Source organism: Streptomyces sp. a15 (genome assembly GCF_059026085.1).
In genome coordinates this window covers 171981-228224 of the sequence record NZ_JBWLKM010000003.1, presented here as the reverse complement: position 1 = coordinate 228224, position 56244 = coordinate 171981, and the positions used below count along the sequence as shown (strand labels likewise).

Sequence of the window (56244 nt, the reverse complement as noted above, 5' to 3'; positions counted from 1 at the left end):
ATGCCTCTCGTCCTGGGGCACGGCGGGCAACCCGTGACCCATCTGTCTTTGGGGCGTTAAGGGAAACGCACTTCCGGGAAACGTACTTCCCTAAGTTCAAGGAGCCCCATGGTCCGCTCGCGCCCGCACCTGCCCAAGCCCCCCGACATGTTCGCCCGCGACTGGGAATGGAGCGAGCTGACCGCCTTCGCGGCTGACGAAGGTCCGGAGGCGACCATGGCCGTGGTCTCGGGCCGGCGGCGCCAAGGTAAGTCCTTTCTCCTAGACTCGCTTGCACGAGCCGCCGGAGGTTTCTACTTCTGCGCCTACGAGGCGACGGAGGCCGAGTCGCTGCGCCGCTTCGGCGAGGAACTGGGCCAGTACACCGGCAGCCTCGCCCCCATGCGATTCGACCGGTGGGAGCAGGCTGTGGACGCGCTGCTCGCCCTCGGCAAGGAGCGGCCCCTCCCGGTCGTGATCGACGAATTCCCATATTTGGCCAGAGCCACGCCGTCCCTCCCGTCCATCGTCCAGGTCGCGTACGGCCCCCGGCGCCCGGAGCGCCTCAAGTCCCGTACCCGCCTTCTGTTGTGCGGCAGTTCGCTGTCCTTCATGGGGAAGCTGCTCAGCGGCACCTCACCGCTCCGAGGCCGCGCCGGCCTCGAACTGATCGTCCACCCGCTGGACTTCCGTCAGGCGGCCGCGTTCTGGGGCATCGACGACCCGCGTCTCGCGCTCCTCGTGCACAGTGTGGTCGGTGGAACTCCCGCCTACCGCAGGGAGTTCGTACGCGACGACGTCCCCGAAGACCTCAACGACTTCGACGCCTGGGTCTGCCGTACAGCGCTGTCCCCCCGCTCCCCCCTCTACCGCGAGGCGCGCTACCTCCTCGCGGACGAATCCGACCTGCGGGACCGGGCCCTGTACCACTCCGTACTCGCCGCACTCGCGTCCGGAAATGCCACGGCCGGCCGCCTCGCCGGTTGTCTGGAGCGACCCATCAGCGACATCACCCACCCCCTCACCGTCCTCCAGGACTGCGGTCTCGTGCGCCGGGAGGCGGACGCCTTCCGCAAGAACCGGAGCGTGTATCGCGTGGGTGAGCCCCTCATCGCCTTCGACCACGCCATCTCCCGGCCGAAGCTCGCCCTACTCGACCGAGGAATGGCGGCACAGGTCTGGGAGAGTTCCCAGGCACGCTTCCTGTCCGCCGTCGTGGGGCCACACTTCGAGCAGCTGTGCCGCGAATGGGTCGCTCACTTCGCGGCGCCGGAGACCTTCGGGGGCATGCCGATCGACGTGTCATACGGCACTGTTCCCGATCAGACAGAACGCACCAGTCACGAGATCGACGTGGTCGTACGAGGTGCGGTGGGCCAGGACAACGGGGTCCTGCTGTCCCTGGGGGAGGCCAAGTGGGACCAGGTCATGGGCATGGGGCACCTGGACCGGCTGCGTCGCGCCGCAGCACTCCTCACGGGGCGCGGTATCGACACGTCGGCCGTACGCCTCGCCTGCTACAGCGGAGCGGGATTCAGCGACGAGCTGCGGACCGCGGGCGACCGCGGAGAAGTGGTGCTGGTCGACTTGCGGCACCTGTACGAGGGTGAGTGAACCCGAGGCCGAACGAGGACCGTTCCTGACCTACTCCCCGCCTACGGTGTCCCCATGACCGCCCCCGAAGACCCGCAGCCCCGAGCCTTCGACACCGCGACCGACCTCGACACCTGGCTCACCGCCCATCCCGCGCCCCACCCCGGCCTCTGGGTGAAGGTCGCCAAGAAGTCCTCGGGCCTGCCCTCCGTCACCGCCGCCGAGGTCAACGACGTGAGCCTCTGTCACGGCTGGATCACCGGTCAGCGCAAGAGCCTCGACGCGACGCACTACCTGCAACGGATCACCCCGCGCCGCCCCGGCAGCCTCTGGTCGATGGTCAACGTCCGGCGGGTCGCGGAACTGACGGCGGCCGGCCGCATGCGCCCCGCCGGACTCGCCGAGGTGGCGGCCGCCAAGGCCGACGGCAGATGGGACGCGGCGTACGAGTCCCAACGCGAGGCCACGGTCCCCGACGACCTCGCCGCGGCCCTGGAGCGGGACCCGCGAGCCAAGGCTGCGTTCGAACGCCTCGGCAAGACCGACCAGTACCTCACCATGCTCCCCGTGCTGCGCGCCCGTACCCCGGAGAGCCGCGAGGTCCAACTCACGGCCGCCGTCAAGAAATTGGCTCAGGGATGACATGCCGAGCGCCCGCCCTCCCGGTGCGCCGGAGTGGAGGGCGGGTGCGCTCGAAGGCCGAAGGCCGCGTGGCTCGAAGGGGTCACCGGCGTTGCCGCCGGCAGGCTCACGCGTTCTTGATCGCCGAGATGTCGAAGTTCAGCTTGATCTTGTCGGAGACCAGGACGCCGCCCGTCTCCAGCGCCGCGTTCCAGGTCAGGCCCCACTCGGAGCGGATGATCTCCGCCTTGCCCTCGAAGCCGACGCGCTCGTTGCCGAAGGGGTCCTTCGCGGCGCCGTTGAACTCGAGGTCGATGGTGATCGGCTTGGTGACGCCGAGGACGCTGAGGTCGCCGGTGATGCGGTAGTCGTCGCCGCCCAGGGCCTCCGCCGACGTCGAGCGGAAGGTCATCGTCGGGAACTCGTCCGTCTTGAAGAAGTCCGAGCTCTTGAGGTGACCGTCGCGGTCCGCGGAACCCGTGTCGATGCTGTCCATCTTGACGTCGATGGACGCCGTGGACGCGGACGGGTCGCTGCCGTCGAGGTACAGCGAGCCGCTGAAGTCGAGGAACTTGCCCTTGACGTTGGTGACCATGGCGTGCCGGGCGACGAAGCCGAGCGCGGAGTGGGACGCGTCGATGGTGTAGTCACCGGTCAGCGCGGCGAGGTCGGGGTTCACGGCGGCGGGCGCCGCAGCGGTCGTGTCGGTGCTGTCCTTGCGGCCGAAGATGCTCATCACATGCTCCTTGCGGGTTGATGTTGAATGTTCAACGATGTCAACGGGAACGACCGTAGACCTATTCCGGGCGCGCATCAACGTCATCCGCGGAGCGTTTGCGTAATGACTCCGTGGTGGTAGACGAGACGGTCATGAACCCCCAGCGCCGACCCTTCCGTCGACCCTTCGCCTTGCCCGGACGTGGACGCGGGCCCGCACCCGCACCCGGCCCCACCCGCCGAGCGCTCCTGCTCACGGCCGCCTTGATGACCACGACCGCCGCGCGAACCCCCGGACCGCCGGCCGACGACGACCCCTACGACGCCCTCCGCCGCCGCTGGCTCGACCTCGCCCTCGGCACCGGCTACGACCCCGCCACCGAGCCGTACGCCTCCCGCCTCGCCGAAACCGGCGACCTCGCCCGCGGCTTCCGCGCCACCATGGCCCCGACCCCCGCCTCCCTCTGGCCCGACCGCCCCTACGACCCGCCCTCCGGCATCACCCAGAGCTACGGCCGCCTGTGGACCATGACCCAGGCCTACGTCCAGCCGGGCACCGGCTGCACCGCCGACCCCGCCCTCCTCACGGACGTGATCCGCGGCCTCGACCACCTCTCCGCCACCGTCTACAACCCCTCCACCACCCGCTACGGCAACTGGTGGGAATGGCAGATCGGCAGCCCCCGCCTCCTCATGGACCTCACGGCCGCCCTGTACGACCACCTCACCGCCGCCCAACGGGAAGCCGCCTGCGCGGCCGTCGACCACTTCATCCCCGACGCGATGCTCACCGACTACTCCGGCACCTCCACCGGCGCCAACCGCGTCGACCTGTGCCGCTCCGTCGCCCTGCGCGGCATCCTGGGCCAGGCCCCCGACCGGATCGCACTCGCCCGGGACGCCCTCTCGCCGGTCTTCCCGTACGTCACGCGGGGCGACGGGCTCTACGCCGACGGCTCGTTCGTGCAGCACACCTGGGTCGCCTACTCGGGGACGTACGGCCAGGTCCTGCTCGACGGCCTCGGCCGCCTCTTCGCGCTCCTCGCCGGGTCGCAGTGGGAGGTCACCGACCCGAACCGGCAGATCGTCCTGGACAGCGTGGAGCGCGCCTATGCGCCCCTGATCCACGACGGGTTGGTGATGGACTGCGTCAACGGCCGTGCCATCAGCCGGGGTTACCTCAAGAGCGACGACCGCCACGTCCTGCGCAGCGACCACTTCCACGGACAGGGCGTCATCGCCGCCATCGCGCTGCTCGCCGAAGCGGCGAGCGCGGTGGAACGCGAGCGCTGGTACGGCCGTATCAAGGGATGGATCGAACGGGACACGGTGGCCCCGATCCTGACGGCCCGCCAGTTCGACGTCGCCGACCTCGCCCGTCTGCACGCCGTCGCCGGCTCCCCGGTCACCGCCACCCCCGAACCCGTCGGCCACCACCTCTTCGCCGCCATGGACCGTGCCGTCCACCGCCGCCCCGCCTTCACCGCGAGCCTCGCCATGGCCGGCGACCGCATCGCGCACTACGAGTGCGGCAACGGCGAGAACCCGCGCGGCTGGCACACCGGCGCCGGGATGCTCTCCTGGTGGCCGAGTGGGCGCAGCGATCAGTACACCAACTGGTACTGGCCCACCGTCGACTGGTACCGCCTCCCCGGTACCACGGTCTCCACCAAACGTCTCCCCGACCGCGCGGGCGGCGAATGGGGCGAGCCCAAGCCCGACGTGCGGTGGGTCGGCGGCACGACGGACGGCGAGTACGCGGCGATCGGTCAGCACCTCAAAGGGCTGGACTCGACCCTCCAGGCCCGCAAGTCGTGGTTCTGCCTCGCCGACGCGGTCGTCTGCCTGGGTGCCGGGATCACCTGCACCGACGGCGTCCCGGTCGAGACGGTCGTCGACAACCGCAACCTGGGCGCGGGCGGCACCCAGGACTTCGTACGGGGCCCGGGCTGGGCCCATCTGGAGGACCACGGCGGCTGGGTGATCGTGGAAGGGCACCTGCGGACCCTCCGCGAGGACCGCACCGGCGCCTGGTCCGACATCAACACCGGCGGTACGGCCGAGCGCCGCACCCGCCGCTGGCAGACCCTCTGGCTGGACCACGGCACCGACCCGGCGAACGCCTCGTACGTCTACGTCCTCCTGCCCGGAGCCACCCGCCGTACGGTCGCCGCCCGCGCCGCCGACCGTCACTGGCTGTCGGTCCTCGCCAACGACGACACGTGCCAGGCCGTCCGCGTCCCCTCTCTCGGCCTCACGGCCGCCACCTTCTGGCAGGCCGGGACCGCGGGCGGACTGACCGCGTCCGCCGGCGCGAGCGTGCTGGTCCGGCGCCGCGGCCGCACCGCTACCCTCTGCGTGAGCGAACCGCCCCGCACCGGCGAGCCGCTGGAGATCACCTGGGACCACCCGGTCGGCGCAGTGATCCGCGCGGACGACGCGGTCGAGGTGATCTCCGCAGACCGCCGACTGCGCCTTCGGGTCACCCCTGGGAGGGCATGTGCCACCCATCGATGTGAGGTGACTCTCACCGGATGAGTTTGTACGACCCCTACAAGCGCGAGGCCCTCTGAGCAGTCGGAAGGGCTGCATGGCGGCGAGGTTCTGTTCAGGGGTACCAGGAAAACGGTCCGGAGACTGTACGGAGTCGACGGCGAGCTTTTCTTGGTGGGCTTCGTAAGGTCGCTACATGACCGTTTTGGATGAGGCGCCGGGTGAGTCGACGAGTGAACCGACGGGTGAGCCGACGGGCGAGCCGACGGACGCGCGCGGGCGGGTCGCCGAGCTGCACGAGATTCGTGCGCAGGCGCTGGCCGGCCCCAGCGAGAAGGCGACCGCGGCGCAGCACGCCAAGGGCAAGCTGACCGCGCGGGAGCGCATCGAGCTGCTCCTGGACCCCGGTACCTTCCGGGAGGTCGAGCAGCTGCGGCGGCACCGGGCGACCGGCTTCGGCCTGGAGGCCAAGAAGCCGTACACGGACGGCGTGATCACGGGCTGGGGCACGGTGGAGGGCCGTACGGTCTTCGTCTACGCCCACGACTTCCGCATCTTCGGCGGCGCGCTGGGCGAGGCCCACGCCACGAAGATCCACAAGATCATGGACATGGCCATCGCGGCCGGCGCCCCGCTGGTGTCCCTGAACGACGGCGCCGGCGCCCGTATCCAGGAAGGCGTCTCGGCCCTCGCGGGCTACGGCGGCATCTTCCAGCGCAACACCAAGGCCTCCGGGGTCATCCCGCAGATCTCCGTGATGCTCGGCCCGTGCGCGGGCGGCGCGGCCTACAGCCCCGCCCTCACCGACTTCGTGTTCATGGTCCGCGAGACCTCGCAGATGTTCATCACCGGCCCGGACGTCGTCAAGGCGGTCACCGGCGAGGAGATCACCCAGAACGGCCTCGGCGGCGCGGACGTGCACGCCGAGACGTCCGGGGTGGCGCACTTCGCCTACGACGACGAGGAGACGTGCCTCGCCGAGGTGCGCTACCTGCTGTCGATGCTCCCGCAGAACAACCGCGAGAACCCGCCCCGGGTGGAGCCGAGCGACCAGGCGGACCGCCGCGGCGAGGTCCTGCTCGACCTGGTCCCGGCCGACGGCAACCGGCCGTACGACATGACCAAGGTCATCGAGGAGATCGTCGACGACGGCGACTACCTGGAGGTCCACGAGCGCTGGGCCCGCAACATCATCTGCGCGCTGGCCCGTCTCGACGGCCAGGTGGTGGGCATCGTCGCCAACCAACCGCAGTCCCTGGCCGGGGTCCTGGACATCGAGGCGTCGGAAAAAGCTGCACGCTTTGTCCAGATGTGCGACGCTTTTAACATCCCGATCATCACTTTCCTGGACGTCCCCGGGTTCCTCCCGGGTGTCGACCAGGAGCACGGCGGGATCATCCGGCACGGAGCGAAGCTGCTCTACGCCTACTGCAACGCGACCGTGCCGAGGATCTCCCTGATCCTGCGCAAGGCCTACGGAGGTGCGTACATCGTCATGGACAGCCAGTCCATCGGTGCGGACCTCACGTACGCCTGGCCGACGAACGAGATCGCCGTGATGGGTGCGGAGGGTGCGGCCAACGTCATCTTCCGCCGCCAGATCGCCGAGGCCGAGGACCCCGAGGCCATGCGGGCCCGCATGGTCAAGGAGTACAAGTCCGAGCTGATGCACCCCTACTACGCGGCCGAGCGCGGCCTGGTCGACGACGTCATCGACCCGGCCGAGACCCGCGAGATCCTCATCAGGTCCCTGGCGATGCTGCACACCAAGCACGCCGACCTGCCGTCCCGCAAGCACGGCAACCCCCCGCAGTAACCCCGCGGAACCTCTGCGGTACCCCCGCGGAAACCTCTCTCACGGAGACTGACGCCCATGAGCACCCCTGACATTCGTGTCGAGAAGGGCCACGCCGAGCCCGAGGAAGTCGCCGCCATCACGGCGATCCTCCTGGCCCGCGCGGCGGCCCAGCCCTCCACGCCCCCCACCCACCGCGGCCGCCGGAAGGCAGGCTGGCGCCGCCTGGAGCGCGAGCCCGGCTTCCGCGCCCCGCACAGCTGGCACTGAGCCCCGCGCACAACCCACGAAGGCCCCGACCGCCCCCTTGGGCGGCCGGGGCCTTCGCGCATAGGTTGGGACCCGCGCGCCGGAAGAGGGGGAAGCGGTGGGCGTACTACGCGAGTTGGCGGACGAGGTCGAACTGATCGCCGCGACGAGGCGAACGTCCGCGAGGAGGCGGAGGCGGCCCTGAGCCAACTGCTCGCCCGCTACGAAGGCGGCGACGAGCCGACCCGCATCGCCGTGCGCGCCCTGTTCGAGCGCCGGGACGAGATGGTCACGCGGAACCGGCTGTGCGAGGAGGCCCGTCCTGCCCAGGGCGGCCGGCCGCGACCCCGTCGGGCTCTGGTGACCCGGAGGGACACACAAACGGCCCCCGCGCCTCCGAGGGAGGTGCAGGGGCCGTCCGGAATGTCTCGCTACCGCAGGCGGGCCATCAGCGCGTGCTCCACGAGCGTGATCAGTGCCGACTTCGCGTCCGCGCGGTGGCGGGCGTCCGTCGTGATGATCGGGGTGTCGGGGCCGATCTGGAGGGCCTCGCGGACCTCGTCCGGGTTGTACGGCTGGTTGCCGTCGAAGCCGTTGAGGGCGATCACGAAGGGCAGGCCCGAGTTCTCGAAGTAGTCGACCGCGGGGAAGCAGTCGGCGAGGCGGCGGGTGTCCACCAGCACGATCGCGCCGATGGCGCCGCGTACCAGGTCGTCCCACATGAACCAGAAGCGGTCCTGGCCGGGCGTACCGAAGAGGTACAGGATCAGGTCCTGGTCCAGCGTGATGCGGCCGAAGTCCATGGCGACCGTGGTGGTGGTCTTGTCTCCGGTGTGGGTGAGGTCGTCGATGCCCGCCGAAGCAGACGTCATCACGGCCTCGGTGCGCAGCGGGTTGATCTCCGAGACGGCGCCGACGAACGTGGTCTTGCCCACGCCGAAGCCGCCAGCCACCACGATCTTCGCGGACGTGGTGGAGCGGGAAGGCCCTCCGCTAGAGCTTGCGAAGTCCACTGAGCACCCTTTCGAGCAGTGTCACGTCTGGCTGGCCGCCGGCGTTCTCGTCGCCGCCGGGCTGATGGATGGCGACCAGGCCCGCCTCCGCCAAGTCGGCGACGAGGATCCTGGCCACGCCGAGAGGGATCGTCAGGAGGGCCGAGATCTCGGCCACCGACTTGATCTCACGGCAGAGGTTGCAGATCCGCTGATGCTCGGGCAGCTGGCCCTGCATCTGGTGCGGCTGCGCGGTGGTGTGCACCAGTGCCTCGATGGCGAGCTGGTAGCGCGGGCGGGTCCGGCCGCCGGTCATGGCGTACGGACGCACCAACGGGTTGTTCGCCGCCCCGGCGGGCGCCGGCTCAGGGGCGCGTCGCTGCGGCTGCACGGGCTGGATGCGCGGCGCCTGCGGCTGGTCGTACGGCGACGGCCCGGGGCCCTGGGGGCCCTGGGGGCCCTGGGGCGCGTACGGCTGCTGGCGCCGCTGGCTCGGGGCGGAGGGGAAGTTGTAACGGTTGGGGTTCTGGGAACCGTCGCCCGGGCCCTGGGCAGGGCCGTACGACCAGTTGCCCGAAGGTGAACCGCCTGGGGGTGTTGCCACTTTCTCTCCTCCTCCGACTGTGCCGGGCACCCATCACTGTGGAGCCGCGTCCCGAAACCTTATGGCCTCGGGACGTCAAAACGCACCGTGTGTCTGTTAGTTGAGAAGGCTCCCTTGGAGCTCCGCACGCAGATCGGGTGTCAGGACCGTACCGGCACGGTCCACCAGAAGCGCCATCTCGTACCCAATGAGGCCGATGTCCGCCTCCGGATGCGCGAGCACCGCGAGCGACGAACCGTCGGAAACGGACATGATGAAGAGGAATCCCCGCTCCATCTCCACAACCGTCTGGTTCACGCTGCCGCCCTCGAAGATACGGGAGGCGCCTGCCGTCAGAGACGTCAGACCGGAGGCGACGGCCGCGAGCTGGTCGGCACGGTCGCGCGGAAAGCCTTCGGACATCGCCAGAAGGAGTCCGTCGGCGGAGACCACCACCGTGTGGGACACCCCCGGGGTGTTGTCCACGAAGTTGGTGATCAACCAGTTCAGGTTCTGCGCCGCCTGGCTCATCGGGCTCACACTAACGCTCCTGGTTGTAGGTGCTGTCAGAACCGAAGCCCTGACCGTTCGTTTCGCTTCCTGCGCTGCGGCCCCGCTCGACACCGCGGCGCAGGTTGCTCAACCTGCCCCGGACGTCCTCGGGCGCGCGGGAGACCTGTGGGCCCCCCTGGTGGGTGGATTCGGCGGCTCCCTCGACCAGGTTGGCCTTGGGCACCCGCCGCGGCAGACCGGAGGAGGTGACCCCGCCCGCCTTGGGCTTGCGGAGCGCTGAGGCCTGCTGCCAGCGATCGTCGTTCGCCGAACGCCAGTCGCCCTTGCTCTCCGCGGGGGCCGACGGCTCCGGGCTCACATGCCGCGCGGCGCCCGAGCCGTTCGCACCGCTCGGGGTGGTGGATCCGCGGCGCGGGAGGCCGGCGTCGGTCAGGTCGTGGCTGGCGGAGGAGGTCGGTCCCGGTCGGTCGAAGCCTACGCGGTCCCGCTCACTCACGTCAGCGGCCTGCACGGATTCCGCTTGCGGAGCGTACTGGTCCGGGTAGCCGTTGCGGTAGGTGTCCTGCTGCGGCCAGTCGTCCTGGTAGGACTGCTCCCCGAAGCCCGAGAAGGTCTCGGGAGCGGCGGCACTGGGCTGCGCCTGCTCCTCACGGACCGGCTCCGGATACGTCGGCTCGGGGTAGCCGCCGTTGGACGAGAAGGCGTCGTTCTGCGGCAGGCCGCCGTTCGGCGCGTAGTACCCCTCGTCGTACGTCGGCCGCTGCGGGTCCTCGTAGGCCGTCTGCCGCTGCTCTTCGTACGTCGGCTGCTGCGGGTCCTCGTACGCCGTCTGGTGGTCGTACGAGGACTGCTGCTGCTCCTGGTAGCCGCCCTGGCCGTCGAAGCCCTCGGCGTAGCCGGGGGAGTCGGGGGACTGCTGGTCGGGGCTCGTGCCCTCCAGGGCCGCGCGGCGCTCCTCCCGCATCAGCGAGCGGCCCACCGGGTCCAGCTCGCGGATGTCGTCCGGGACCTGGGTGTAGCGGCTGTCGTCGAAGCCGAGCTCCGCGGCCGTGCGCATCGGCAGGCCGTTGTTGAAGTTCTCGCCCTGGAAGTTCGGCTGCTCCGGGATGATCTGCGAGACGGTGAACTCGTCGCGCTGGTGCTCGCCGCCGCCACCGCCGTGCGTGATCGCGTCGGGCAGCATGACCAGCGAGGTGGTGCCGGCCTGCTCGCCGGAGGGGCGCAGCTGGACGCGGATGCCGTGCCGGTCGGACAGCCGGCCGACCACGAACAGGCCCATGCGCTGGGAGATCGCGGCGTCCACGGTCGGCGGGTTGGCCAGCTTGTGGTTGATGTCCGCGAAGTCCTCGGCGGTGAGGCCGATGCCCTTGTCGTGGATCTCGATCATGATGCGGCCGTCGGGGAGACGGGTCGCGGTGACGCGGACCTTGGTCTGCGGCGAGGAGAACGTGGTGGCGTTCTCCAGGAGCTCGGCGAGCAGGTGCACGAGGTCGGTGACCGCGCGGCCGTGGATCTCGGCCTCCGGGACGCCCGACAGCTCGACGCGCTCGTACTGCTCCACCTCGGAGGAGGCGGCGCGCAGCACGTCGACCAGCGGAACCGGCTGGTCCCAGCGGCGGCCCGGCTCCTCGCCGGCGAGGACCAGGAGGTTCTCGCCGTTGCGGCGCATACGGGTGGCCAGGTGGTCCAGCTTGAAGAGGTTCTCCAGCTGGTCCGGGTCGGCCTCGTTGTTCTCCAGGTCCGTGATCAGGGTCAGCTGGCCCTCGATCAGCGACTGGTTGCGGCGCGACAGGTTGGTGAAGATCGCGTTGATGTTGCCCCGCAGCAGGGCCTGCTCGGCGGCGAGCCGGACGGCCTCGCGGTGGACCTGGTCGAAGGCCCGCGCGACCTCGCCGATCTCGTCCCGGGTGTTGATGGGGATGGGCTGCACGCGCGTGTCCACGCGGCCCGGGTCGGTGCGCGAGAGCTGGTCGACCAGCATCGGAAGGCGCTGCTCGGCGATACCGAAGGCGGCGTTGCGCAGCTGGCGCATCGCGCGGCTCATCTGGCGGGCCATCGCGGCGGCCAGGATGAAGGCGAGGAGCAGGGCGATCACGACGGCGCCACCGGTGATGAAGGCGTTGCGCCGGGAGTCGTCGGCGATGGTGGCGGCCTCGCTCACCGCCTTGTCGGCCAGGTCCGACTCGATCTGCTGGTATGCGTTGTACTTGAGGGTGTTGACCGCCCACCAGTTGTCGGCGGTGATGCCCTTCTCGGCGAGCGCCTGGCGTTCGCTGGTGTCCGTGGACGTGAGAGTCCCGATGCCCCTGACCATGTCGACCGGGTTGGACGGCGGGGGCACGTAGTCCGGGTTCTTGGCCGCGGCCTCCTTGGCCATCGCCGCGCCCTCCGCCCTGATCTGCTTCTCGGCGTCGGCGAGCTTCTGCGCGTCCGCCTCGGTTCCGCCGCCGGTGTACTCCTCGATGGCGATGCCCTCCAGGTACGCGTACGAGGAGAGGGCGACGCGCTGGGTGGCGAGGTCGCTGGCCTTGGGGCCCGGGCTGACCAGCAGATGCATGCCGATGGAGCGCTGCAGCGACAGGGCCGCCTTGGTGAGCTCGATGGCGTAGACGGTCCGGCCGTAGCTCGTGATGTTGCCGGTGCCCAGACCGAGCTCGTTGGCGAACTCCGTCAGAGGGTGCGCGACCTCGACGTAGCCCTCTTCGGTCTCCACGCCGCTGCGCTTGGTGGTGTACGCGGTCGTGCGCAGCGCATCGAGCTTGGGCTCCGCCTTGCGGAACAGCTCCAGGCGGCGCAGCAGGCCGGCCTTCTGGGGCATGTTCTGGGCCGCCTCGTCGAAGGCGTCGGCGGCCTGGTCCGTCTTCTTGCGGGCGGCGGTGACGACGGCCTGGTCCTTGCCCAGCAGAATCGGGGCGGCCGTGCTGTCCCGCTCGATGTAGAGGGCGTCGGCGTAGTTGAGGGACGCCCGCACCAGACGCGCGGTGTTCTCCGCGTCCTCGGCCTCCTGCCAGGTGTCGATCGAGCTCTTCACCTGGATCCCGCCCATGACGAGGCCGACGACCACGGGTATGAGCAGGATCGCGTTCAGCCTGGTCGGCACCCGCCAGTTGCGCGGAGAGAAACGGCCGCCGCTCGCCGGTGGCGCGGCCGCTTGCTCCGAACCGGGCACAGGGGCGGGCGCCGCTCCGCGCGGCGGCGGGGTGAAGTTGCCCCGGGCCGACGGCTCGGGACCGTTCTTGCTTCGCCTCACTCGACCAACAACCTTCCGGCGGTCGGCACCTTACGTTGTGCCGCAGTGTCTCAGAGCCCGGTGCGCCATCGACTGGGGACTACGTCTTTGACTATTGGGCAGTTCAGGCATTCCAGCACGTCGGCCTACGCAGTTCCAAACAGTGCAGGCTAGGGATTCGAAGTGATGTAAGCCCCAGATAAAACGGTCATAAAGAGCGAGCCCCGTCAAAAGACGGGGCCTTTGTGCGCGCAGCGGCACCGCTTGACCGCGACGAGTGGCCGTACCACCCGATTCCTCTGCCGAAACGTTATGAACACCGGGGCCGACCGTGTCAAAAGACACAGCCGGCTCCGGAGCGTCTACGACAACTTCCGTACGGGATCGCAGATTTGAGTGCTACCTCAGCCGTGCCATCAGAGCGTGCTCCACCAGCGTGATCAGCGCACTCTTCGCATCGGAGCGGTGGCGGGCATCCGTCGTGATGATCGGGGTGTCCGGACCGATCTGCAGCGCCTCGCGGACCTCCTCCGGAGCGTACGGCTGGTGCCCCTCGAAGCCGTTGAGCGCGACGACGAACGGCAGGCCGCTGTTCTCGAAGTAGTCGACCGCGGGGAAGCAGTCGGCGAGGCGTCTGGTGTCCACCAGGACGATCGCGCCGATGGCACCGCGTACCAGGTCGTCCCACATGAACCAGAAGCGGTCCTGGCCCGGTGTGCCGAAGAGGTACAGGATCAGGTCCTGGTCCAGCGTGATGCGGCCGAAGTCCATGGCGACCGTGGTGGTCGTCTTGCCTCCGGTGTGGGTGAGGTCGTCGATGCCCGCGCTCGCGGACGTCATCACGGCCTCGGTGCGCAGCGGGTTGATCTCCGAGACGGCGCCGACGAACGTGGTCTTGCCCACGCCGAAGCCGCCGGCCACCACGATCTTCGCGGAGGTGGTCGCCCGGCCTCCGTCAGAGCTTGCGAAGTCCACTGAGCACCCTTTCGAGCAGTGTCACGTCCGGAGCGCCGGTGCTCTCGTCGCCGCCGGGCTGGTGAATGGCGACGAGTCCGGCCTCCGCGAGGTCCGCGACGAGGATGCGGGCCACGCCCAGGGGCATGGCAAGCAGCGCCGAGACCTCGGCGACCGACTTCACCTCACGGCACAGGTGGCAGATCCGCTGGTGCTCCGGGAGCAGTCCCATGAGCGCCGCCGGGTCGGCCGTGGTGCTGATCAGGGCCTCGATGGCGAGCTGGTAGCGCGGCCGGGTCCGGCCGCCGGTCATCGCGTACGGACGTACCAGCGGCTGGTCGCCCTCATCCTCGTACGGCTCCGCGTACGGATCATGAGAGGCGGTGGGCGGGGTCATGAATCCTCCGGGCGGGGACAGCAAGTCGGTCAGCTAGCCGTCGGACAGGGGCCGGTGGGGGGATTGTGTCGGCCGGACGGTGTTTTGGTGAGGCGGGTGGATCCTGCGCAGTCAGTGGAGCAGACTGCCCTGGAGTTCGGCGCGCAGGTCGGGCGTGAGCACCGCGCCCGCGCGGTCGACCAGGAGCGCCATCTCGTAGCCGACAAGGCCGATGTCGCAGTCGGGGTGGGCGAGTACGGCCAGGGACGAGCCGTCCGAGACGGACATGAGGAAGAGGAATCCCCGTTCCATCTCGACGACCGTCTGTGCCACGCTGCCGCCCTCGAAGATCCGGGAGGCCCCGGCCGTCAAGGACGTCAGACCGGAGGCGACCGCGGCCAACTGATCGGCGCGGTCGCGCGGGAAGCCTTCGGACATTGCCAGAAGGAGTCCGTCGGCGGACACGACGACGGTGTGGGACACCCCGGGGGTGTTGTCCACGAAGTTGGTGATCAACCAGTTCAGGTTCTGTGCCGCCTGGCTCATCGGACTCAACTAGTGCTCCTGCTGGTGAGTGGGGCTCGGGAAGCTGCCGGTCTGGCCGGTGGTACCGGCCTGTCGACCTTGAGCGATGCCCCGACGGAGATTGGTCAGCCGGCCGCGTACGTCGTCAGGCGCACGCGAGACCTGCGGACCGGCTTGGTGCTGTTGCTGCTGAGCCGTACCCGGGACGAGGTTCGCCCTGGGCACCCGGCGCGGCAGGCCGGAAGTGGTGACGCCGCCCGCGGCCGGCTGCCGGACGCGCTCTGCCTGCCGGACGAGATCGTCGTTCGGAGAGCTGCGCCAGGAGCTGGCTACGGGACGCTGAGGAGCGGCAGGAGCCTGCGGCTGCTGCTGCGGGGCCACCGGAGCGGGAGCGGAGCCGTCGCCCTGCTGCCCGTTCTGCTGACCGTGGAACCAGTTGGTCTCGAGCGTGTCGTACAGCGGCGTACGGCCGTCACCGGGACCCGCGGGCGGCAGCGCCTCGGGCTCCTGACGGGCGGGCCGCTGCTGCGGACGCGGCGGGACCGGCGGACGCGGGGCACCGAAGTCGGGGCCGCCGTTCGTGGAGCCGTTGCCGTAGGCCGGCGCGGGGAACTGGCCGGTGGAGCCGCTGTCGTACGACGGCGGCATCGCGAACTGACCGGTGGCCGACGGACTGGACGGCGCCGCGGCGTTGTTCTGGCCGACCGGGGAGCCGAAGACGTCCGGGCGGACGAAGTGGCCCGAGTCCTGGACGCCGTTGCTGCCGGGACGGGGGAACTGACCCGTGCTCTGGGAGTCGTTGTTCCGGCCGGAGGCCGGTCCACCGGGGCCCTGGCGGCTGTCGCCGCGCGGGATCGCCGGCATCTCCGTGGTCGCGCCCGGGCCCTGCCGGTCGTCGATCCGCGGCATCCGGGAGGTCTGCGCCGAGTCCTGCTCGTCATGGCCGCGCGGGGTGTCGAGCGAGGCCCGCGGCACCGGCGGCTGCGCGTTCTCGTCGCTCCAGCTCGGCACGCGGGGCTGCGGGTTGTTGCCGCCGGGCAGCTCGGCCCGCGGACCGCCGCGGCCCGGCAGCTGCGGCCGACGACGCCGGCCCTGCGGCTCGTTGCCCGGGTTCGACGGCTGCGCCGACTGCGGCGGCTGCGGCGGTACGGGGGGCCGTCCGCCACCGAAGGCGTCCTGGCCCGGCGCGTTCGTGCCCGTGGCCTGCAGGCCCTGCGGGCCACCCGGAGCCTGACCGCCGAAACCGGCACCGGCCGGAGCGGGGCGGCCCTGCGGAGGCATACCCGGACCCTGCGGCCCGCGCGGTCCGCCCGGCGCTCCGCCGGGACGACCGCCACCGTCACGCCCGGGCAGCGCTGCGCGCGGCCCCTGACCGGCGGTGAGCCGGCCACCCGTGGGCGCACCGGCACCGAGCGCACCGGCGCCCGCACCGGCGGGGGCCGGTGCGGGCGCCGGACGGGCGCCCGCACCGGCGGGGGCGCCGCCGAGGGCACCGCCACCCTGCTGACCACCGCGGCGAGCGGCCGCCACACCGGCGGCCGCGGCGGCGGCGCCGACACCCGCGCCCTGGCCCTGGCCGGGCTTGGGCTGAGGCTTCTTGCCGCCCTGGGCGACGTCCACGGGCAGCATGACCAGCGCGGTCGTACCACCGGAGTCGGACGGGCGGAGCTGGATGCGGATGCCGTGACGCTGCGACAGCCGGCCGACCACGAACAGACCCATGCGGCGGGACACCGACACGTCCACGGTGGGCGGCGAGGCGAGCCGCTCGTTGATCGCGGCGAGGTCCTCGGGGGAGAGGCCGATGCCGGTGTCGTGGATCTCGATCAGCACCCGGCCGTCGGGCAGCGCGTGACCGGTGACCTTGACCTTGGTCTGCGGGGAGGAGAACGAGGTCGCGTTCTCCAGCAGCTCGGCGAGCAGGTGCACGAGGTCGTTGACCACGCGGCCGGCCACTTCGGTGGTCGGTACGGAGGACAGCTCGATGCGCTCGTACTGCTCCACCTCGGACGCGGCGGCGCGCAGCACGTCGACCAGCGGGACCGGACGGGTCCAGCGGCGGCCGGGCTCCTCACCGGCGAGAACGAGCAGGTTCTCACCGTTACGGCGCATGCGGGTCGCGAGGTGGTCGAGCTTGAACAGCGAAGACAGCTGGTCCGGGTCGGCCTCGCGGGACTCCAGTTCGGAGATGAGCGACAGCTGGCGCTGGATCAGACCCTGGGAGCGGCGCGAGAGGTTGGTGAACATCGCGTTGACGTTGCCCCGCAGCAGGGCCTGCTCGGCGGCGAGGCGGACCGCCTCGCGGTGCACGTCGTCGAAGGCCGCGGCCACCTGGCCGATCTCGTCCCGGGAGTGCACACCGACGGACTCGACGGAGGTGTCCACGTCCTGCGGGTCGGACTCGGACAGCTGCTTGACCAGCTCGGGCAGCCGGTCCTGGGCGACCTTGGTGGCGGTCTCCTGGAGGCGGCGCAGCGAGCGGATCATGGACCGGGCGACGACGAAGGCGCCGACCAGCGAGACGCCGAGCACGAGCAGGATCAGCGCGCCGGAGATGATCGCCTCGCGCTCCGACTCGTTGCGCAGCTCGCGGGCCTTCTGCTCCATGTCCTCGAGCAGCGTGTGCTCGATGTTGCCCATCTGCTCGATCTTGGTCGAGCTGTCGTCCACCCAGTCCTTGTACGACCGCTTGTCCAGGTCGGCGAGACCACCCGACGTCCGCAGGGCGCGGCTGGCGTAGGTGTCGGTGGACTGGATGGTCGGGTTGCCCTCTTCGATGGGCTTGAGGAGCTCGGGGGCGTTCTCGGTGCCGTAGATGCTACGGAAACTGGAGAGGTCGGAGTCCTCGCTCTCCAGGGCGCCCTCGGCGTACAGCCGGTCGCTCTCGGAGAGCCTGCCGAAGGTGGTGTTGCCGACGGGCAGGGCCGCCGCGAGGATCGCGCGCTGGATGGACGCGTACTCCTTGGCGGACGAGAAGGCCGCCAGGGCGCGCGTGCGCTGGATCATCTCGGGGTTGCTGGTGGCCTCCGCCATGTCCTGCGAGAGGTCGAGCAGGTGGGTGACGAGGCGGTGGTAGCCCTCGACCGTCTGGGAGGCGTTGTTCTTGGTCTCGTAGGCGGCGCTGCGGATCTCCTCGAGACCGTTCAGGTCGCGGATGAGGCCGACGAGGCTCTCGCGGACGCCCTGGAGGTTGCCGTCCTTGCTGGAGGTGTCGATCTCCTCGGCGGCGTCCTGGAAGGCGGTCCTGGCCCGGTCGGTCTTGTCCCGGACGCCCTTGACCGTGAAGTCGGTGGCGGTCGAGCCGTGCGCCAGCGGACCGGCCGACTTGTCGCGCTCCTCCTGGAGCGCGGCGGCCAGCTCGGTGGCCTGCTTGGTCATCTCCGTCAGCAGCTTCATGTTGTCGAGCTGCTGGATGTCGTCCATGGAGTCGTTGATACGCAGCGCACCCAGTGAGGTGGCGGCGACCACCGGGAGCGCGAGCAGCGACACCAGACGCGTGGAGATACGCCAGTTGCGCAGGGCTATTCGTGGGCCGGGGCCGCTGGGGCCCTTCGGCGGCTTCACGGCCGGCGTGGTCGGAGTGGCGGAGCCGGTCGACGCGGACGCGCCGGGGCGCCCGGAGCGCTCACCGCCGTCGCCGGACGGGGCCGGGCCCGGGTTCTGGGCGTGCTGGGGCGAGGAGCTGCCGGCCGTCGGGCCAGTCCCGCCGTGCGGCTCCGGCTCCGCCGAAGCACTGCCATCCCTCTTGAAACGTCCCTGCACTAGCGTCGCAACCTCTGGACCAGGCGCCCCTCCGCGCGAACGGAAGGACGGTGTCGGCGTCGTAGGGGGCGCCCTGAAAAACGCCCCCCGTGGTGGTCGTGAGTGACCGGCGCGCTGGTTCCCCCTATCTCGCCGCCGCTCGGCGCTTCTCTGCGCCCCCTGTGCGCCGGCTCGATCCTGCGGCGGTCCGTGGAATTCCAGCACAGTGCAGGATCTCCAACAAGGGCCATGGGTCAGGCCGTGACCTACGTGACACCGCGTGAGTGCCGAGTCACCGGACGTAGAAGCTTATCTCCCCTATACCGGACGTATGCCCGCGAGTCCCCCGGATGCAAGCGGTGTCCCAGTCGCCATGATCAGGAGCGGAATGAGGGCTTCAGGGGGTCAATGTCCGTTTCGTTGGGGTGAGTTGCTGGTCTGCTTTGACCGTTTTGCCCCTAGGTAAGTGAGGAAACTCACATGCCCCTCCTGGGGTCTGTGCGTCCCAGGAGGGGAATTGCATGTTTAGCCTGACGCTTTACAGAGATGGCAAAACCGACAACCCGCGCCGGTCCAGGGGCTCTTCAACACCCCGCTCGCCCGGCGCCTCGTACAGAACAGGTCTCGTACAACCGTGAAGACGACGATGATGTTCCGCAACACCGCCAACCCGCGGCGCACGACGCTGGCCCACCTCGAGGACGCCGACGAACTGCAGACCCCGGAGCAGCCGGACCACGCCGTCGCCCTCCCGACCCAGACCGCCAACCCCCGCCGCACGATCCTGATGGAAGTACCGGTCCAGGCCGGCTCCGCCCAGGAGTAGATCACCAAGCCCGACATGGATCAAGGGCGCCCGCCACAAAGCACGAGCCCAAATGCGCGAGGCGCCCGCCTCTTACCGCGTTAGCCTGGAGCGTCAGACTCCAGTCAGCTCAGTGAGGGGCGCAAGGATCCCGTGCGCATCGCCAGATTCTCCATCGACGGGAACGTCGCCTTCGGTGCGGTCGAGGGTGACAGGCCGGACGAACTCGTCCTCGACATCATCAAGGGCATCCCGTTCGCGGACTTCGAGCTCTCCGGTACGAAGGTCCCGCTGAGCAAGGTGCGGCTGCTGCCCCCGGTGCTCCCCAACAAGGTCGTGGCCTACGGCCGCAACTACGCGGAGCACGCGAAGGAACTCGGCAACGAGGTGCCCGACGCCCCGTTCGCCTTCTTCAAGCCCTCCACCTCGGTGATCGGCCACGGCGACGAGATCCAGTACCCCTCCTTCTCCGAGGACCTCCACCACGAGGCTGAACTGGCCGTCGTCATCGGCCGGATGTGCCGCGAGGTCCCCCGCGAGCGCGTCAAGGACGTCATCCTCGGCTACACCTGCGCCAACGACATCACCGCCCGCGACGTCCAGAAGCGCGAGAAGCAGTGGGCCAGGGCCAAGGGCTTCGACACGTCCTGCCCGCTCGGCCCCTGGGTGGAGACGGACCTCGACCCGTCCGACCTGACCATCCAGCTCACCGTCAACGGCTCGCAGCGCCAGCTCGGCCGCACCAGCGAGATGATCCACTCCATCGAGGACCTGATCGTCAACATCACCGAGGCCATGACGCTGCTCCCCGGCGACGTGATCCTCACGGGCACCCCGGCAGGCGTCGGACCGCTCACCGTCGGCGACGAGGTCGCCGTCACCATCGAAGGCATCGGCACTCTCACCAACAAGGTTGTCAAGCGTGGCTAGCGCACCCGTCCCCGCCGTCCGAGTACGGTTCTGCCCGTCGCCCACCGGTAACCCCCATGTGGGCCTGGTCCGCACCGCCCTGTTCAACTGGGCGTTCGCCCGGCACCACGAGGGCACACTGGTCTTCCGCATCGAGGACACCGACGCGGCCCGCGACTCCGAGGAGTCCTACGACCAGCTGCTCGACTCGATGCGCTGGCTGGGCTTCGACTGGGACGAGGGCCCCGAGGTCGGCGGCCCGCACGCGCCGTACCGCCAGTCGCAGCGCATGGACCTCTACAAGGAGGTCGCGGACAAGCTCCTGGACGCCGGCCACGCCTACCACTGCTACTGCTCCCAGGAGGAGCTGGACACCCGCCGCGAGGCCGCCCGCGCCGCCGGCAAGCCGTCCGGCTACGACGGCCACTGCCGCGACCTGAGCGCGGAGCAGGTCGAGGAGTTCAAGGCCCAGGGCCGTACGCCCATCGTCCGCTTCCGCATGCCCGACGAGGCGATCACCTTCACGGACCTGGTCCGCGGCGAGATCACGTACCTGCCGGAGAACGTGCCGGACTACGGGATCGTACGAGCCAACGGAGCCCCGCTCTACACGCTCGTGAACCCGGTCGACGACGCGCTGATGGAGATCACGCACGTCCTGCGCGGCGAGGACCTGCTGTCGTCGACCCCGCGGCAGATCGCCCTGTACAAGGCGCTGATCGAGCTGGGCGTCGCCCGGCAGATCCCGGCCTTCGGCCATCTGCCGTACGTGATGGGCGAGGGCAACAAGAAGCTCTCCAAGCGTGACCCGCAGGCCTCGCTCAACCTCTACCGCGAGCGCGGTTTCCTCCCGGAGGGCCTGCTCAACTACCTCTCCCTCCTCGGCTGGTCGCTCTCCGCCGACCAGGACATCTTCACGATCGACGAGATGGTCGCGGCCTTCGACATCGCGGACGTGAACCCCAACCCGGCGCGCTTCGACCTGAAGAAGTGCGAGGCGATCAACGCCGACCACATCCGTTTGCTCGACGTGAAGGACTTCACCGAGCGCTGCCGCCCGTGGCTCCAGCCCCCCTTCGCCCCCTGGGCGCCGGAGGCCTTCGACGAGACGAAGTGGCAGGCGATCGCCCCGCACGCCCAGACCCGCCTCAAGGTCCTCTCCGAGATCACTGACAACGTCGACTTCCTGTTCCTCTCCGAGCCGGTCTTCGACGAGCCGAGCTGGACGAAGGCGATGAAGGAGGGCTCGGACGCCCTGCTCCGCACGGCCCGCGAGAAGCTGGAGTCGGCGGACTGGACGTCCCCGGAGTCCCTGAAGGAGGCCGTCCTGGCCGCCGGCGAGGCCCACGGCCTCAAGCTCGGCAAGGCCCAGGCCCCGGTCCGCGTGGCCGTCACCGGCCGCACCGTCGGCCTGCCCCTCTTCGAGTCCCTGGAGATCCTGGGCAAGGAGAAGACGCTGGCCCGGATCGACGCGGCGCTGGCGAGGCTGGCGGCGTAACCCGTACGTCCGTGAGGTGCGGCACCCCGTGCGGGGTGCCGCACCTTCGTCGTTCCGCCGGACGGGCCACCCGGCCTCGGGTTACCGTCGGACCATGAGCATTCGGGCCGTGGTCTGGGACGTCGACGACACCCTCTTCGACTACACCGCGGCCGACCGCGTCGGCATGCGCGTCCACCTCGCGGCCGAGGGCCTGCTCGACTCGTACGACAGTGTCGAGCAGGCCATCGTGCGGTGGCGGGAGATCACGGACCGGCAGTGGGCGCGGTTCGCGGCGGGGGAGCTGACCTTCCAGGGGCAGCGCCGGGACCGCGTACGGGTGTTCCTGGGCGAGGAGCTGAGCGACGCCGACGCGGACGCGTGGTTCGGTCGGTACGTCGCGCACTACGAGACCGCCTGGGCCCTCTTCCCGGACGTCCTGCCCGTCCTGGACGCCCTTGCCGCCAGCCACCGCCACGGCGTGCTGTCCAACTCCAGCATCCGCGTCCAGGACCGCAAGCTGCGCGTCCTAGGCGTGCACGACCGCTTCGAGGTCATCCTGTGCGCGGCGGAGCTCGGCGTCTCCAAGCCCGAGGCCGGTGCCTTCCTGGCCGCCTGCGACGCGCTGGAGCTGGCCCCGCACCAAGTGGCGTACGTCGGTGACCACCCGGAGATCGACGGGCGGGGTGCCGCCGACGCCGGACTGCTGTCGGTCTGGATCGATCGCGAGGGTGTGCACACCGTCGGTGACGCTCCCGGCGGGCCGCACCGGATCGCCTCGCTCGCCGAACTCCCCGCCGTCCTCGGCGCGGATACCCGTTTTGGAGCCCCGTCCACCTTCGGGTAATGTTCTTCCTGCGCCGCCGGGGAGCGGGCCGAAAGGCCGGAACCCGGGGGAGCACACTAGAACAAATCCCCTCAGGGGCTTGAGTTCCAGTGGCCTATGGTGTAATTGGCAGCACGACGGTTTCTGGTTCCGTTAGTCTTGGTTCGAGTCCAGGTAGGCCAGCTCGCAGAGCTCATCTGCAACAGCGGGGATCATCTCCGCGAAGCCCCCGTTGTGTAGCGGCCTAGCACGCTGCCCTCTCAAGGCAGTAGCGCCGGTTCGAATCCGGTCGGGGGTACGGATCCTGGTTCTCCGGGATCACTAGGGCCCCCGTTGTGTAGCGGCCTAGCACGCCGCCCTCTCAAGGCGGTAGCGCCGGTTCGAATCCGGTCGGGGGTACTGCCTGGTCTAAACCACACTGGTTTAAACCACATTGGTCTATGGTGTAATTGGCAACACTACGGTTTCTGGTACCGTCATTCTTGGTTCGAGTCCAGGTAGACCAGCTCCGACCTGCGGAAACGCAGAGTCCAGGCCCCCGTTGTGTAGCGGCCTAGCACGCCGCCCTCTCAAGGCGGTAGCGCCGGTTCGAATCCGGTCGGGGGTACAGGTTCCAAGGGCCTTCACTTCGGTGAGGGCCCTTGGGCGTTCCCGGGCCTACTCGAAGCCGTATCTCCGCGCCGACTCCTCCTCCTGTGCCAGCCGGTGCAGCGCCTGGAGCATCGGCTCGACGAAGATCGCGCCCGCGACCGCCGTCTCCACCTTCTCCGCCTCCGACGGGTGCGTCTCCACGAAGTCCAGGTCGAGGACGGCCGCCTGATGCATCAACCGGGCGTAGGCCAGGTTCAGTTCGGGATCCCAGTCGTAGCCGAGCCGGCGGAACGTGGCGATCGCCACCACCAGTGAGCGGTAGGCGGGGGAGATGGTGACCAGGGCCCGGGCGTTCGACCAGCCCAGCGTCTCCAGGAGTTGATCCACCTCGCGGTGTGCGGCCCGGATGTGCTCGTCCTCCTCGTCCGGCTCGGGGACCTGCGGCAGCGCCCACAGGGCCGCGCCCAGCCGGATCGTGCGGCCCAGGGAGTCGTCGTCGACATGCCGGAGCACCTCCCGGACCGTCGCCACCGGCACCCGCCCGACCTGGATCATCGCGCGCACCAGCCGCAGTCGGCGCAGCTGCTCCTCGTCGTACTCGGCCGTGGTCGCGTTGATCTGGCGGCTCGGCGTCAACAGCCCTTCGCGCAGGTAGTACTTGATCGTCGCGGTGGACACCCCGCTGCGCTCGCTCAACTCCGCCAACCGCATCGCTCGCGCCTCTCTCCGGCGGCGCCGCTCTCTTGCGCCGCACCCTTGGGAAGTGCCACTATCCAAGCATCGCTCAGAAGGATAGTGCCGCTGTCCGACCGGGTAACCAGGGGGTCGCCGTGTTCGCGAAACCGACAGTCGGCCGTACGACCGCGGCTGCCCGAGGCGATGTGGTGGTCCTGCTGATCGGGATGCGTGTCAACCACTTCTGGGCGGTGCACCAGTGGCTGCCGGTCATGCTGTCGATGTTCCGCATGCTGGGGGAGCTCGCGCGGGACGGCGACCGGGGGCTGCTGGGGCGCGTGCTGCTGACGGCTTCGCCGCGGACGTACTACGTCGTCCAGTACTGGGAGTCCAAGGAGAAGCTCTACGCGTACGCGAGCTCGCCCGACATGTTCCACCACCGGGCGTGGGGGATCGTCAACCGCAAGGAGCGGGCGGGGAAGGTGCGCGGGCATGTCGGGCTGTGGCACGAGGCCTATGTCGTGCCCGAGGGGTCGTACGAGTCGATCTACTTCGACATGCCGCCCTTCGGCCTCGCGGCGGCCACGGGGGTGCTGCCGGTCGAGAGCCGGGGGCGGCGGGCGGCGGAGCGGTTCGCGCACCGCTCGGCCGGTGCGGGCGGGAAAACCGCCTGAGGGGGATCGGGGGAGCGAGAAGGGCCTGCCGCGGCGTTGAGGCAGGCCCTTCTCGCTTGATGTCCCCCAGGGGGTCAGCCCGTGCGGCGCAGGGCCTCGGAGAGGCGGCCGGCGGCGTCGATGACCGCCTGGGCGTGCATACGGCCCGGGTGGCGGGTCAGCCGCTCGATGGGGCCGGAGACGGACACGGCGGCCACCACGCGGTTGGAGGGACCGCGCACGGGCGCGGAGACGGACGCGACACCCGGCTCGCGCTCGCCGATGGACTGGGCCCAGCCCCGGCGTCGTACGCCCGAGAGCGCGGTGGCCGTGAAACGGGCGCCCTGGAGGCCGCGGTGCAGGCGCTCCGGCTCCTCCCAGGCCATCAGGATCTGCGCGGAGGAGCCCGCCTTCATCGTGAGCGTCGAGCCGACTGGGACGGTGTCGCGCAGGCCGGACAGGCGCTCCGCCGCGGCGACGCAGATGCGCATGTCGCCCTGGCGGCGGTAGAGCTGCGCGCTCTCGCCCGTGATGTCACGGAGGTGGGTGAGCACCGGGCCCGCCGTCGCGAGGAGGCGGTCCTCGCCGGCGGCCGCGGCCAGCTCGGCGAGGCGAGGGCCGAGAATGAAACGGCCCTGCATGTCACGCGCCACCATCCGGTGGTGTTCCAGAGCCACGGCCAGTCGGTGAGCCGTGGGCCTTGCCAGTCCGGTCGCCGCGACCAGACCCGCGAGGGTGGCCGGACCGGACTCCAGAGCGCTCAGAACAAGGGCCGCCTTGTCCAGAACGCCGACGCCGCTACTGTTGTCCATGAAACGATACTCGCGTCTCACTCTGTGAAACGCAAGTTCAATTTTCGGTGGAACACGCCACTCTGGAAGACACAGCGGCCCGCGGAACAAGGGGCCGGCGGCGGATGCCCGGACACAGGGGCGCGGGCGCCGCCTCCTCAAGATCTCTAGTTGGGCCGGCGCACCTTGCCGGCCGGAGGGAAAGCGATGGGTAGGACACTCGCGGAGAAGGTCTGGGACGACCACGTCGTCCGGCGCGCCGAGGGCGAGCCCGACCTCCTCTTCATCGATCTGCACCTGCTGCACGAGGTGACCAGCCCGCAGGCCTTCGACGGCCTCCGCAAGGGCGGTCGCCGGGTGCGCCGGCTCGACCTGACCATCGCCACCGAGGACCACAACACCCCGACCCTCGACATCGACAAGCCCATCGCCGACCCGGTCTCCCGGATCCAGCTGGAGACGCTGCGCAAGAACTGCGCCGACTTCGGCGTCCGGCTGCACCCGCTGGGCGACGTCGAGCAGGGCGTCGTCCACGTCGTGGGCCCGCAGCTGGGTCTGACCCAGCCGGGCATGACGGTCGTCTGCGGCGACTCCCACACCTCCACGCACGGTGCCTTCGGCGGTCTGGCGTTCGGCATCGGCACCTCCCAGGTCGAGCACGTGCTGGCCACCCAGACGCTGCCCATGGCCCGCCCGAAGACCATGGCCATCACCGTCAACGGCGATCTGCCCGACGGGGTCACCGCCAAGGACCTGATCCTGACGATCATCGCCAAGATCGGTACCGGCGGCGGCCAGGGCTACGTCCTGGAGTACCGCGGCTCCGCCATCGAGCAGCTCTCGATGGAGGCCCGGATGACCATCTGCAACATGTCGATCGAGGCCGGCGCCCGCGCGGGCATGATCGCCCCCGACGAGACCACCTTCGAGTACCTCAAGGGCCGCCCGCACGCCCCCAAGGGCGAGGACTGGGACGCGGCCGTCGCGTACTGGAAGACCCTGAGGACGGACGCGGACGCCGAGTTCGACGCCGAGGTCGTCATCGAGGCCGCCGAGCTGGCGCCGTTCGTCACCTGGGGCACCAACCCCGGCCAGGGCGCCCCGCTTTCGGCGCACGTCCCCGATCCTGCTTCGTACGAAGACGCATCGGAGCGCCACGCCGCCGAAAAGGCCCTGGAATACATGGGGTTGGAGGCCGGGCAGCCGCTGCGCTCCATCAAGGTGGACACCGTCTTCGTAGGCTCCTGCACCAACGGCCGCATCGAGGACCTGCGCGCCGCCGCCGAGCTCGTGAAGGGCCGCAAAGTCGCCGACGGCGTACGGATGCTGGTCGTCCCGGGCTCCGCGCGGGTCGGTCTGCAGGCCGTCTCCGAGGGCCTGGACGTCGTCTTCAAGGAGGCCGGCGCCGAGTGGCGGCACGCGGGCTGCTCGATGTGTCTGGGCATGAACCCCGACCAGCTGGCCCCCGGTGAGCGCTCCGCGTCCACCTCCAACCGCAACTTCGAGGGCCGGCAGGGCAAGGGCGGTCGTACGCACCTGGTGTCGCCGCAGGTCGCGGCCGCAACGGCGGTCCTGGGCCACCTGGCCTCCCCGGCCGACCTGTCCGACGCCGAGACCCGTACGCCCGCTGGAGTCTGAGAGTCATGGAAGCATTCACCACGCACACCGGCCGGGCCGTCCCGCTGCGCCGCTCCAACGTCGACACCGACCAGATCATCCCTGCTCACTGGCTCAAGAAGGTGACCCGGGACGGATTCGAGGACGGGCTGTTCGAGGCCTGGCGCAAGGACCCGTCCTTCATCCTCAACCAGCCCGAGCGCAAGGGCGCGACCGTCCTGATCGCCGGCCCCGACTTCGGCACCGGCTCCTCCCGTGAGCACGCCGTCTGGGCGCTGCAGAACTACGGCTTCAAGGCCGTCATCTCCTCCCGCTTCGCGGACATCTTCCGCGGCAACTCGCTCAAGAACGGCCTGCTCACGGTGATCGTGGAGCAGAAGATCGTGGACGCGCTGCAGGAGCTCACGGAGAAGGACGCGACTGCTGAGGTCACAGTGGACCTTGAGGCTCGTGAGGTTCGCGCCGAGGGCATCACCGCGGCCTTCGAGCTCGACGAGAACGCCCGTTGGCGGCTGCTGAACGGGCTGGACGACATCTCCATCACGCTGCAGAACGAGGCCGACATCGCCGCGTACGAGGCCAAGCGCCCCTCGTACAAGCCGAGGACGATCCAGGTCTGACCGGAGCGATCGCCCCAAGCAACTGAACAGGTCGAGTTTCGGCCACCGTGACACCCCCGCCGTACCCCCGATCAGCCCGATCGGGGGTACAGCTGTGTCTGCACCCGAACGGCCCTGCACGCCCCGACCCGCCATCTCAACTTCCCGCGTTACGACGGTTGTTGTCGGGGTACGCGACCGTTGTGACCGTGGCTCCCACGGGCGCCCGGGAGGCCGTTCGAGGCGGCAGTTGCACCCTGAGCAGGCGACAACTCGCCCCAGATGGCACAATCTGTGCATGGAACACGACGGCCAACTCGAGCTCTATGCGGCAGTCGCGGACCAACTCAAGGAAGCGCACACAAGAGTGCGCGCACTGCAAGTCCCGGAGGGCGTACGGATGGCGCTGACCCGGAAGCTGCTGGTCATTACGGCCGCGGCCAAGCACGATCTCGCCGATGCGACAAGGCGTCTGGAGCGGTTCGTGGCGGACCTCGACGCGGGTCGATTCCCCGAAGAGGAACGCTGAACGAGTCCGAGACAGTCGAGTTCGTTGCGGCGCACGGGTGATAAGCCTGTTTCGTGTTTGATTTGCGGTATATATCTGCCTAACGTGCGAAAAAGCTTGAACACTTTCGTTCTGGCAATGTCTCCGAAGGGGAAGACGTGAACAAGGCGCAGCTCGTAGAAACCATTGCCGACAAGATGGGCGGCCGTCAGCAGGCCGCCGAGGCTGTCGACGCCGTCCTGGACGCCGTCGTCCGCGCGGTCGTCGCAGGTGACCGGGTCTCGGTCACCGGCTTCGGTTCGTTCGAGAAGGTCGACCGTCCGGCCCGTTACGCCCGCAACCCCCAGACGGGAGAGCGGGTCCGGGTCAAGAAGACCTCCGTGCCGCGCTTCCGCGCGGGCCAGGGTTTCAAGGACCTGGTGAGCGGCTCGAAGAAGCTCCCGAAGGGCGACATCGCCGTCAAGAAGGCGCCCAAGGGCAGCCTGACCGGCGGTGCCTCCGCGACGGTCAAGAAGGCCGCCGCGAAGAAGGCCGCCCCGGCGAAGAGGGGGACGGCCGCCGCGAAGAAGACCACGGCGCGCAAGACGACGGCCAAGAAGACCACGGCCACCGCGAAGAAGGCCCCGGCGAAGAAGGCGCCCGCCAAGACCACGGCGACCGCCAAGTCCACCGCCGCGAAGCAGACCACCGCCAAGAAGACGACGGCCAAGAAGGCCCCGGCGAAGAAGGCGACGGCCAAGAAGGCCCCCGCCAAGAAGTCGACGTCTCGCACCACCACCGCCAAGAAGGCCACCGCCCGCAAGAGGTAAGGGCACAGGGGCACTCACGCGCCGGGCCGGACTCCCCACGGAGTCCGGCCCGCGGCGTGTCCACAGGGTCCTCAGAAGGTGTGGAGCGTGACCAGGGTGGCCCGGCGGGCCTCGCCCTCGCCCTCCGTCTCGATGCGCACCCGCTGCCCGGGCCGCAGCAGTCTGAGCCCGCCCGCGTCGAACGCCGGCGCGTCGAAGGGCACCGGGGTGCCGTCGTCCAGGAGTACCTGGCCGCTGCGGCTGTCGGGGTCGTACGTGTATGCGGTCGCCTGCATGGCGGCAGCCTACTGCCCGGGAATCAGCAGCCGCGCGGCCGCCGCGGCCGTCCGTGGACCCACCCCGAGGGCGAGCGCGGCGCGCAGGTCGGCGCCGGTGTCCACGTCCTGGCGTACGGAATCCACCGTGTCGAGGACGAGTTCCGCGGCGCCGGACGCGCGATGGCGGGCCCGGGAATCCGTACCGAAGGCGGGCCGCAATTCCTCGCCTTCCCGGGCGGCCAGCAGAGTGGTGCCGATTTCGGCGGCGTCCGGGAGAAATGCGCGGGGGAATTCCGCGGCCGCGTCCAGTACCCGGGCCAATTCCAGCGGGCGCAGTGCCGGAAGATCGGCGTTCAGAGCCGCCACGGCGCTTTCCGGGCGTTGCGCGCGTACGACTGCCGACGCGTGCGCCAAAGCGGCGTTCAGGCCGCCGGAGGGCTCGTCGGTGACGATGTGGGCGCCCAGTGCGCCCAGCTCCCGGCCGGCCAGGACGTCGTCCGTGACGACCGCCACATCCTTCACCGCGGGGCAGGCCAGCGCGGCCGCCACGGTGTCCTGGGCGAAGGCCAGGGCAAGGCCCGGGCGCAGCCCGTCGGAGGCGGTGTCCGAGAGCCTGCTCTTGGCCCGCGCCAGAGGTTTCAGGGGTATGACCAAGGTCCACTGCACGAGCGTTTCGTCCCTCTCTTGTCGCGGCCATTGTCACTCAGCCGTCACCAGGACCATCTGGCGGTCGCGGAACCGGGGCGTACGGTGTTCTCGACAGACCGGCGGCCTGGGGCGACACTTGTGCGGCCCCAGGCCCTAGAGGAAGGTGTCCGCGTGCCCCGCCGCAGAATCGGGTTCTGGTACCGCTTCGCAGCGGTCCTGTGCAAACCGCCGTTGGTGGTTCTGATCAAGCGGGACTGGCGCGGAATGGAGAACATTCCGGTCGAGGGCGGATTTATCACCGCGGTGAACCACAATTCGCACATCGATCCCCTCGCGTACGGGCACTTCCAGTACAACACCGGCCGCGTTCCAAGATTCCTGGCGAAGAGCGGTCTTTTCCGGAAGGGATTCGTCGGCGCGGCGATGCGCGGCACCGGACAGATCCCCGTCTATCGCGAGAGCACGGACGCGCTCAGCGCCTTCCGGGCCGCGATCGACGCGGTGGAGCGCGGCGAATGCGTCGCCTTCTACCCCGAGGGCACCCTCACCCGCGACCCGAACGGCTGGCCCATGACCGGCAAGACCGGTGCCGCCCGGGTCGCCCTGCAGACCAAGTGCCCGGTGATTCCGGTGGCCCAGTGGGGCGCCAACGAGGTCCTGCCGCCGTACGCCAGGAGGCTCAACCTCCTTCCGCGCAAGACGCACCGGGTGCTCGCGGGCCCGCCCGTGGACCTGGCGCCCTTCTACGACAAGGAGATGACCCCGGACCTCCTGAAGGAGGCGACCGAGGTGATCATGGCCGCCATCACCCGCCTGCTGGAGGACATCCGCGGCGAGAAGGCGCCCGTCACGCCCTACGACCCGCGCCGCGAGCGGATCGAGCAACGGCGCCGCACCCGGGCGCAGACGCAGCGGAAGGTCGAACAGGAAGAGGGGCAGGGCACGTGAGCAAGCCGGTCAAGGCAGCGGTCTTCAGCGCCGGTTCGTGGGGCACCGCCTTCGGCATGGTGCTCGCCGACGCGGGGTGCGAGGTCACTCTGTGGGCGCGCCGGGCGGAGGTCGCACAAGCGATCAACTCCACCCGGACGAACCCCGACTACCTGCCCGGCGTCGAGCTGCCGGAGAACATGAGAGCCACCACGGACGCGGCCGAGGCCGCCGCCGGCGCCGACTTCACGATCCTCTCCGTGCCCTCCCAGACGCTGCGCGCCAACCTCGCCGAGTGGACGCCGCTGCTCGCGCCGGACACGGTCCTCGTGTCGCTGATGAAGGGCGTCGAACTCGGCTCCGCCATGCGGATGAGCGAGGTGATCGAGGACGTCGCCAAGGTGGGGCAGAACCGCATCGCCGTGGTCACCGGGCCCAACCTCGCACGGGAGATCGCCGCCCGGATGCCGGCCGCGGCCGTGGTCGCGTGCACCGACGAGGCGGTCGCCCAGCGACTCCAGGCCGCCTGCCACACGCCGTACTTCCGCCCGTACACCAACACCGACGTCCTCGGCTGCGAACTCGGCGGCGCGGTGAAGAACGTGATCGGTCTCGCCGTCGGCATCGTGGACGGCATGGGCCTGGGCGACAACGCCAAGGGCTCCCTGATCACGCGCGGGCTCGCCGAGACCACCCGCCTCGGCCTCGCGATGGGCGCCGACCCGCTGACGTTCTCGGGACTCGCCGGGCTCGGCGACCTGGTGGCGACCTGTTCCTCGCCGCTGTCCCGCAACCACACCTTCGGCACCAACCTCGGCAAGGGCATGACGCTTCAGGAGACCATCGCGGTCACCAAGCAGACCGCCGAGGGCGTCAAGTCCTGTGAGTCCGTGCTGGATCTGGCCCGCAGGCACGGTGTCGACATGCCCATCACCGAGACGGTCGTGGGAATCGTCCACGAGGGCAAGCCTCCCGTGGTCGCCCTCAAGGAGCTCATGTCGCGCAGCGCGAAGCCGGAACGACGCTGAGCTACGGCGGCCAAGTGGTCGCTGATCAATCGGATACCAGCGGGTACTCTCAACGCGATATGAGCACCCAGAACCTCCCCCAGAACCCAGAGCAGCCGCCTCGCAAGCCGCGCGTGGCCGTCGTGTTCGGCGGACGCAGCTCCGAACACGGGATCTCCACGGTCACCGCCGGCGCCGTACTGCGGGCCATCGACCGGACGAAGTACGACGTCCTGCCGATCGGCATCACCCGTGAGGGCCGGTGGGTGCTCACCGCCGACGAACCCGAACGCATGGCGATCACCGAGCGCCGTACTCCCGATGTCGAGGAACTCGCCGACTCGAGCGAGGGCGGCGTGGTGCTGCCGGTCGACCCCGCGAACCGCGAAGTCGTCTACAGCGAGCCCGGATCGGTGCCCAAGGCGCTCGGCGAGGTCGACGTCGTGTTCCCGGTGCTGCACGGCCCCTACGGCGAGGACGGCACCCTCCAGGGCCTGCTGGAGCTCTCCGGTGTGCCGTACGTGGGTTCGGGAGTGCTCGCCTCGGCCGTCGGCCAGGACAAGGAGTACATGAAGCGGGTGTTCACCTCCTTCGGGCTCAAGGTCGGCCCGTACGTGGTGATCCGGCCGCGCGAGTGGGAGCGGGACGAGTCCGCGGCCCGCAAGAAGATCGTCGACCTGGCGGGCGAGCACGGCTGGCCGCTGTTCGTGAAGCCCGCGCGCGCGGGATCGTCGATCGGCATCACCAAGGTCGACGACCTGGCGGGGCTGGACGAGGCGATCGCCGAGGCTCAGCGGCACGACCCGAAGATCCTCGTGGAGGCGGCGCTGCGGGGCCGCGAGATCGAGTGCGGGGTGCTGGAGTTCGAGGACGGCCCCCGGGCGAGCGTGCCCTCGGAGATCCCGCCGCCGGACACGCACGCGTACTACGACTTCGAGGCGAAGTACATCGACTCGACGCCCGGCATCGTGCCCGCCCCGCTGACCGACGAGCAGACCGCCGAGGTGCAGCGGCTCGCGGTGGAGGCCTTCGACGCCGCCTCCTGCGAGGGCTTGGTGCGCGCGGACTTCTTCCTCACCGAGGACGGCGAGTTCGTGATCAACGAGATCAACACGATGCCCGGCATGACACCGATCTCGATGTACCCGCAGATGTGGCAGGCGAGCGGGATCAGCTATCCGGAGCTGGTGGACCTGTTGGTGCAGGCGGCGCTGCGGCGGGCGACGGGCCTGCGCTGAGCCGGCGGGCCGGTCGCCCGAGCGGGCGGCCAGCGGGCGGCTAGTCGGCGATCCCTTCGGGGACCGCCTTCTTGACGGCCGGAGCGAGGTCGACCAGTACTCCGGAGCTGTCCTGCTCCTTGGGCACCGTCACCTCGACGTACGCGCTGCGATTGGCGGTGGTGAAGCGGTACGCTCCGTCGTCCTGCTTCTCCATCAGCCAGTCGACGCCGTTCACACCGCCGGCCACCGCGTCCGGGTCGCCGCCTTCGGCCACCTTGGGGTCGACCATCTTGGGCGGTCGTACGACACCGCAGCGCAGTATGATCGCCGGGCTTCCCCAGCCCGCCGTCAGTGCGGAGGCGGGCTCGGGATCCTCACGGCCCAGACCGTCCAGCTTCGTCGGCAGCGCCTTGTCCAGGTTCCGGCACAGCTTCATGACCTTCGCACTCGGACTGGGAACCGCCGCCGACGCACTGTCGTCTGCTGAGGAGCAGCCCGCGACCGTGATCAGCACGGCGAGCGCGGGCGGCCCGATGAGGATGCGGTACCGGTGGCGGAAGAAGTTCACCGGCCAAGGGTAGACGGGGGCTACAGATGGACGACCGGGCAGGTCAGTGTGCGGGTGATGCCGTCCACTTGCTGGACCTTCGCGACCACCATGCGGCCGAGATCGTCGACCGTGTCGGCCTGGGCGCGCACGATCACGTCGTACGGTCCCGTCACGTCCTCGGCCTGGATGATCCCAGGAATCTTGCTGATCGTCTCGGCGACGGTCGACGCTTTGCCGACCTCCGTCTGGATCAGGATGTACGCCTGTACCACGGAACCTCCAGGGCGGCCACGAGGATCATGTGGGGAAAAGGAACGCCACGGTATCGCGTCCCCGCTCGCCGCGGGGAGACCTGCGGAGACCAGGGCTTGCGCGCCGGGGTGCAGGCACGGAAGAAGTTGACGGTCTTCTCGACCGTATCGAGGACACTGGTGACGCGCGACCGGGCACGGACAGGTACAGAAGGGGCGTAAGGGCAATGAAGGGCACTGTTGGTGAGCTCGGTGAGTTCGGGCTCATCAGGGAGCTCACCTCCCGTCTCACCACCACCCCGGCGGTCCGGGTCGGCCCCGGCGACGACGCCGCGGTGGTGGCCGCTCCCGACCGCAGGGTGGTGGCGAGCACCGACATCCTCCTGGAGGGACGGCACTTCCGCCGTGACTGGTCCACGGCCTACGACGTGGGCCGCAAGGCCGCCGCGCAGAACCTCGCGGACATCGCCGCCATGGGCGCCGTCCCGACCGCGCTGCTGCTCGGCCTGGTCGTCCCGGCCGAACTCCCGGTGGCCTGGCCGGTCGAGATGATGGACGGCCTGCGCGACGAGTGCCAGGTCGCGGGCGCGTCCGTGGTCGGCGGGGACGTCGTACGCGGCGACACGATCATGGTGTCGATCACCGCGCTCGGCGATCTGCGCAACAACGAGCCCGTGACGCGAGGGGGTGCGCAGCCCGGCGACATCGTCGCGGTGACCGGCTGGCTGGGCTGGTCCGCGGCCGGGTTCGCGGTGCTCTCCCGAGGGTTCCGCTCGCCGCGCGCCTTCGTGGAGGCACATCGGCGCCCCGAGCCGCCGTACCACGCGGGACCGGCCGCCGCCGGGCTCGGCGCGACCGCGATGTGCGACGTGAGCGACGGGCTGATCGCCGACCTCGGGCACATCGCCGAGGCCAGCAAGGTCCGTATCGACGTCCGCTCCGGGGCGATCGACATCCCGTCCCAGATGAACGACATCGGGCAGGCCGTCGGCGTCGATCCCATGCAGTGGGTGCTCACCGGGGGAGAGGACCACGCGATCGTCGCGACCTTCCCGCCGGACGTGAAGCTGCCGGCCCGCTGGAAGATCATCGGCGAGGTGCTCAACCCGTCGGCGCTGCCCCAGGTGACCGTGGACGGGGCGCCGTGGACCAAGAAGGGCGGCTGGGACCACTTCGGGGACATCGAGTCATGAGCGCGCCGCCTCGTGTTCTCACGGTCGCGGGCTCCGACTCCGGTGGTGGCGCGGGCATCCAGGCCGACCTGAAGACGATGCTCGCGCTCGGCGTGCACGGCATGAGTGTCGTCACGGCGGTCACCGCGCAGAACTCCCTTGGTGTGCAAGGGGCCTGGGAGCTTCCGGTGGAGGCCGTACGGGCGCAGTACCGCAGCGTCGTCGACGACATCGGCGTCCAGGCGATCAAGACCGGGATGCTTGCCTCCGCCGAACTCGTGGAGGCGGTGGCCGAGTTGATCGGCGGGACGGACGCGCCCGCCGTCGTCGACCCGGTCGGCGTCTCCAAGCACGGGGACCCCCTGCTCGCCGCGTCGGCCCTGGACTCCGTACGGACGAAACTGCTGCCGGTCGCAACCGTGGCGACGCCGAACCTCGACGAGGTGGCCCAGCTCACGGGGGTGCGGGTCGAGTCGGAATCCGGGATGGTCGAAGCCGCCGCTGCCGTGCTGTCGTACGGACCGCGCTGGGTGCTCATCAAGGGCGGTCACCTGCCCGGTGACGCCGTGGACCTGCTCACCGACGGCTCCGAGGAACACTGGCTGCGCGCGCCGAGGTACGACAACCGGCACACGCACGGCACGGGCTGCACCCTCGCCTCGGCGATCGCCTCGCAGCTGGCGAAGGGGCAGTCCGTGCCGGAGGCGGTGGCGGCGGCCAAGGAGTACGTCACCGGCGCGATCGCGGCCGGGTTCGCGCTCGGCGGGGGGATCGGGCCTGTGGACCATGGGTGGCGGTTCAGGGCGGGCGGCGGGGCGTAAACGCTTGCGCGAGCGTTTACGCGGTCTGGTGAGCCGGGTGCGGGCGTGCAAAAAGCCGGTCCACACTGGGTGGACCGGCTCTGTGCAGCGAACCAGCAGTGGCCGCGCGCTTAGCTGTGCGTCAGCGCGAGACCTTGCCGGCCTTGATGCACGAGGTGCAAGCGTTCAGGCGCTTCGGCGTCCCGCCGACCACAGTACGCACGCGCTGGATGTTCGGGTTCCAGCGACGGGACGTACGGCGGTGCGAGTGCGAGATGCTGTTGCCGAAGCCCGGCCCCTTGCCGCAGACGTCGCAGTTGGCAGCCACGGGTCACTCCAAAGACTTCAGATGCACTTACGGTGGATCCCGGCATGCCGGGATCGAGATCGTAGGATCAGAGATCTGATTGGCGGTGCCAGGGGGATTGGCCCGAGTGGATCGGGCAACCGGAGCAGCATACAACGACTGCGCCAGTAGAACGAAACTACCATGGCTGCTCAGGGCCTCGCTCCAGGCCCTCTTCCGGTGAACACCACCCCGAGGTCTACGCTGCGTCCCACGTCCAGCAGCTCAAGGAGGCGCAGGTGGCGCAGGTGCCGCAGACATTCTTCGATGCTCTCGCGGTGCGCACCTGGTGCGGTCTCGCGCTCCGGGCGCTGGGCCGGGCGCGCGAGGAGATCGACGCGATCAATGTCTATCCCGTCGCGGACGGGGACACCGGAACGAACCTGTATCTGACCGTCGAGTCGGCCGTCGCGGCCGTGGAGGCGGTGTTCGCGGGGCACGCGGCGAGCATGCCGACCGCCGGGAGGCCCGCGCTGGCCGACGCCGCGCGGGCGATGGCGCACGGGGCACTCATAGGCGCGCGGGGCAACTCGGGAACGATCCTCGCGCAGCTGCTCCGCGGCATGGCACAGGTGCTCGCCGCCGACGGTGAGACCGCTCACACCGACGGCCGGGGCCTGACGCTCGCCCTGCGGCACGCGGCCGACTCCGCCCGCCAGGCCGTGGCCCGTCCCGTCGAGGGCACGGTCCTCACTGTCGCCTCGGCCGCCGCCGACGCGGCCACCGGAGCCGAGGGCGACTGCGCGACGGTGGCCCGCGCGGCCTACGAGGGCGCCCGCGCCGCCCTCGCCGCGACCCCCGGCCAGCTGGCCGTCCTGGAGCGCGCCGGGGTGGTCGACGCGGGTGGACGGGGGCTGGTGGCGGTGCTGGGGGCGCTGGTGGAGACGTTCACCGGGGAGGCGCCGGGGGTGGACCCTTCGGGTGCTTCGGGTGCTTCGGGTGCTTCGGGTGCTTCGGGTGCTTCGGGTGCGGGCGGGCACGCGCGCGTGGAGCACGGGGAGGTCGGTCGGGCGGACGACGATGGGGATGGGGATGGTGACGGAGAGCAGGGCGGCTGGGCAGACCGCGACGGCGACAGCGACCGCGACGGCGATCGGGAGCACGGCGGCGACGAGTGTGCGGACGGTGCCTCGGAGGAGGGCGGGCCCGCCTTCGAGGTGATCTACCTCCTGGAGGCCGACGACGCGGCCGTCGCGCGGTTGCGCGCGCGGCTCGACGCCCTCGGGGACTCGCTCGTCGTGGTCGGCGGTGACGGGCTGTGGAACGTCCATGTGCACGTCGACGACGCGGGCGCCGCTGTGGAGGCGGGCGTCGAGGCCGGGCGGCCGTACCGGATCCGGATCACGCACTTCGGACTCGGCGACGTGCACACCACCGGCGCCGAGCGGCCGGCCCGGGAGCGTGCCCAGCGCGCCGTCGTGGCCGTCGTACCCGGCGAGGGTCTGGCCGGGCTCTACACCGAGGCCGGCGCGACGACCGTGCTCGCGCGCCCCGGGGAGCCGCCTGCGAGCGGAGAGCTCGTCGAGGCGGTACGGCGTGCCCACGCGCTGGAGGTGGTGCTGCTGCCCAACGACGCGGACCTGCGCCACACCGCGGCCGCGGCCGCCGAGCAGGCCCGCACGGAAGGCATCCGCGTGGCGCTCATCCCGACGCGCTCCGCGGTCCAGGGCATCGCCGCGCTCGCCGTGCACGAGCCGGACCGCCGCTTCGACGAGGACGTCGTGACCATGACCTCGGCGGCGGGTGCCACCCGGTACGCCGAGGTCGTCGTCGCGGAACGCCAGTCCTGGACCATGGCCGGCATCTGCCAGGCCGGTGACGTCCTCGGCCTCATCGACGGCGACGTGGCCGTCATCGGGGCGGACGTCACCGTCACCGCCGAAACGGTCCTCGACCGCATGCTCGCGGCCGGCGGCGAGCTGGTCACCCTTGTGCTGGGTGACGAGGCGCCCGAGCTTGTCGCCCAGCATCTCGAAGCGCGCGTGCGGGAGTCGTACCTGGCCGTCGACACGGTGGTGTACCGGGGCGGTCGGCAGGGGGCCGTGCTCCTCATCGGAGTGGAGTAGGCCCCGGTCGGCCTCATCGGGGTCGAGCAGGTCCTAGTCGGCCGGTTGTTCGTCCGCCTGTGCCGCCGCCTGTTCCTCCACGACCTGGAGCAGCTGCCGGGCCTCGGCCAGTCGTGCCCGAGCCACCTCGTCCTCGGCCTCGTCCGCGCCGTACGCCGCCAGCACCGCACGCGCGCGTGCCGCCGCCCGGGCGGGGCGGCTCAGGTCGGCCTCCAGCCAGCCCGCGGTGAGTTCGGCGCCGGTCCGGCTGTCCAGGGCGTCCGCCCCGAGGGAGGCGAACAGCACGATGGCCTCCGCCACCTGGGCCAGGGAATCCTCCAGCACGGCCCGGATCGAGTCGTCCTCGGCGTCCTCGGCGGCGGTACGGGCCAGCAGGTCGCCGAACTGGCGGCGGGTGTGGCCGAGTTCGGCGACGAGCCGCTGCCGGGCGTCCTCGTCGGCCAGCTCCGAGCCCAGCGCCGTCTCGCACTCCCGGACGGCGCTCGCCATCAACTCCCGTGCCTCCTCGGGCCCCTCCTCCGGGCGCAGCGCGAGCCACGCGCGGGCGCGCAGGGAGCGGACGAGGCCATGGACGTTGCCGAGCGACCGCCAAAGATCGCCCGCGCGCGCGTACGCCCGGTCCGCGTCGGCATGCTGCCCCGCGTGCCCGAGGGACTCGGCGGCGAGGTGGGCGAGCGTCGCGTGGTCGTGCTGCTCGGGCCAGTGCCGGGAGATATCGGCCGCCTGGAGCCGCCGTTCGGCTGCCGCGCGGTGTTCGCCGAGCTCGCTCAGACAGTCGCCGAGCCACCACTGCGTCTGCACGATCGCGCCGTCGCCGTGCGTCTCGGCGTTCAGATCGGGCAGCGCCGACTCCAGCACCTCCGCGGCCTCGGCCCACCGTCCCAGTCGCAGCAGGAATCCGCCGAGCTGCTGACGTGCCCAGGCCCCGAGCGTCGGGCCCTCGCCGGCCTCGTCGGCCCAGTGCGCCGCCTCCAGGGCGTGCTCGGCCGCCTCCTGAGCCAGCCCTCTGCCGCCGACGACCTCGGCGAGCTGGAGGTGCAGCTGGGCCCGTCCGATGGCCTCCAGATGCGGCCCGCCGTGCTCCAGGGCAGCCCGCAGCGCCCGTTCCGTCTCGGCCGGGTCGCCGAGGTGGTGCGCGAGCCCCGCCAACCGGGCCTCGTACTCCACCGCGAACCAGGGCAGCCCCGCACCCACGAACGCCGCCGCGGCCAGCGCGAACAGCTCTGCGGCCGCCTCCACGTCCCCTCTGTGCCCCGCCAGCTCCGCGAGCATCGCCTGCGCCTCAGCGGCCCGCGCCGCAAGCCGCACGTCCTCCCCGGTACGCCCCTCGGCCAGCGCCAGCACCTCCCGCGCGGCCACCTCGGCAGTGGCGAGAACCGAGCCCACGGAGGGGCCGCCGACCGGAGGCACGGCAGGCTGGGGGCCGTCATCGGGGGTCGCCTCCCCACCCGGCGCCGCTGCCCCCTGCCGCTCATCGGCGAGGAGCCCGTCGTCCCCCCGGGACTCGACGACCTGCTGCACCCGGCGCATCAGAATCCGCGCCCGCCCCATCAGCACCGACGCCGTCTGCCGTACGCCGGTGCCGTCCTCGGCGTACAGCGCGAGGATCTCGTCGTACGGCTCGGCGACCGCTGTCAGTGCCCCGTCCACGTCGCCTGCGAGGGCGCGTACGTACGCCGCACGCGCGCGTGCCGCCAAGGCCTCCCCGGGGTCGCCCGCCTCCGCGTACAGCTCGGCGGCGCGCTCGAAGAGGCCGACGCCCTCGGGGCCTCGGTCCATCGCCTCGTGGTCGGCGATCTCGGCCCGGTCGCGGGCGTCCAGCTCGATGCCCTCCGCGGCCCGTGCGACCGCCGCCCACGCCTCGACGGCGTTCGGCTGCAAGGTGTCCGACAGCCGTCGCGCCTCGGCGAGCAGGGCGGCCAGATCGGGCTCCTGCGGGGGGACGGACACCGGAGCCGCCACAGGATGTGCGGAGACCGCGCGCGCCGACCGCACGCCCAGCGGCAGCCGTTCCACCAGCGGCCGCTGGGCCATCCGCGCGTGTGCCCGTTCGCTGACGTACCGGGTGCCGTTGCGCTCGTCGAAGCGGGCGGCCAGCGCGAGGGCCTCCCCGCGCGCGTGGGCGGCGAGTTCGCGCGCGTTCCACGCCCGCTCGGCCGGTCCGGGCACCGGCTGCCCGCCGAGCCCGAGCTCGGTCAGACGGTCCATGAGCAGGGCCACCACCGCCATGAAGTCCAGCTTGCTGCGCGGATGTCCGTCGTCCGTGAAGTACGCCGGCCGCTCCGCGAGCAGCTCCAGACCACGAGCCTCGTTGCCGGACAGCGCGCAGAACTCGACGTGGTCGGCGTAGGCGCCACGCATGCTCTCCATGGCCCGTACGAGCCGGAAGCCCCGCAGATGGTTGGCGCGCGCCTCGTCCGCGCGGCTGAGCCGCAGCAGGGGCACCAGGGAGGACGCGAGCACCGTGTGCGGCTCGTGGGCGCACGTGTACTCGCCCGTAAGGACCGGCGCCCACAGCTCCAGCGCCTGCGCGTCCCGCCCGCGCTCCGACTGCCACCAGCCCTGCCCGTGCAGCTCGCAGGCGTGACAGTCGGCCATCGCGTCCCGGTCGGCGGCCAGCCACGCGGCGTACGCCCGCTCGGCCCGCGCTACGTCCCCGATGTGCGCGGCCACGCTGAACTCGGCGCTGCGCACGGCCCGTTCGGAGTGCCCGGCCAGCCGGTAGCGGTGCTCCATCTCGCCGAGCCACTTCTCGACGGAGGCGAGCGGAATGTGCGGCTGGTCGAGCATGCCGGACGACATCCACTTGAAGACCCAGTGCAGCGAGTGCGCCTCGTACTCGTCGAAGTCCTCGGGCCGTTCGTCCCACATGCGCAGCAGCCGCGCGAAGGGGACGAACATCTTGGCCTTCTCGGAGCTGTAGTTGTAGACCTTCAGCTGGTGCCCGAGCGCCTCGATCACCGCGAGCGGGACGTTCAGCTTCTCCGCCTCCGCGAGCAGCTGCTCCGCGCGCGCGTTGCGGGCCGGCCCCTCCGGCTGCTCGGAGTTCTCCGCCATCGCCCGGCGCAGCTCGTCGAAGTCCGTGATCTCACTCATCAGTGACCCTCCTCGCCGTGGGTGGCCCATTCCAGGAGGCCGATGAACGCCCGGTTCAGCAGCGCCGAGTCCGCGGGCCTGAGCGGCCGCTGGGCCATCAGCAGCGCCTGCCCGTACAGGGACTCGGTGGCGGTGCCGATCAGCTCCGGGTCGCCCAGGGAACTGATCCGCCGGATCAGCGGGTTGAGGTGGTTGAGCACCAGCCGCGCGCGCGGGGCGCTGCCCCGCAGCGAGCCGAGGATGCCCGCCCACAGGTCGTCCGCCTGCTCCTCGGCCTCCGCCCGGGCCTGCTCGTGCCGCGTCGACCGGTCATCCAGGTGCAGCGCGGGCACGGAGAGCGGATGGAAGGCGCGCAGGACGACGTCACAGCCCAAGGGTTCGAGTTTCGCCCGCGCGGCCCCCAGGAAGCCCGCCAGGGCCAGCTCCTCGGCCGGATCGACCGCGTCCAGATGCGCGGTCACGGTGTCGGCGTCCAGCTCGGCGACCACCGTCCCCGGCCGCACCGACGGCAGCGCCTCGATCAGCTCACTGTCGTACGTGTAGCCGCCGTTGATCACCCCGACGCCCTGCGCGGAGGCGATCGGCGCGACCTGCCGGTACTCCTCGACGGTCCGCGTGAAGTGCACCACCGGGTGGCGCTGCGCGAACTCCTCCAGGGACAGCCGCCCGTCGGTCGTCTCGAAGGGCAGCCACGGCAGCATCGTGCGCAGCATCTCCCGGTCGTGCCGCGCCAGCGACTTCACGCCCAGGTGGTGCACCTCCAGGAAGGCCGCCAGCCGCTCCGGATCACCGGCCGCCAGACCCGTCAGCCAGGACCGGATCCGCTCGCCCAGCGCCTCCCGTACGGCCGCCAGCGTCTCGTCCTCGTACAGCGACTCGCGCGAGGCCGTGGGGCGCAGACTGTCCGTGTCCAGGACACAGCGCACGAAGAACGCCCAGTCCGGCAGCAGTTGTTCGCCCCGCTCGGTCAGCAGCATGCCCTTCAGGTGCACGCGGTGACTCGCCCGCTGGGCCGGACTGACCGCCGACGGCAGGACGTACGCCATCCCGCGGATCCCGGCGAGCGGCACGTCCAGCTCGATCGAGTCCAGCGGAGTGAAACCGAACAGGTCGTAGCAGTGCCGCGCCAGGGCCACCCTTCGGGTGGCGGGGCTCGGATACGTCCGGTCCCAGGGCGCGGGCAGGTCGGTGACCGCCTCGTCGCCCACCCGCACGTCGTACGGCAGCAGCGAGCCGAAGTCCCGTGCCAGCGCGAGGACACGCTCCTCGGTGAGCCACTCCCCGGCACCGGCCCGCGCCATCAGATGCACGGTGGTGCCCGGTTCCGGACGGGCCTCGTCCGGCAGTGTCCGCACGGTGTACGAACCGTCGTCGCTCGCCGTCCACTCCACGGGTGCCGCAGCGGGCGTACGCGCACTGCGGCTGACCACCCGGATCCGCTCGGCGACCACGAAGCAGGCGAGCAGCCCGATGCCGAACTGCCCGAGGAAGTCGGAGCGGGCCTCCTGCAGCCCGTCGGCGCGCTTGGAGCTGCGCCCGATGGTGGCGAGGAGGGTGTGCACGTCCGCCTCGGTGAGCCCGATCCCGGAGTCCTCGACACGCAGGGACCCGCCCGCGCCGCTGTCGACGTGCAGCCGCACGCGCGCCGGGGCGTCGGGTTGCTCGGCCCGCCGGGCGGTGATCGCGTCCACCGCGTTCTGCAGCAGCTCGCGCAGATAGACCTTGGGGCTGGAGTAGAGGTGATGGGAGAGCAGGTCCACCAGACCACGCAGGTCGACCTGGAACGTATGAGGTGACTGGGGCGAAGGGGAAGCCGGAGAGGGCTGTGAGGTCTGGGAGTCCATCGTCGCTGCGCCGGTGGGGGGAACGGGCGACGGCGCGGGGTCGGGCGGTCCCGTGTGAGGCGGTGACCGCGGGGGATGGCTTGAGGCGCGCCATCCTAAGCCTCAACCAGCCGTCTGACCAGGGGTTTCCCGAGACGTATACGGCATTGTCAGTGGTGTGGTGTGCAATGGATCTCGTGCCCGCACTGGAAGAACCATTGAAAAAGGTGCTCGGCCCCGCCACCGCGAAGGTGATGGCCGAGCATCTCGGCCTGCTCACCGTCGGCGACCTCCTGCACCACTACCCGCGCCGATACGAGGAGCGGGGCCAGCTCACCCACCTCGCCGACCTCCCCATGGACGAGCATGTCACGGTGGTCGCCCAGGTCGCCGACGCCCGCCTGCACACCTTCGCCTCGGCCAAGGCCCCGCGCGGCAAGGGCCAGCGCCTCGAAGTGACCATCACGGACGGCAGTGGCCGACTCCAGCTGGTCTTCTTCGGCCACGGCGTTCACAAACCCCACAAGGAACTCCTGCCGGGCACCCGCGCGCTGTTCGCCGGCAAGGTCTCCGTCTTCAACCGCCGCCTCCAACTGGCCCACCCGGCGTACGAGTTGCTGCGCGGCGACAGCGAGGAGGCGGTCGACGCCTGGGCCGGCGCACTCATCCCGATCTACCCCGCCACCGCCAAGCTGGAGTCCTGGAAGATCGGCAAGGCGATCCAGACCGTCCTGCCGAGCGCCCAGGAAGCCCTCGACCCCCTCCCGGACTCCCTCCGCGAGGGCCGCGGCCTGGTCGCCCTCCCCGAGGCCCTCCTCAAGATCCACCGCCCGCACACCAAGGCGGACATCGAGGACGCCCGCTCCCGCCTCAAGTGGGACGAGGCCTTCGTCCTCCAGGTCGCCCTCGCCCGCCGCCGCCACGCGGACGCCCAACTCCCGGCCGTCCCCCGCAAACCCGCCCCGGACGGCCTGCTCACGGCCTTCGACGCCCGCTTGCCCTTCACCCTCACCGACGGCCAGCAGAAGGTCACCCGCGAGATCTTCGACGACCTGGCGACAGAGCATCCGATGCACCGGCTGCTGCAGGGAGAGGTCGGTTCGGGCAAGACGATGGTGGCCCTCCGGGCCATGCTCGCCGTGGTCGACGCCGGCGGTCAGGCCGCCATGCTCGCGCCCACCGAAGTGCTCGCCCAGCAGCACCACCGGTCGGTCGTCGAGATGATGGGTGAGCTGGCCGAGGGCGGCATGCTCGGCGGGGCCGACCAGGCCACCAAGGTGGTGCTGCTCACCGGGTCCATGGGCGCGGCCGCCCGCCGCCAGGCCCTGCTCGATCTCGTCACCGGTGAGGCCGGGATCGTGATCGGCACGCACGCGTTGATCGAGGACAAGGTGCAGTTCCACGATCTCGGACTGGTCGTGGTGGACGAGCAGCACCGCTTCGGCGTCGAGCAGCGCGACGCCCTGCGCGGCAAGGGCAAGCAGCCGCCCCACCTCCTCGTCATGACCGCCACGCCCATTCCGCGCACGGTCGCCATGACCGTCTTCGGCGACCTGGAGACCTCGGTCCTCGACCAGCTCCCGGCCGGCCGCTCACCCATCGCCAGCCATGTCGTCCCGGCCGCCGACAAGCCGCACTTCCTCGCGCGGGCCTGGGAGCGGGTGCGCGAGGAGGTGGAGAACGGCCATCAGGCGTACGTCGTCTGCCCCCGGATCGGCGATGAGGAGGACGACCCCAAGAAGGCCGGGAAGAAGAAGTCCCCCGAGGACGACGCCGAGAAGCGCCCGCCGCTCGCCGTCCTCGAGGTGGCCGACCAGCTCGCCAAGGGGCCCCTCAGCGGTGTCAAGGTCGAGGTCCTGCACGGCCGTATGCACCCCGACGACAAGGACGCGGTCATGCGCCGCTTCGCCGCCGGGGAGACCGACGTCCTGGTCGCCACCACCGTCATCGAGGTCGGCGTCAACGTGCCCAACGCCACCGCGATGGTGATCATGGACGCCGACCGCTTCGGCGTCTCCCAGCTGCACCAGCTGCGCGGCCGCGTCGGCCGTGGCTCGGCCCCCGGCCTGTGCCTCCTGGTCAGCGAGATGCCGGAGGCGAGCGCGGCCCGCCAGCGGCTGAACGCCGTGGCCTCCACCCTCGACGGCTTCGAGCTCTCCCGCATCGACCTCGAACAGCGCCGCGAGGGCGACGTCCTCGGTCAGGCCCAGTCGGGCGCCCGCACCAGCCTGCGGATGCTCGCGGTCATCGAGGACGAGGAGATCATCGCGGAGGCCCGCGAGGAGGCCGCCGCCCTCGTCGCCGCCGACCCCGACCTCACCCGCCTCCCGGGCCTGCGCACGGCTCTGGACGCCCTGTTGGACGAGGAACGGGAGCAGTACCTCGACAAGGGGTGACCCGGTGCACCGGGTCACCGGCTGAGACACTGGAACCCCACCGAGCTTCACCGACGTACGGACAAGGACCGAGGACATGACCCGCGTGATCGCCGGCGCAGCCGGCGGACGCCGCCTGGCCGTCCCGCCGGGCACCGGCACCCGCCCCACCTCCGACCGCGCACGCGAGGGCCTCTTCTCCACCTGGCAGTCCCTCCTCGGCGGCCCGCTGGACGGCGAGCGGGTCCTCGACCTGTACGCCGGTTCCGGCGCCGTCGGCCTGGAAGCGCTGTCCCGCGGGGCCGGCCACACCCTGCTCGTCGAGGCCGACGCCCGGGCCGCCCGCATCGTCCGGGAGAACGTGAAGAGCCTCGGCCTGCCCGGCGCCGAGGTCAGGGCGGGCAAGGCCCATCAGGTGATCCAGACGCCGCCCGCGGAGCCGTACGACCTCGTCTTCCTGGACCCGCCGTACGCCGTCACGGACGACGATCTTCGGGAGATTCTGCTCACACTCCGTACGGAAGGCTGGCTCGCGGCCGCTGCCCTCGTCACCGTGGAGCGCAGCACCAGAGGCGGCGAATTCAGCTGGCCGGACGGTTTCGACGCGATCCGGTCCCGTCGCTACGGCGAGGGAACGTTTTGGTACGGTCGCGCCGCCTCTACGTGCGAAGACGCACGATGACCGGACCGGAGAGCGAGGGAACTCAAGTGCGCCGCGCCGTCTGTCCCGGGTCGTTCGACCCGATCACCAACGGACACCTCGACATCATTTCCCGCGCCTCCCGTCTGTACGACGAGGTCTACGTCGCGGTGATGATCAACAAGTCCAAGAAGGGCCTGTTCGAGGTCGAGGAGCGGATCGACCTGATCCGCCAGGTCACCGCCGAGTACGAGAACGTCCGGGTCGAGGCCTTCCACGGCCTCCTCGTCGACTTCTGCAAGCAGCGCGACATCCCGGCCATCGTCAAGGGCCTGCGCGCGGTGAGCGACTTCGACTACGAACTGCAGATGGCCCAGATGAACATCGGTCTGTCGGGGGTGGAGACGCTCTTCGTGCCGACCAACCCGACGTACAGCTTCCTCTCCTCCTCGCTCGTCAAGGAGGTCGCGACCTGGGGTGGAGACGTCTCCCACCTGGTCCCGCCCACGGTTCTCGAGGCCCTCAACGAGCGCCTGCGCAAGGACTGATGGGGCTAAAGTCGTCCCGTCCGTCTCCAACACAGCTGTAGAGAGTGGCGAGCACAGGTGGACGTGCAGAAGAAGCTCGACGAGATCGTGGCCACGGTCTCCGGTGCCCGGTCGATGCCCATGTCGGCCTCGTGCGTGATCAACCGCGCCGAACTGCTCTCGATGCTCGAAGAGCTGCGTCAGGCCCTGCCCGGCTCCCTCGCGCAGGCCCAGGAGCTGATCGGCGACCGCGAGCAGCTGGTCGAGCAGGCCCGCCAGGAGGCCGAGCGGATCATCGGGCAGGCACACGCCGAGCGCGGCTCCCTGATCTCCGACACAGAGGTCGCCCGCCGCTCCCAGGCCGAGGCGGACCGCATCCTCGCCGAGGCCCGCAAGGAGGCCGAGGACGTCCGCGCGGAGGCCGACGACTACGTCGACTCCAAGCTCGCCAACTTCGAGGTCGTCCTGACCAAGACCCTCGGCTCGGTGGGCCGCGGCCGCGAGAAGCTCCTCGGCACCGGACCCGGCATCGACGAGCAGGGCTACGAGGACGAGGACGCCCCCGAGCGCAGCCACGACCCGGAGACCCTGCGCCGCAGCGCCGACGAGTACGTCGACGTCAAGCTCGGCGCCTTCGAGGCGGTCCTCGCCAAGACCCTGGACGCCGTCGGCCGCGGCCGCCAGAAGCTGCACGGCCGGATCGCCAGCGACGACCTCGGTTCCCTCGCCGACGACCTCACTACCGTCCAGCACTCCAGCGACGCCGACTACCTGGCCGACCTCACCGCCCTCGCGGAGGCAGACACCTCGGCAGCCCAGGCCGCCCAGGCCGAGCAGCCCGTACCCCAGCAGTACGAGCAGCAGCCGGCCTACGGCTACCAGCAGCAGACCGCCGACCCCTACGGCTACCAGCAGCAGTACGCGGGGCAGCAGGACCAGTACGGCTACCAGCAGGCCGACCCGTACGCCTACCAGGGCTACGACGCGCAGCAAGGGGCCTACGACCCGCAGCAGGCCCAGCAGGCCCAGGGCTACGCCGAGCAGCAGCAGATGCCCGCCCTCGACGAGACCAGCCTCTTCGACACCGGCATGATCAGCGCCGAGCAGCTGCGGGCCTACGAGCAGGGGCGCGGAAACGGCTGATCAGCCCGTTCGGGAAGGGCAGGTGGCCGGGAGCGCATACCGGATTGGGCCGTGAGCGAAAGGTCCAGTATCCTGGCTCTTCGGTCGCGTGCACGTCCGCGATCAACGCTGCCCGGGAACACCGAAGGACAGCGTCCCCGAGCTCAGAAGATCGAAAGCAGGAATGGCCCTGAACGCCCGCCTCGACCACCGCAACCCTCTCGTGTTCGACACACACGAGCTGGGGCGGCGTCCTGGCGCGCTGCAGCGCCTGACCCGTGAGATCGACGCCCCCAAGGATCTCGGGATCCAGGAGGTCATCGGAGTGCCGGAAGGCGCCCCGATGAAGCTCGAACTCCGCCTCGAGTCGGTCATGGAAGGTGTGCTTGTCACAGGCACCGTCCGTGCAACGGCCAAGGGGGAGTGCGTAAGGTGTCTGGAGCCGCTCGAGCTGGTGCTCGAAGCGGACTTCCAGGAGATGTTCTCGTACCCTGACGCCGACGACCGGGGCCGCCCCAAGGCGGAGCCGGCCGACGACGCCGAGGACGACGAGGACATGCTCTTCATCGAGGACGGCCTGTTCGACCTCGAACCCGTGCTGCGCGACGCGGTGGTGCTCGCACTGCCGATGCAGCCGGTGTGCCGGGAAGACTGCCCAGGACTGTGCGCCCAGTGCGGTGCACGCCTTGCGGACGACCCGGGCCACCACCATGACGCCGTCGACATCCGTTGGGCGGCACTGCAGGGACTCGCCGGTTCACTCGAAGATGGCGAGAAGGACGACACCAGCGACGCCGAAGCGGGCGTCGACGAGAAGCAGGAGAAGTAGCCGTGGCTGTTCCGAAGCGGAAGATGTCGCGCAGCAACACGCGCCACCGCCGGTCGCAGTGGAAGGCTGCGGTCCCCAACCTGGTTGCGTGCGAGCGCTGCCACGAGCCCAAGCTGCAGCACATCGCGTGCCCGGCTTGCGGCACCTATAACAAGCGCCAGGTCCTCGAGGTCTGAGCGGCTGGTGAGAGGCACCGTGTCCACGCCAAAGAAGAACGCTCCCCGTGCCAACGGGGTCGACCCGGCGGACAACACAGCCTCGTCCCACACGCTGTTGGAAGGGCGGCTCGGGTACAAGCTCGAGTCCGCCCTTCTGGTGCGTGCGCTGACCCACCGCTCGTTCGCATACGAGAACGGCGGTCTGCCGACCAACGAGCGTCTGGAGTTCCTCGGGGACTCCGTGCTCGGCCTCGTGGTCACGGACACGCTGTACCGCACCCACCCCGACCTGCCCGAAGGCCAGCTGGCCAAGTTGCGGGCCGCGGTGGTCAACTCGCGTGCACTGGCGGAGGTCGGCCGTGGGCTCGACCTGGGTTCCTTCATCCGGCTCGGCCGTGGTGAAGAGGGCACAGGCGGCCGGGACAAGGCGTCCATCCTTGCCGACACCCTGGAAGCGGTGATCGGCGCGGTCTATCTCGACCAGGGTCTGGACTCGGCGGCGGAGCTGGTGCACCGCCTGTTCGACCCGCTGATCGAGAAGTCCTCGAACCTCGGTGCCGGCCTGGACTGGAAGACCAGTCTCCAGGAGCTCACCGCGACCGAAGGGCTCGGCGTGCCCGAGTACCTGGTCACGGAGACCGGCCCCGACCACGAGAAGATCTTCACTGCTGCCGCCCGCGTCGGAGGCGTCTCGTACGGCACCGGCACCGGCCGCAGCAAGAAGGAGGCGGAGCAGCAGGCCGCGGAATCCGCGTGGCGGGCCATTCGGTCCGCGGCGGACGAGCGCGCCAAGGAGGCGGCCGAGCGGGCCGCCCAGGACGGCGAAGGTCCGTCGTCCGTCTCCGCCTGACCGAACAAGCGCGACCCGAGCGCCCGCCCCCTTCACCGAGGGCGGGCGCTCGACTCATACACCGGATGTGAGGGGGAGCCCCATGCCCGAGTTGCCCGAGGTCGAGGTCGTACGACGCGGCCTGGAGCGGTGGGTCGCCCACCGGACGGTCGCCGAGGCCGAGGTGCTACACCCGCGTGCGGTACGCCGTCATCTCGCCGGCGCCGACGACTTCGCCCACCGTCTCAAGGGCCACCGCATCGGCACGCCCAGCCGCCGCGGCAAGTACCTGTGGCTGCCGATGGAGGACACCGACCAGGCGATCCTGGCGCACCTCGGCATGAGCGGGCAACTGTTGGTCCAGCCGCACGCGGCGCCCGACGAGAAGCACCTCAGGATCCGGGTCCGCTTCGCCGACGAGGTCGACACCGAACTCCGCTTCGTCGACCAACGCACGTTCGGCGGCCTGTCGTTGCACGACACCACCCCGGACGGCCTGCCCGACGTCATCGCGCACATCGCCCGCGACCCCCTCGACCCGCACTTCGACGACGAGGCCTTCCACCAGGCCCTGCGCCGCAAGCGCAGCACCATCAAACGGGCCCTGCTCGACCAGTCGTTGATCAGCGGTGTCGGCAACATCTACGCGGACGAGGCGCTGTGGCGCGCCCGCATCCACTACGAGCGTCCGACGGCGAACTTCACGCGCCCGCGCACCGCCGAACTCCTGGGCCACGTCCGGGACGTGATGAACGAGGCCCTCGCGGTCGGCGGCACGAGCTTCGACAGCCTCTATGTCAACGTCAACGGGGAGTCGGGCTACTTCGACCGTTCGCTCGACGCGTACGGACGCGAGGGTCTGCCCTGCAAGCGCTGCGCCACACCGATGCGCCGGCGCCCCTGGATGAACCGGTCCAGCTACTTCTGCCCGAGGTGTCAGCGGGCGCCGCGCGTCTCGTCGTAACGCTCGCGGGCCGTGAGCACGTCGTCCATCCGCCCCTCCACGAAGTGGATGAGGCCGATCAGCCGCGCGGCGACCTCGCGGCCGAGGGGGGTCAGTTCGTAGTCCACGCGGGGCGGGTTGGTGGGCTGGGCCTCGCGGTGGACCAGGCCGTCGCGCTCCAGGGCGTGCAGCGTCTGGGAGAGCATCTTCTCGCTCACGCCGTCGATCCGGCGGCGCAGCTCGTTGAAGCGCAGCGACCCGTCCTCGTGCAGCGCGCCGAGGGCGAGCGCGCCCCAGCGTCCCGTGACGTGCTCCAGGGTGCCGCGCGAGGGGCAGGCCTTGGCGAACACGTTGTACGGGAGGTCCTGCGCCTCCGAGCGCTCCTGCGTGGTGTCCATGTCCCAAGCGTACGTGAACACAGCGCTAACCGACAGGTTGCACTAACTATGAGTTAGTGCCGGCAGGGACGGGCCGCCGCTTGGGCCGCCGGGTCTAGTACCCGAAGTCCTGCGTCCACCAGGGGCCGCCCGGGCCCATGTGCACGCCGACCCCGAGCGTCTTGAAGTCGCAGTTCAGGATGTTGGCCTTGTGGCCGGGGCTGTTCATCCAGGCTTCCATCACCGCGGCCGCGTCGGCCTGCCCCCGGGCGATGTTCTCGCCGCCGAGGTCGGTGATGCCGGCCTTTGCGGCCCGGTCCCACGGGCTCTGCCCGTCCGGGTCGGTGTGGTCGAAGAAGCCGCGCTCGGCCATGTCCTCACTGAAGGCCTGGGCCAGGTCGGCCAGCGCGCTGTTCGCGGCGACCGCACTGCAGCCCACCTTCGCCCGCTCGTCGTTGACGAGCTTCAGCACCTGGGCCGCGGCGGCGGTCTCCGCGGACACCGTCACGGGGGCGCTGGTCTCCTCGGGCGCCTTCGTGGCCGCACGCGGCGGGGTGGTCTTCGGCTTCTTGCTGGGCGTGGTCTTCGGCTTCTTCGACGGCGTCTCGGTCGGCGCGGCCGACGAGGTCGAGGGGGAGGGCGTGGGCGAGGCGGAGCGGTCGGCGTCGCGGCTGGTCGACTCGTCCTCGTCACGGCTCTCGGCGCTGCCGGAGGTGCCGCCCTGCTCGGTCGCGCTGTTGGTCGGCGAGTCCGCGGCCTGCACGCTGCCGCCGTCGCTGCTGTTGCCCCCGCCGAGCTTGTAGTTCTCAAGGCCCGGCATCGCGCCCGTGGCGACCGCGACCGTGCCGAGGGCGACCGCCGCGGAGACGCCGAGCAGACCGGTCTTCACCGGCGTCACGGCGCTCCTCTTGCGGCGGCGGTGCGAGCCGGCGCGGCGGGGACCGTCGTCCGGTGTGAAGCCCTCGCCCCGGTAGAGGGCGTAGTCCTCCTCCGTGGCGAAGAGGTAGGCGTCACTCCTCGCGTTGGCCTCGGCGTGACCCTCGGGGTTCAGATAGGGAGCGATACCTATCGTCGGGTGTTCCCCCGGGTACGAGTCGTGGTGTCCGTGGCTGCCTGTGGAGAAGCCGTGCGTTTCTGTGACCCCCGTGGCGCGGCCCGTGGCGGCGCGGCCGGCGGCGGAGCGTCGGTGGCGTCCCATGTCCTTGCCTTCCTCGTCCTGGCGGTCGACGCGTCCCCCCGGTCAACCAAGCTCACAAAACTCACACGATCGAGTGAGTTTCGTATGAGATTCATTGGGTGGGGACGGTACCGCATGGCGCCAGGGGAGGAAGTGTCCCGAGAGACATTGGCCGGTTAGGTTGCACTCATGAGCGAGGATGTGCGACTGGTCGCCTGGGTGCGTGGACGGGTCCAAGGTGTGGGTTTCCGCTGGTTCACGCGGGCCAAGGCCCTGGAGATCGGCGGCCTGAGTGGTTTTGCTCTCAATTTGGGCGACGGACGGGTCCAGGTGGTCGCCGAGGGGCCGCGCTCGGGGTGCGAGGTGCTCCTCGACTGGCTCCAGGGTGACGACACGCCCGGCCGCGTGGAGGGCGTCACCGAGATCTGGGACACACCTCGCGGGGGCTACGACGGCTTCGCCATCCGCTGACCCGATTCTGTAAAACGGCCCAGCGGGAAGCGGAGGGACATGCCACTGGCAGCTGCCCGGAGCAGAAAGAGCCTGGTGGTTGCCAAGAACCGCTTGTCGTGGCAGGCTCCGCCGGGTAAGGATGATCGCCACGCTCCGAGGGCCCCGCGCACGTCGCAGCGCCGCCGTTTCCGGCCGCGCAGGACCGGGTTGCCCGCCAATACGGGGCGTGATCGTGTTGACCGTCAAACTTTTTGGTGAGACGCTGAAAGCACCCCGCGCACCTTAGCTGTTTGGCATGGAAGAACGGCAGCACGAACTCAAAAGTGTCAAGCACCGCGGGTGCGAATCCCTCACGACCCACACCGCTTCGGTCGGTCACTCAGTGTGGAGGACCATCCATCATGGCAAAGGCGCTTCTCGGTTACGTCGGCGGCTCCGACCCTCGACTCCTCGCCGAGATGCGACGGCTTCAGCAGCGCGTCCAGGACCTGGAATCCGAGCTTGTACGGATCCAGGAAGAGAACGACGCGCTCGCGGCTGCCGCTTCTCACGACAGGATCATGGAGAGCATCGACGCACACCAGGCGGAGCCCGCGCTCACCTGATCACTGCATCGCTACACGACAGCTCACGCAGTGGTTGGGCAGCCTGTATCAACCGCTAAGTTGTCAGAGTTTGCAAGGGACGCTTCGGCGTCCCTTCTTTCTTTCCCCCGCGCATCCTTTCACTCCCTTTAACGTCTGGTGTGCCCTGCACGTTCATGGGTGAAACCGTGGGTTCATGGAGTGAGACACCCCCGCGAGGTAGAGTCCAGCGCCGTGCACCTCAAGGCCCTGACCCTCCGTGGCTTCAAGTCGTTCGCCTCGGCGACCACGCTCCGGTTCGAACCGGGCATCACGTGTGTCGTGGGGCCGAACGGCTCGGGTAAGTCCAACGTCGTGGACGCGCTCAGCTGGGTCATGGGCGAGCAGGGCGCCAAGTCGCTGCGCGGCGGCAAGATGGAGGACGTCATCTTCGCCGGCACCACCGGGCGCCCGCCGCTGGGCCGCGCCGAGGTGTCCCTGACCATCGACAACTCCGACGGGGCGCTGCCCATCGAGTACGCCGAGGTCACCATCACGCGGATCATGTTCCGCAACGGCGGCAGCGAGTACCAGATCAACGGCGACACCTGCCGGCTCCTCGACATCCAGGAACTCCTGTCCGACTCCGGCATCGGCCGCGAGATGCACGTCATCGTCGGCCAGGGCCAGCTCGACTCCGTCCTGCACGCCGATCCCATGGGCCGCCGCGCCTTCATCGAGGAGGCGGCGGGCGTCCTCAAGCACCGCAAGCGCAAGGAGAAGGCGCTGCGGAAGCTGGACGCGATGCAGGCCAACCTCGCGCGCGTGCAGGACCTGACCGACGAGCTGCGCCGGCAGTTGAAGCCACTGGGCCGCCAGGCCGCGGTCGCCCGCCGGGCCGCCGTGATCCAGGCGGATCTGCGCGATGCGCGCCTTCGTCTGCTGGCCGACGATCTCGTACGGCTGCGGGAGGCGCTGCGGGCCGAGGTCGCGGACGAGGCCGCGCTCAAGGAGCGCAAGGAATCCGCCGAGCTGGAGCTGAAGAAGGCGCTCCAGCGCGAGGCGCTCCTGGAGGACGAGGTACGACAGCTCACACCGCGCCTCCAGCGGGCGCAGCAGAGCTGGTACGAGCTCTCCCAGCTCGCCGAACGGGTGCGCGGCACGATCTCCTTGGCCGACGCGCGCGTGAAGAGCGCGACCTCGGCGCCTCCCGAGGAGCGGCGCGGCCGTGACCCCGAGGACATGGAACGCGAGGCCGCCCGGATCCGTGAGCAGGAGGCCGAGCTCGAAGCGGCCCTGGAGGCGGCCGAGCGCGCCCTGGAGGACACGGTCGCGCATCGCGCCGACCTGGAACGCGAACTGGCCCATGAGGAACGGCGCCTGAAGGACCTCGCCCGCGCGATCGCCGACCGCCGCGAGGGCCTGGCCCGCCTGAACGGCCAGGTCAACGCGGCCCGCTCGCGTGCGGCCTCGGCCCAGGCCGAGATCGACCGCCTGGCCGCCGCGAGGGACGAGGCGCAGGAGCGGGCGGTCGCCGCGCAGGAGGAGTACGAGGTCCTGAAGGCCGAGGTCGACGGCCTCGACGCCGGCGACGCGGAACTCGCCGAGCAGCATGAGGCGGCGAAGCGGCAGCTCGCCGAGGCGGAGGCCGCGCTGACCGCGGCCCGCGAGGCGGCCACGGCCGCCGAGCGCAGACGGGCCGCGACCCAGGCCCGCCACGAGGCGCTGGCGCTCGGTCTGCGCCGCAAGGACGGCACGGGCGCGCTGCTCGGCGCGAAGGACCGCCTCACCGGCCTGCTCGGCCCGGCCGCCGAGCTGCTGACCGTGACCCCGGGCCACGAGGTGGCCCTGGCCGCCGCCTTCGGCGCCGCCGCGGACGCCATCGCGGTGACCACCCCGTCCTCGGCCGCCGACGCGATCCGGCTGCTGCGCAAGCAGGACGCCGGACGGGCGGCCCTGCTGCTGGCGGGGGCACCGGAGGACACCGGCCCGGCCGCCACCAGGACCGGAGCCGGTGCACCGGCAGGCTCGGTGGCAGCACCCACGAACACCGGCGGCGAGGCATGGCAGCCTCTGACGGCCGACGCCGCCTCCGCAGACCCGCGCCTCGGCGACGCGGTCCACTCCGCCGACAGCCCGCATCCTGACGCCGCGTCCGGACGGCCGCACCCCGACGGCCCTCCCCTCGCCGCCGACCTCGTCCGCGGCCCCTCCGACCTCATGCCCGCCGTACGCCGCCTGCTGCGCGGGATCGTCGTCGTCGGCACCCTCGAAGACGCCGAGGATCTCGTCTACGCGCGGCCCGACCTCACCGCCGTCACCGGCGAAGGCGATCTGCTGGGCGCGCACTTCGCGCAGGGCGGGTCCGCCGGGGCGCCCAGCCTGCTCGAGGTGCAGGCGTCCGTGGACGAGGCGGCCGCCGAGCTCGAGGAGCTGGCCGTGCGGTGCGAGGAGCTGACCGAGGCGCAGCACGTGGCGGGGGAGCGGCGCCGGGAGTGTGCCGCGAGCGTGGAGGAGCTGGGGGAGCGGCGCCGGGCCGCCGACCGGGAGAAGTCGGGCGTGGCGCAGCAGTTGGGGCGGCTGTCCGGGCAGGCGCGTGGGGCCGCGGGGGAGGCCGAGCGGTCCGTGGCTGCCGCCGCGCGGGCGCAGGAAGCCTTGGACAAGGCCCTCCAGGACGTCGAGGAACTCGCCGAGCGGCTCGCCGTCGCCGAGGAGATGCCGGTCGAAGAGGAGCCCGACACCTCGGTACGGGACCGGCTCGCCGCCGACGGGGCCAACGCCCGGCAGACCGAGATGGAGGCCCGCCTCCAGGTCCGTACACACGAGGAAAGAGTCAAGGGCCTGTCCGGACGGGCCGACTCACTCGACCGGGCCGCCCGTGCGGAACGCGAGGCACGCGCGCGTGCCGAACAACGGCGGGCCCGCCTCAGACACGAGGCGGCCGTCGCGGAGGCCGTCGCCTTGGGTGCGCGGCAGCTGCTCGCGCACGTCGAGGTCTCCCTCGCCCGCGCCGACGAGGAGCGCACCGCCGCCGAGGCCGCCAAGGCCCGCCGCGAGCAGGAGCTGGCCGCCGCCCGCACCGCGGGACGCGATCTCAAGGCGGAGCTCGACAAGTTGACGGATTCGGTCCACCGGGGCGAGGTACTCGGCGCCGAGAAGCGGCTGCGGATCGAGCAGCTGGAGACCAAGGCGCTGGAGGAGCTCGGTGTGGAACCGGCGGGGCTCGTGGCCGAGTACGGCCCGCACCAGCTGGTGCCGCCCTCGCCCCCCGCCGAGGGCGAGGAACTGCCGGAGGACCCGGAGCACCCGCGCAACCAGCCGAAGCAGTTCCACCGGGCCGAGCAGGAGAGGCGGCTGAAGGCGACCGAGCGGGCGTACCAGCAGCTCGGCAAGGTGAATCCGCTGGCCCTTGAGGAGTTCGCGGCGCTGGAGGAACGCCACAAGTTCCTCAGCGAGCAGCTCGAAGAC

General features: G+C 70.6%; 51 protein-coding genes and 5 tRNA genes (1 of these 56 cut by a window edge). 36 read left to right on the top strand and 20 right to left on the bottom strand.

Going from position 1 to position 56244, the window contains the following annotated elements:
* The first annotated feature begins 108 nt into the window (after positions 1–108).
* Both AC5P09_RS05665 and AC5P09_RS05660 read left to right on the top strand, forming a co-directional pair.
* Complete coding sequence (locus AC5P09_RS05665; protein WP_493872720.1) at positions 109–1593, top strand: AAA family ATPase; 1485 nt, start codon at positions 109–111, stop codon at positions 1591–1593.
* 54 nt (positions 1594–1647) lie between these two features.
* A complete protein-coding gene (locus AC5P09_RS05660; protein WP_493872719.1) occupies positions 1648–2214 on the top strand; it encodes a YdeI/OmpD-associated family protein in 567 nt (188 codons plus the stop codon).
* Positions 2215–2320: 106 nt separating this feature from the next.
* On the opposite strand, the gene AC5P09_RS05655 is transcribed toward AC5P09_RS05660, so the two are convergent.
* A complete protein-coding gene (locus AC5P09_RS05655) occupies positions 2321–2929 on the bottom strand; it encodes a YceI family protein (RefSeq protein ID WP_493872718.1) in 609 nt (202 codons plus the stop codon).
* Positions 2930–3177: 248 nt separating this feature from the next.
* Between AC5P09_RS05655 and AC5P09_RS05650 the strand changes: the two genes are divergently transcribed.
* The 3 genes from AC5P09_RS05650 to AC5P09_RS05640 all read left to right on the top strand — a co-directional run bounded on the left by AC5P09_RS05650 (position 3178) and on the right by AC5P09_RS05640 (position 7468).
* Positions 3178–5448, top strand: coding sequence for a polysaccharide lyase 8 family protein (locus tag AC5P09_RS05650; RefSeq protein ID WP_493872717.1), 2271 nt, complete (start codon positions 3178–3180; stop codon positions 5446–5448).
* Between the two features lie 151 nt (positions 5449–5599).
* Positions 5600–7219: an acyl-CoA carboxylase subunit beta gene (locus tag AC5P09_RS05645; RefSeq protein ID WP_493872716.1), complete on the top strand. Its 1620-nt coding sequence runs from the start codon at positions 5600–5602 to the stop codon at positions 7217–7219.
* 57 nt (positions 7220–7276) lie between these two features.
* Positions 7277–7468, top strand: a complete 192-nt coding sequence (locus AC5P09_RS05640) for an acyl-CoA carboxylase subunit epsilon (RefSeq protein WP_266433392.1) — start codon at positions 7277–7279, stop codon at positions 7466–7468.
* Between the two features lie 410 nt (positions 7469–7878).
* Here AC5P09_RS05640 and AC5P09_RS05635 read toward each other — a convergent pair whose 3' ends face one another.
* From AC5P09_RS05635 to AC5P09_RS05600, 8 genes are all read right to left on the bottom strand, one after another.
* Entirely contained in the window at positions 7879–8460 is a 582-nt protein-coding gene (locus AC5P09_RS05635) for a GTP-binding protein (protein ID WP_026248371.1), read from the bottom strand.
* Positions 8441–9043, bottom strand: a complete 603-nt coding sequence (locus tag AC5P09_RS05630; protein ID WP_493872715.1) for a DUF742 domain-containing protein — start codon at positions 9041–9043, stop codon at positions 8441–8443. The genes AC5P09_RS05635 and AC5P09_RS05630 overlap by 20 nt, the downstream gene beginning before the upstream one ends.
* A 96-nt stretch (positions 9044–9139) precedes the next feature.
* Complete coding sequence (locus tag AC5P09_RS05625) at positions 9140–9553, bottom strand: roadblock/LC7 domain-containing protein (protein WP_005479603.1); 414 nt, start codon at positions 9551–9553, stop codon at positions 9140–9142.
* Positions 9554–9563: 10 nt separating this feature from the next.
* On the bottom strand, positions 9564–12785 hold the full coding sequence (locus AC5P09_RS05620) for a nitrate- and nitrite sensing domain-containing protein (protein ID WP_493872714.1): 3222 nt from the start codon (positions 12783–12785) through the stop codon (positions 9564–9566).
* Positions 12786–13163: 378 nt separating this feature from the next.
* Positions 13164–13739: a GTP-binding protein gene (locus tag AC5P09_RS05615; protein ID WP_046258886.1), complete on the bottom strand. Its 576-nt coding sequence runs from the start codon at positions 13737–13739 to the stop codon at positions 13164–13166.
* The gene (locus tag AC5P09_RS05610; protein ID WP_030611532.1) at positions 13720–14115 is read right to left on the bottom strand and encodes a DUF742 domain-containing protein; all 396 of its coding nucleotides are present in this window, start codon (positions 14113–14115) and stop codon (positions 13720–13722) included. Before AC5P09_RS05610 ends, AC5P09_RS05615 begins: the two co-directional genes overlap by 20 nt.
* 111 nt (positions 14116–14226) lie before the next feature.
* Positions 14227–14640: a roadblock/LC7 domain-containing protein gene (locus AC5P09_RS05605; protein WP_030611534.1), complete on the bottom strand. Its 414-nt coding sequence runs from the start codon at positions 14638–14640 to the stop codon at positions 14227–14229.
* A 9-nt stretch (positions 14641–14649) separates the two neighbouring features.
* Positions 14650–18381: a sensor histidine kinase gene (locus AC5P09_RS05600; protein ID WP_493872713.1), complete on the bottom strand. Its 3732-nt coding sequence runs from the start codon at positions 18379–18381 to the stop codon at positions 14650–14652.
* A 613-nt stretch (positions 18382–18994) separates the two neighbouring features.
* Here AC5P09_RS05600 and AC5P09_RS05595 point away from each other — a divergent pair.
* The 9 genes from AC5P09_RS05595 to AC5P09_RS05555 all read left to right on the top strand — a co-directional run bounded on the left by AC5P09_RS05595 (position 18995) and on the right by AC5P09_RS05555 (position 22984).
* Positions 18995–19186 (top strand): hypothetical protein, encoded by a 192-nt coding sequence (locus AC5P09_RS05595; protein WP_266433383.1) that lies wholly within the window; start codon positions 18995–18997, stop codon positions 19184–19186.
* A 132-nt stretch (positions 19187–19318) separates the two neighbouring features.
* Positions 19319–20095: a fumarylacetoacetate hydrolase family protein gene (locus AC5P09_RS05590; protein ID WP_493872712.1), complete on the top strand. Its 777-nt coding sequence runs from the start codon at positions 19319–19321 to the stop codon at positions 20093–20095.
* On the top strand, positions 20088–21572 hold the full coding sequence (gltX, locus tag AC5P09_RS05585; protein ID WP_493872711.1) for a glutamate--tRNA ligase: 1485 nt from the start codon (positions 20088–20090) through the stop codon (positions 21570–21572). Before AC5P09_RS05590 ends, gltX begins: the two co-directional genes overlap by 8 nt.
* A 94-nt stretch (positions 21573–21666) precedes the next feature.
* Complete coding sequence (locus tag AC5P09_RS05580) at positions 21667–22398, top strand: HAD family hydrolase (RefSeq protein ID WP_493872710.1); 732 nt, start codon at positions 21667–21669, stop codon at positions 22396–22398.
* A 90-nt stretch (positions 22399–22488) separates the two neighbouring features.
* Positions 22489–22560, top strand: a tRNA-Gln gene (locus AC5P09_RS05575).
* A gap of 42 nt (positions 22561–22602) precedes the next feature.
* Positions 22603–22675: transfer RNA gene (locus AC5P09_RS05570), tRNA-Glu, on the top strand.
* A gap of 28 nt (positions 22676–22703) precedes the next feature.
* Positions 22704–22776, top strand: a tRNA-Glu gene (locus tag AC5P09_RS05565).
* 35 nt (positions 22777–22811) lie between these two features.
* Positions 22812–22883 (top strand) — tRNA-Gln (locus AC5P09_RS05560).
* 28 nt (positions 22884–22911) lie between these two features.
* Positions 22912–22984: transfer RNA gene (locus tag AC5P09_RS05555), tRNA-Glu, on the top strand.
* A gap of 50 nt (positions 22985–23034) precedes the next feature.
* Here AC5P09_RS05555 and AC5P09_RS05550 read toward each other — a convergent pair.
* On the bottom strand, positions 23035–23679 hold the full coding sequence (locus AC5P09_RS05550) for a MerR family transcriptional regulator (RefSeq protein ID WP_493872709.1): 645 nt from the start codon (positions 23677–23679) through the stop codon (positions 23035–23037).
* Positions 23680–23798: 119 nt separating this feature from the next.
* Between AC5P09_RS05550 and AC5P09_RS05545 the strand changes: the two genes are divergently transcribed.
* On the top strand, positions 23799–24317 hold the full coding sequence (locus tag AC5P09_RS05545) for a DUF4188 domain-containing protein (protein WP_493872708.1): 519 nt from the start codon (positions 23799–23801) through the stop codon (positions 24315–24317).
* Between the two features lie 74 nt (positions 24318–24391).
* Here the strand turns inward: AC5P09_RS05545 and ndgR are convergent, their stop codons facing one another.
* Positions 24392–25108 carry an IclR family transcriptional regulator NdgR gene (gene ndgR, locus AC5P09_RS05540; RefSeq protein WP_028806673.1) on the bottom strand — a complete coding sequence of 239 codons (717 nt, stop codon included), beginning with the start codon at positions 25106–25108 and terminating at the stop codon, positions 24392–24394.
* 186 nt (positions 25109–25294) lie between these two features.
* On the opposite strand from ndgR, the gene leuC reads away from it, so the two are divergent.
* The 4 genes from leuC (at position 25295) to AC5P09_RS05520 (ending at position 28620) form a co-directional block, all read left to right on the top strand.
* On the top strand, positions 25295–26725 hold the full coding sequence (gene leuC, locus AC5P09_RS05535) for a 3-isopropylmalate dehydratase large subunit (RefSeq protein WP_493872707.1): 1431 nt from the start codon (positions 25295–25297) through the stop codon (positions 26723–26725).
* A 5-nt stretch (positions 26726–26730) separates the two neighbouring features.
* Positions 26731–27324: a 3-isopropylmalate dehydratase small subunit gene (gene leuD / locus AC5P09_RS05530; protein ID WP_307677518.1), complete on the top strand. Its 594-nt coding sequence runs from the start codon at positions 26731–26733 to the stop codon at positions 27322–27324.
* A 277-nt stretch (positions 27325–27601) separates the two neighbouring features.
* Entirely contained in the window at positions 27602–27832 is a 231-nt protein-coding gene (locus tag AC5P09_RS05525; protein ID WP_030045295.1) for an SCO5555 family protein, read from the top strand.
* Positions 27833–27969: 137 nt separating this feature from the next.
* Entirely contained in the window at positions 27970–28620 is a 651-nt protein-coding gene (locus tag AC5P09_RS05520; RefSeq protein ID WP_493872706.1) for an HU family DNA-binding protein, read from the top strand.
* 71 nt (positions 28621–28691) lie between these two features.
* Here the strand turns inward: AC5P09_RS05520 and AC5P09_RS05515 are convergent, their stop codons facing one another.
* On the bottom strand, positions 28692–28895 hold the full coding sequence (locus AC5P09_RS05515; RefSeq protein ID WP_266433362.1) for a hypothetical protein: 204 nt from the start codon (positions 28893–28895) through the stop codon (positions 28692–28694).
* 9 nt (positions 28896–28904) lie between these two features.
* Positions 28905–29543 carry a 2-phospho-L-lactate guanylyltransferase gene (gene cofC / locus AC5P09_RS05510; RefSeq protein WP_493872705.1) on the bottom strand — a complete coding sequence of 213 codons (639 nt, stop codon included), beginning with the start codon at positions 29541–29543 and terminating at the stop codon, positions 28905–28907.
* Positions 29544–29696: 153 nt separating this feature from the next.
* Here cofC and AC5P09_RS05505 point away from each other — a divergent pair, with 153 nt between their 5' ends.
* Genes AC5P09_RS05505 through AC5P09_RS05495 form a run of 3 tightly spaced genes read left to right on the top strand, consistent with a single transcriptional unit; the run spans position 29697 to position 32697 of the window.
* Positions 29697–30473, top strand: a complete 777-nt coding sequence (locus tag AC5P09_RS05505; protein WP_493872704.1) for a lysophospholipid acyltransferase family protein — start codon at positions 29697–29699, stop codon at positions 30471–30473.
* Positions 30470–31480, top strand: a complete 1011-nt coding sequence (locus AC5P09_RS05500) for an NAD(P)H-dependent glycerol-3-phosphate dehydrogenase (protein ID WP_307677522.1) — start codon at positions 30470–30472, stop codon at positions 31478–31480. Before AC5P09_RS05505 ends, AC5P09_RS05500 begins: the two co-directional genes overlap by 4 nt.
* A 59-nt stretch (positions 31481–31539) precedes the next feature.
* Positions 31540–32697 (top strand): D-alanine--D-alanine ligase family protein, encoded by a 1158-nt coding sequence (locus AC5P09_RS05495; protein WP_493872703.1) that lies wholly within the window; start codon positions 31540–31542, stop codon positions 32695–32697.
* A 40-nt stretch (positions 32698–32737) separates the two neighbouring features.
* Here AC5P09_RS05495 and AC5P09_RS05490 read toward each other — a convergent pair whose 3' ends face one another.
* Together AC5P09_RS05490 and AC5P09_RS05485 are read right to left on the bottom strand one after the other, a co-directional pair.
* Positions 32738–33247, bottom strand: a complete 510-nt coding sequence (locus AC5P09_RS05490; RefSeq protein WP_493872702.1) for a DUF3515 domain-containing protein — start codon at positions 33245–33247, stop codon at positions 32738–32740.
* 20 nt (positions 33248–33267) lie between these two features.
* Positions 33268–33501, bottom strand: a complete 234-nt coding sequence (locus AC5P09_RS05485) for an Lrp/AsnC family transcriptional regulator (protein WP_020138723.1) — start codon at positions 33499–33501, stop codon at positions 33268–33270.
* 206 nt (positions 33502–33707) lie between these two features.
* Here AC5P09_RS05485 and AC5P09_RS05480 point away from each other — a divergent pair, with 206 nt between their 5' ends.
* Together AC5P09_RS05480 and thiD are read left to right on the top strand one after the other, a co-directional pair.
* On the top strand, positions 33708–34673 hold the full coding sequence (locus AC5P09_RS05480; RefSeq protein WP_266433349.1) for a thiamine-phosphate kinase: 966 nt from the start codon (positions 33708–33710) through the stop codon (positions 34671–34673).
* On the top strand, positions 34670–35473 hold the full coding sequence (gene thiD / locus AC5P09_RS05475) for a bifunctional hydroxymethylpyrimidine kinase/phosphomethylpyrimidine kinase (RefSeq protein WP_493872701.1): 804 nt from the start codon (positions 34670–34672) through the stop codon (positions 35471–35473). Before AC5P09_RS05480 ends, thiD begins: the two co-directional genes overlap by 4 nt.
* 121 nt (positions 35474–35594) lie before the next feature.
* On the opposite strand, the gene rpmB is transcribed toward thiD, so the two are convergent.
* On the bottom strand, positions 35595–35780 hold the full coding sequence (rpmB, locus tag AC5P09_RS05470) for a 50S ribosomal protein L28 (protein WP_217234690.1): 186 nt from the start codon (positions 35778–35780) through the stop codon (positions 35595–35597).
* 257 nt (positions 35781–36037) lie between these two features.
* On the opposite strand from rpmB, the gene AC5P09_RS05465 reads away from it, so the two are divergent.
* The gene (locus AC5P09_RS05465; RefSeq protein ID WP_493872700.1) at positions 36038–37864 is read left to right on the top strand and encodes a DAK2 domain-containing protein; all 1827 of its coding nucleotides are present in this window, start codon (positions 36038–36040) and stop codon (positions 37862–37864) included.
* A gap of 33 nt (positions 37865–37897) precedes the next feature.
* On the opposite strand, the gene AC5P09_RS05460 is transcribed toward AC5P09_RS05465, so the two are convergent.
* Positions 37898–40960 (bottom strand): tetratricopeptide repeat protein, encoded by a 3063-nt coding sequence (locus AC5P09_RS05460; RefSeq protein ID WP_493872699.1) that lies wholly within the window; start codon positions 40958–40960, stop codon positions 37898–37900.
* On the bottom strand, positions 40960–42804 hold the full coding sequence (locus tag AC5P09_RS05455) for an HSP90 family protein (protein ID WP_493872698.1): 1845 nt from the start codon (positions 42802–42804) through the stop codon (positions 40960–40962). Before AC5P09_RS05455 ends, AC5P09_RS05460 begins: the two co-directional genes overlap by 1 nt.
* Before the next feature lie 167 nt (positions 42805–42971).
* Here AC5P09_RS05455 and recG point away from each other — a divergent pair, with 167 nt between their 5' ends.
* The 8 genes from recG (at position 42972) to mutM (ending at position 50227) form a co-directional block, all read left to right on the top strand.
* On the top strand, positions 42972–45179 hold the full coding sequence (gene recG / locus AC5P09_RS05450; protein WP_493872697.1) for an ATP-dependent DNA helicase RecG: 2208 nt from the start codon (positions 42972–42974) through the stop codon (positions 45177–45179).
* A 76-nt stretch (positions 45180–45255) separates the two neighbouring features.
* Entirely contained in the window at positions 45256–45840 is a 585-nt protein-coding gene (rsmD, locus tag AC5P09_RS05445) for a 16S rRNA (guanine(966)-N(2))-methyltransferase RsmD (RefSeq protein ID WP_493872696.1), read from the top strand.
* A gap of 26 nt (positions 45841–45866) precedes the next feature.
* Positions 45867–46346, top strand: coding sequence for a pantetheine-phosphate adenylyltransferase (coaD, locus tag AC5P09_RS05440; RefSeq protein ID WP_493872784.1), 480 nt, complete (start codon positions 45867–45869; stop codon positions 46344–46346).
* A 57-nt stretch (positions 46347–46403) separates the two neighbouring features.
* The gene (locus tag AC5P09_RS05435; RefSeq protein ID WP_493872695.1) at positions 46404–47468 is read left to right on the top strand and encodes a F0F1 ATP synthase subunit B; all 1065 of its coding nucleotides are present in this window, start codon (positions 46404–46406) and stop codon (positions 47466–47468) included.
* A 163-nt stretch (positions 47469–47631) separates the two neighbouring features.
* Entirely contained in the window at positions 47632–48276 is a 645-nt protein-coding gene (locus tag AC5P09_RS05430) for a YceD family protein (protein WP_388350748.1), read from the top strand.
* A 2-nt stretch (positions 48277–48278) separates the two neighbouring features.
* On the top strand, positions 48279–48452 hold the full coding sequence (gene rpmF, locus AC5P09_RS05425) for a 50S ribosomal protein L32 (RefSeq protein WP_033321093.1): 174 nt from the start codon (positions 48279–48281) through the stop codon (positions 48450–48452).
* A gap of 19 nt (positions 48453–48471) precedes the next feature.
* Complete coding sequence (gene rnc / locus AC5P09_RS05420) at positions 48472–49284, top strand: ribonuclease III (protein WP_493872694.1); 813 nt, start codon at positions 48472–48474, stop codon at positions 49282–49284.
* A gap of 82 nt (positions 49285–49366) precedes the next feature.
* The gene (gene mutM / locus AC5P09_RS05415; protein WP_493872693.1) at positions 49367–50227 is read left to right on the top strand and encodes a bifunctional DNA-formamidopyrimidine glycosylase/DNA-(apurinic or apyrimidinic site) lyase; all 861 of its coding nucleotides are present in this window, start codon (positions 49367–49369) and stop codon (positions 50225–50227) included.
* On the opposite strand, the gene AC5P09_RS05410 is transcribed toward mutM, so the two are convergent.
* Positions 50200–50604, bottom strand: a complete 405-nt coding sequence (locus tag AC5P09_RS05410; RefSeq protein ID WP_493872692.1) for a winged helix-turn-helix transcriptional regulator — start codon at positions 50602–50604, stop codon at positions 50200–50202. The two genes, mutM and AC5P09_RS05410, sit on opposite strands and share 28 nt — an antisense overlap.
* Before the next feature lie 94 nt (positions 50605–50698).
* Positions 50699–51781 (bottom strand): CAP domain-containing protein, encoded by a 1083-nt coding sequence (locus AC5P09_RS05405; RefSeq protein ID WP_493872691.1) that lies wholly within the window; start codon positions 51779–51781, stop codon positions 50699–50701.
* A gap of 168 nt (positions 51782–51949) precedes the next feature.
* Here AC5P09_RS05405 and AC5P09_RS05400 point away from each other — a divergent pair, with 168 nt between their 5' ends.
* The 3 genes from AC5P09_RS05400 to AC5P09_RS05390 form a co-directional block, all read left to right on the top strand.
* Positions 51950–52231: an acylphosphatase gene (locus AC5P09_RS05400; RefSeq protein ID WP_266433321.1), complete on the top strand. Its 282-nt coding sequence runs from the start codon at positions 51950–51952 to the stop codon at positions 52229–52231.
* A gap of 383 nt (positions 52232–52614) precedes the next feature.
* Complete coding sequence (locus AC5P09_RS05395; RefSeq protein ID WP_217234679.1) at positions 52615–52818, top strand: hypothetical protein; 204 nt, start codon at positions 52615–52617, stop codon at positions 52816–52818.
* A 213-nt stretch (positions 52819–53031) separates the two neighbouring features.
* Positions 53032–56244: the 5' portion of an AAA family ATPase gene (locus tag AC5P09_RS05390; RefSeq protein ID WP_493872690.1), read on the top strand. 510 nt of this gene lie beyond the right edge of the window; the window shows 3213 of its 3723 coding nt (coding positions 1–3213); its start codon is at positions 53032–53034; its stop codon lies beyond the right edge, outside the window.

Excerpts from the sequence above, each read along its gene's own strand:
- AC5P09_RS05665 (WP_493872720.1), top strand. The coding sequence starts at position 109 with ATGGTCCGCTCGCGCCCGCACCTGCCCAAGCCCCCCGACATGTTCGCC.
- AC5P09_RS05660 (WP_493872719.1), top strand. The coding sequence starts at position 1,648 with ATGACCGCCCCCGAAGACCCGCAGCCCCGAGCCTTCGACACCGCGACC.
- AC5P09_RS05655 (WP_493872718.1), bottom strand. The coding sequence starts at position 2,929 with ATGAGCATCTTCGGCCGCAAGGACAGCACCGACACGACCGCTGCGGCG.
- AC5P09_RS05650 (WP_493872717.1), top strand. The coding sequence starts at position 3,178 with ATGACCACGACCGCCGCGCGAACCCCCGGACCGCCGGCCGACGACGAC.
- AC5P09_RS05645 (WP_493872716.1), top strand. The coding sequence starts at position 5,600 with ATGACCGTTTTGGATGAGGCGCCGGGTGAGTCGACGAGTGAACCGACG.
- AC5P09_RS05640 (WP_266433392.1), top strand. The coding sequence starts at position 7,277 with ATGAGCACCCCTGACATTCGTGTCGAGAAGGGCCACGCCGAGCCCGAG.
- AC5P09_RS05625 (WP_005479603.1), bottom strand. The coding sequence starts at position 9,553 with ATGAGCCAGGCGGCGCAGAACCTGAACTGGTTGATCACCAACTTCGTG.
- AC5P09_RS05610 (WP_030611532.1), bottom strand. The coding sequence starts at position 14,115 with ATGACCCCGCCCACCGCCTCTCATGATCCGTACGCGGAGCCGTACGAG.
- AC5P09_RS05605 (WP_030611534.1), bottom strand. The coding sequence starts at position 14,640 with ATGAGCCAGGCGGCACAGAACCTGAACTGGTTGATCACCAACTTCGTG.
- AC5P09_RS05580 (WP_493872710.1), top strand. The coding sequence starts at position 21,667 with ATGAGCATTCGGGCCGTGGTCTGGGACGTCGACGACACCCTCTTCGAC.
- AC5P09_RS05550 (WP_493872709.1), bottom strand. The coding sequence starts at position 23,679 with ATGCGGTTGGCGGAGTTGAGCGAGCGCAGCGGGGTGTCCACCGCGACG.
- ndgR (WP_028806673.1), bottom strand. The coding sequence starts at position 25,108 with ATGGACAACAGTAGCGGCGTCGGCGTTCTGGACAAGGCGGCCCTTGTT.
- leuC (WP_493872707.1), top strand. The coding sequence starts at position 25,295 with ATGGGTAGGACACTCGCGGAGAAGGTCTGGGACGACCACGTCGTCCGG.
- leuD (WP_307677518.1), top strand. The coding sequence starts at position 26,731 with ATGGAAGCATTCACCACGCACACCGGCCGGGCCGTCCCGCTGCGCCGC.
- AC5P09_RS05525 (WP_030045295.1), top strand. The coding sequence starts at position 27,602 with ATGGAACACGACGGCCAACTCGAGCTCTATGCGGCAGTCGCGGACCAA.
- AC5P09_RS05515 (WP_266433362.1), bottom strand. The coding sequence starts at position 28,895 with ATGCAGGCGACCGCATACACGTACGACCCCGACAGCCGCAGCGGCCAG.
- AC5P09_RS05495 (WP_493872703.1), top strand. The coding sequence starts at position 31,540 with ATGAGCACCCAGAACCTCCCCCAGAACCCAGAGCAGCCGCCTCGCAAG.
- AC5P09_RS05480 (WP_266433349.1), top strand. The coding sequence starts at position 33,708 with ATGAAGGGCACTGTTGGTGAGCTCGGTGAGTTCGGGCTCATCAGGGAG.
- thiD (WP_493872701.1), top strand. The coding sequence starts at position 34,670 with ATGAGCGCGCCGCCTCGTGTTCTCACGGTCGCGGGCTCCGACTCCGGT.
- AC5P09_RS05460 (WP_493872699.1), bottom strand. The coding sequence starts at position 40,960 with ATGAGTGAGATCACGGACTTCGACGAGCTGCGCCGGGCGATGGCGGAG.
- AC5P09_RS05455 (WP_493872698.1), bottom strand. The coding sequence starts at position 42,804 with ATGGACTCCCAGACCTCACAGCCCTCTCCGGCTTCCCCTTCGCCCCAG.
- recG (WP_493872697.1), top strand. The coding sequence starts at position 42,972 with ATGGATCTCGTGCCCGCACTGGAAGAACCATTGAAAAAGGTGCTCGGC.
- rsmD (WP_493872696.1), top strand. The coding sequence starts at position 45,256 with ATGACCCGCGTGATCGCCGGCGCAGCCGGCGGACGCCGCCTGGCCGTC.
- AC5P09_RS05430 (WP_388350748.1), top strand. The coding sequence starts at position 47,632 with ATGGCCCTGAACGCCCGCCTCGACCACCGCAACCCTCTCGTGTTCGAC.
- mutM (WP_493872693.1), top strand. The coding sequence starts at position 49,367 with ATGCCCGAGTTGCCCGAGGTCGAGGTCGTACGACGCGGCCTGGAGCGG.
- AC5P09_RS05410 (WP_493872692.1), bottom strand. The coding sequence starts at position 50,604 with ATGGACACCACGCAGGAGCGCTCGGAGGCGCAGGACCTCCCGTACAAC.
- AC5P09_RS05405 (WP_493872691.1), bottom strand. The coding sequence starts at position 51,781 with ATGGGACGCCACCGACGCTCCGCCGCCGGCCGCGCCGCCACGGGCCGC.
- AC5P09_RS05400 (WP_266433321.1), top strand. The coding sequence starts at position 51,950 with ATGAGCGAGGATGTGCGACTGGTCGCCTGGGTGCGTGGACGGGTCCAA.
- AC5P09_RS05395 (WP_217234679.1), top strand. The coding sequence starts at position 52,615 with ATGGCAAAGGCGCTTCTCGGTTACGTCGGCGGCTCCGACCCTCGACTC.